The 57671-nt window shown below is 65.1% G+C and carries 32 protein-coding genes and 1 tRNA gene (1 of these 33 cut by a window edge); 20 read left to right on the top strand and 13 right to left on the bottom strand.

Annotation, left to right across the window (positions count from 1 at the left end; all coding sequences use genetic code 11):
- Window positions 1–881 carry the 3' portion of an FMN-dependent L-lactate dehydrogenase LldD gene (gene lldD, locus RPR59_RS07820; RefSeq protein WP_313912784.1) on the top strand. The gene continues 250 nt to the left of window position 1, outside the view, so 881 of the gene's 1131 nt are visible here — the last part of the coding sequence; its start codon lies off the left edge, out of view; it ends in the stop codon at window positions 879–881.
- A gap of 100 nt (window positions 882–981) precedes the next feature.
- On the opposite strand, the gene RPR59_RS07815 is transcribed toward lldD, so the two are convergent.
- A complete protein-coding gene (locus RPR59_RS07815) occupies window positions 982–3759 on the bottom strand; it encodes a TonB-dependent receptor (RefSeq protein ID WP_313912782.1) in 2778 nt (925 codons plus the stop codon).
- Between the two features lie 169 nt (window positions 3760–3928).
- Window positions 3929–6415 (bottom strand): glycoside hydrolase family 2 TIM barrel-domain containing protein, encoded by a 2487-nt coding sequence (locus tag RPR59_RS07810; RefSeq protein ID WP_489753835.1) that lies wholly within the window; start codon window positions 6413–6415, stop codon window positions 3929–3931.
- Between the two features lie 562 nt (window positions 6416–6977).
- On the opposite strand from RPR59_RS07810, the gene RPR59_RS07805 reads away from it, so the two are divergent.
- Genes RPR59_RS07805 through RPR59_RS07795 form a run of 3 tightly spaced genes read left to right on the top strand, consistent with a single transcriptional unit; the run spans window position 6978 to window position 11199 of the window.
- Window positions 6978–8324, top strand: a complete 1347-nt coding sequence (locus RPR59_RS07805) for an MFS transporter (RefSeq protein WP_313912778.1) — start codon at window positions 6978–6980, stop codon at window positions 8322–8324.
- Window positions 8321–9736, top strand: coding sequence for a glucuronate isomerase (gene uxaC / locus RPR59_RS07800; protein ID WP_313912776.1), 1416 nt, complete (start codon window positions 8321–8323; stop codon window positions 9734–9736). Before RPR59_RS07805 ends, uxaC begins: the two co-directional genes overlap by 4 nt.
- Before the next feature lie 20 nt (window positions 9737–9756).
- Window positions 9757–11199, top strand: coding sequence for a mannitol dehydrogenase family protein (locus RPR59_RS07795; RefSeq protein WP_313912774.1), 1443 nt, complete (start codon window positions 9757–9759; stop codon window positions 11197–11199).
- Here RPR59_RS07795 and RPR59_RS07790 read toward each other — a convergent pair.
- The 5 genes from RPR59_RS07790 to RPR59_RS07770 all read right to left on the bottom strand — a co-directional run bounded on the left by RPR59_RS07790 (window position 11196) and on the right by RPR59_RS07770 (window position 20966).
- Window positions 11196–12455: an alpha/beta hydrolase gene (locus RPR59_RS07790; protein WP_313912772.1), complete on the bottom strand. Its 1260-nt coding sequence runs from the start codon at window positions 12453–12455 to the stop codon at window positions 11196–11198. The genes RPR59_RS07795 and RPR59_RS07790 overlap by 4 nt on opposite strands.
- Window positions 12456–12532: 77 nt before the next feature.
- The gene (locus RPR59_RS07785; protein WP_313912770.1) at window positions 12533–15118 is read right to left on the bottom strand and encodes a TonB-dependent receptor; all 2586 of its coding nucleotides are present in this window, start codon (window positions 15116–15118) and stop codon (window positions 12533–12535) included.
- Window positions 15119–15301: 183 nt separating this feature from the next.
- A complete protein-coding gene (locus RPR59_RS07780; protein WP_313912768.1) occupies window positions 15302–18868 on the bottom strand; it encodes a malectin domain-containing carbohydrate-binding protein in 3567 nt (1188 codons plus the stop codon).
- A complete protein-coding gene (manD, locus tag RPR59_RS07775; RefSeq protein ID WP_489753836.1) occupies window positions 18856–20064 on the bottom strand; it encodes a D-mannonate dehydratase ManD in 1209 nt (402 codons plus the stop codon). Before manD ends, RPR59_RS07780 begins: the two co-directional genes overlap by 13 nt.
- 146 nt (window positions 20065–20210) lie before the next feature.
- Window positions 20211–20966: a FadR/GntR family transcriptional regulator gene (locus RPR59_RS07770; RefSeq protein WP_313912764.1), complete on the bottom strand. Its 756-nt coding sequence runs from the start codon at window positions 20964–20966 to the stop codon at window positions 20211–20213.
- A 182-nt stretch (window positions 20967–21148) separates the two neighbouring features.
- Here RPR59_RS07770 and RPR59_RS07765 point away from each other — a divergent pair, with 182 nt between their 5' ends.
- From RPR59_RS07765 to RPR59_RS07750, 4 genes are all read left to right on the top strand, one after another.
- The gene (locus tag RPR59_RS07765; protein WP_313912761.1) at window positions 21149–23455 is read left to right on the top strand and encodes a glycoside hydrolase family 95 protein; all 2307 of its coding nucleotides are present in this window, start codon (window positions 21149–21151) and stop codon (window positions 23453–23455) included.
- 96 nt (window positions 23456–23551) lie between these two features.
- A complete protein-coding gene (locus RPR59_RS07760; RefSeq protein WP_313912759.1) occupies window positions 23552–24562 on the top strand; it encodes a zinc-binding alcohol dehydrogenase family protein in 1011 nt (336 codons plus the stop codon).
- A gap of 95 nt (window positions 24563–24657) precedes the next feature.
- A complete protein-coding gene (fucP, locus tag RPR59_RS07755; protein ID WP_313912758.1) occupies window positions 24658–25977 on the top strand; it encodes an L-fucose:H+ symporter permease in 1320 nt (439 codons plus the stop codon).
- A gap of 55 nt (window positions 25978–26032) precedes the next feature.
- A complete protein-coding gene (locus tag RPR59_RS07750) occupies window positions 26033–26848 on the top strand; it encodes an IclR family transcriptional regulator (protein WP_313912755.1) in 816 nt (271 codons plus the stop codon).
- Window position 26849: 1 nt separating this feature from the next.
- Here RPR59_RS07750 and RPR59_RS07745 read toward each other — a convergent pair whose 3' ends face one another.
- Window positions 26850–28352 (bottom strand): UxaA family hydrolase, encoded by a 1503-nt coding sequence (locus RPR59_RS07745; RefSeq protein ID WP_313912753.1) that lies wholly within the window; start codon window positions 28350–28352, stop codon window positions 26850–26852.
- Window positions 28353–28565: 213 nt separating this feature from the next.
- Between RPR59_RS07745 and RPR59_RS07740 the strand changes: the two genes are divergently transcribed.
- Entirely contained in the window at window positions 28566–30605 is a 2040-nt protein-coding gene (locus tag RPR59_RS07740) for a right-handed parallel beta-helix repeat-containing protein (protein WP_313912751.1), read from the top strand.
- A gap of 708 nt (window positions 30606–31313) precedes the next feature.
- Here the strand turns inward: RPR59_RS07740 and RPR59_RS07735 are convergent.
- Window positions 31314–31389: transfer RNA gene (locus RPR59_RS07735), tRNA-Thr, on the bottom strand.
- A gap of 126 nt (window positions 31390–31515) precedes the next feature.
- Complete coding sequence (locus RPR59_RS07730; protein ID WP_313912749.1) at window positions 31516–34797, bottom strand: TonB-dependent receptor; 3282 nt, start codon at window positions 34795–34797, stop codon at window positions 31516–31518.
- 233 nt (window positions 34798–35030) lie between these two features.
- Between RPR59_RS07730 and RPR59_RS07725 the strand changes: the two genes are divergently transcribed.
- Both RPR59_RS07725 and RPR59_RS07720 read left to right on the top strand, forming a co-directional pair.
- Window positions 35031–36548: a tryptophan halogenase family protein gene (locus RPR59_RS07725; RefSeq protein WP_313912747.1), complete on the top strand. Its 1518-nt coding sequence runs from the start codon at window positions 35031–35033 to the stop codon at window positions 36546–36548.
- Window positions 36545–38362: a glycoside hydrolase family 9 protein gene (locus RPR59_RS07720; protein ID WP_313912745.1), complete on the top strand. Its 1818-nt coding sequence runs from the start codon at window positions 36545–36547 to the stop codon at window positions 38360–38362. Before RPR59_RS07725 ends, RPR59_RS07720 begins: the two co-directional genes overlap by 4 nt.
- A 20-nt stretch (window positions 38363–38382) precedes the next feature.
- Here RPR59_RS07720 and RPR59_RS07715 read toward each other — a convergent pair whose 3' ends face one another.
- Window positions 38383–39399, bottom strand: a complete 1017-nt coding sequence (locus RPR59_RS07715) for a cupin-like domain-containing protein (RefSeq protein WP_313912743.1) — start codon at window positions 39397–39399, stop codon at window positions 38383–38385.
- A 139-nt stretch (window positions 39400–39538) separates the two neighbouring features.
- Between RPR59_RS07715 and RPR59_RS07710 the strand changes: the two genes are divergently transcribed.
- The 5 genes from RPR59_RS07710 (at window position 39539) to RPR59_RS07690 (ending at window position 46027) form a co-directional block, all read left to right on the top strand.
- Window positions 39539–41638 (top strand): GDSL-type esterase/lipase family protein, encoded by a 2100-nt coding sequence (locus tag RPR59_RS07710; protein WP_313912741.1) that lies wholly within the window; start codon window positions 39539–39541, stop codon window positions 41636–41638.
- 76 nt (window positions 41639–41714) lie between these two features.
- Entirely contained in the window at window positions 41715–42866 is a 1152-nt protein-coding gene (locus RPR59_RS07705; RefSeq protein ID WP_313912739.1) for a fumarylacetoacetate hydrolase family protein, read from the top strand.
- Window positions 42867–42913: 47 nt separating this feature from the next.
- The gene (gene xylB, locus RPR59_RS07700; protein WP_313912737.1) at window positions 42914–43702 is read left to right on the top strand and encodes a D-xylose 1-dehydrogenase; all 789 of its coding nucleotides are present in this window, start codon (window positions 42914–42916) and stop codon (window positions 43700–43702) included.
- 2 nt (window positions 43703–43704) lie between these two features.
- Window positions 43705–44574: an SMP-30/gluconolactonase/LRE family protein gene (locus tag RPR59_RS07695; protein WP_313912734.1), complete on the top strand. Its 870-nt coding sequence runs from the start codon at window positions 43705–43707 to the stop codon at window positions 44572–44574.
- Between the two features lie 40 nt (window positions 44575–44614).
- Window positions 44615–46027, top strand: coding sequence for a sugar porter family MFS transporter (locus RPR59_RS07690; RefSeq protein ID WP_313912732.1), 1413 nt, complete (start codon window positions 44615–44617; stop codon window positions 46025–46027).
- A gap of 226 nt (window positions 46028–46253) precedes the next feature.
- Here RPR59_RS07690 and RPR59_RS07685 read toward each other — a convergent pair whose 3' ends face one another.
- Window positions 46254–48086 carry an IlvD/Edd family dehydratase gene (locus tag RPR59_RS07685; protein ID WP_313912730.1) on the bottom strand — a complete coding sequence of 611 codons (1833 nt, stop codon included), beginning with the start codon at window positions 48084–48086 and terminating at the stop codon, window positions 46254–46256.
- A 52-nt stretch (window positions 48087–48138) separates the two neighbouring features.
- Window positions 48139–49233 carry a LacI family DNA-binding transcriptional regulator gene (locus RPR59_RS07680; protein ID WP_313912728.1) on the bottom strand — a complete coding sequence of 365 codons (1095 nt, stop codon included), beginning with the start codon at window positions 49231–49233 and terminating at the stop codon, window positions 48139–48141.
- Window positions 49234–49508: 275 nt separating this feature from the next.
- Here RPR59_RS07680 and RPR59_RS07675 point away from each other — a divergent pair, with 275 nt between their 5' ends.
- The 4 genes from RPR59_RS07675 (at window position 49509) to RPR59_RS07660 (ending at window position 57302) form a co-directional block, all read left to right on the top strand.
- On the top strand, window positions 49509–51914 hold the full coding sequence (locus RPR59_RS07675) for a glycoside hydrolase family 3 N-terminal domain-containing protein (RefSeq protein ID WP_313912726.1): 2406 nt from the start codon (window positions 49509–49511) through the stop codon (window positions 51912–51914).
- Window positions 51915–51967: 53 nt separating this feature from the next.
- Window positions 51968–53173 (top strand): endo-1,4-beta-xylanase, encoded by a 1206-nt coding sequence (locus tag RPR59_RS07670; RefSeq protein WP_313912724.1) that lies wholly within the window; start codon window positions 51968–51970, stop codon window positions 53171–53173.
- A gap of 87 nt (window positions 53174–53260) precedes the next feature.
- Window positions 53261–55714 carry a glycoside hydrolase family 3 protein gene (locus RPR59_RS07665; RefSeq protein WP_313912723.1) on the top strand — a complete coding sequence of 818 codons (2454 nt, stop codon included), beginning with the start codon at window positions 53261–53263 and terminating at the stop codon, window positions 55712–55714.
- A gap of 25 nt (window positions 55715–55739) precedes the next feature.
- Entirely contained in the window at window positions 55740–57302 is a 1563-nt protein-coding gene (locus RPR59_RS07660) for an aldehyde dehydrogenase (NADP(+)) (protein WP_313912721.1), read from the top strand.
- Window positions 57303–57671: the final 369 nt, after the last annotated feature.

Genomic DNA, 57671 nt, shown 5'->3' with positions numbered 1-57671 from the left:
TCCGCCGCCGCGGCGAGGTGCAGGCGGCGCGCGCGGCGTCGAGGGCCGGCCTCCCCTTCTGTCTGTCGACCGTCGGCATCTGCTCGCTCGACGAACTGACGCGTGCGGTGCCCGAGCCGATCTGGTTCCAGCTCTATGTCATCCGCGACCGCGCCTTCATGCGCGACCTGCTTGCGACCGCACGGGAAAAGGGCGCCGAGGCGCTGGTCTTCACCGTCGACATGCCGGTGCCGGGCGCACGCTACCGCGATGCCCATTCGGGCATGTCGGGACCGAACGCGCCGTTGCGCCGCGTACTGCAGGCGATGACCCATCCCCGTTGGGCATGGGACGTCGGTCTGATGGGCCGCCCCCACCGCCTCGGCAATCTTGAGCCGGTGCTGGGCAAGGCAAGCGGCATGAACGACTATATGGGCTGGCTCGGCGCCAATTTCGATCCGTCGATCGCGTGGAAGGATCTCGACTGGATTCGCGCCGAATGGGACGGCCCGCTGATCATCAAGGGCATTCTCGATCCCGAAGACGCGCGCAAGGCGGCGGCGATCGGCGCCAACGGCATCGTCGTCTCCAACCATGGCGGCCGCCAGCTCGACGGCGCTTTGTCCTCGGCACGCGCGCTACCCGCCATCGCCGATGCGGTCGGCGACCGGCTCACCGTGCTTGCGGACTCGGGCGTGCGCTCGGGCCTCGATGTGGTGCGAATGCTGGCGCTTGGTGCGAAGGGAGTGTTGCTCGGCCGCGCCTGGCTCTATGCGCTTGCCGCCGATGGCGAGGCCGGTGTCACGCAATTGCTCGATCTCATCGAAAAGGAAATGCGCGTCGCCATGGCGCTGACCGGCACACGCAACATCGCCGAGATCGGCCGCTCTATCCTCGCCTGAGCGGCGCCCCGCCACCCTGATCGTCCACCTGTCCGTAAAAGAATGGGCGCGTGCCGGGGAGGCACGCGCCCAAGCGGGGAGAGACGGAGCTTCCGCGCGTTCAGAAGCGCGCGCGGACACCGAGCGAATAGCGCCGTCCGGTCGTGCGATACTCCTTGGTCCGGTCGGTCGTGGTCGAATAGATGAACTCGTTCGAATCGGTCAGGTTGAGCGCATTCGCCGTGAGCGACAGATTGTCGGTCAATGCGATCGTCAGGCTGGCGTCGAGCTGACCATATGCGTCGAAATATTCGGGATCGCCGTTGCGCCCGTTCGCCACCTGCAGGAAACGGTCGCGCCAGGTATAGGCAACGCGCGCCTGAACCGGCCCCTTTTCGTAAAAGCCGACCAGCGTATAGCTGTTGGGCGACAATCCTTCGAGGCCATAGCGCACACCGGTAACATCGTTGGCATAGTTGGCGGTGCTGTCGACATAGGTGTAGCTCGCTTCCGCGCCGAGTCCGCTGAACGCGCCGGGCAGGAAATCGAACGTCTGGCGATAGCCGACCTCGACACCCTTAACCTTGGCGCCCTCGCCATTGGCCGGCTGGGTCACCTGGAATATTACCTGATCGACCTGTTGCGGCGTGGTCTGCAGCGATACGAACGAATCGATATCTTTATAGAACGCCGTCGCCGACAGCACGCCGAGCTGCTGGAAATACCATTCGAGCCCGATTTCCGCCTGCTTGGCGCGGAACGGCAGCAGGTCGGGATTGCCGCGGCGGATCGTCTCGTTGCCGGGGTTGGTCTGGATGCTCTGCGCCGGCGACAGGTCGTCGAGCGTCGGGCGCGTCATCACCTTCGACGCGGCAAAGCGCAGCAACAGATTGTCGGTGAGGTCGAGCCGCACGTTCATCGACGGCAGGACATCGGTATAGTGGCCGTCAAAGTCGATCGGCACCACGTCCGACACTTCGATGATGTTCTGACCCTGACCGTTCGGCCGCGCGCTCAGAATGGTCTGCGCCGCGCCGGCCGAGGTGAAGTGCGTGTCTTCGACCCGCACGCCAGCGTTCACCGCGAGCGGCATTCCGCCGATATCGGTCTTCCAGTCCGCCATCAGATAACCGAGCCAGACGCGCTCGGTGACCAGCGAACTCTGCGCCGGGTCGTAGTGCGGAAATTCGTACAGCGATTCACCGTCCGCGGTGCGGTAGTCCTGCAGCGAGCGGATCAGTTCGAGCGGATCATAGCCGACCCAGTCGCGGACGATGTTGCCGCCCCCGTACTTGCTGAAGAAGTTCATGTCGGTGGCGTGGAACAGGCCCGAGGGCATCGGATAATAAAGCGTGCCGCCGCAAAAGGCACATTGTCCGCCGAACGATTGCGAATAGGCGTCCTGGTCCTTGTCGCGCGTCTGGCGCGACACACCGGCGTGGAGGGTCAGCGCATCGCTGACCTCATAGCTGCCGTCGATTTTCGCTTCGAAGGTCTTGTCGGTGCGCAAATCGCCGCCGTCGATGAAATAGTGCGCGCCGATATGTTCCAGGTCGATCGGCGCGTCGGCGTAATCGGGGCTGGAGAAGCCATAATCGTAAATCGGGTTGCCCGAGCGCCGATCATACCACATGGTCATGCCCGTGCGGCGGATCGTGGTAAAATAATTACCGGTCCTGCCATTCAGGCTCGCCTTCGAATAGCTGACGTCGACCGCGAGATCGAGCGGCCCCTTGTTCCATTCGGTGTTCAACCCGATCAGGAAGGTGTCGGACTTGCGCGGCGTGCGCTGGATGATCTCGTCGACGAAGCCGCCCTCGAGCTTCTGATAGACCGCAGAATTTCCTTCGAGCACCTGATCGACCAGCGTGCCGCCGCTGAAATCGTAGGCCAGACCGGTATAAAGATCGAGTTGGTCGAGATGCGTGTAGAGCGTGTCGAGCGTGAACAGCAGATTGTCCGTCGGCTTGAGCTGCACCGTGCCCGACAGGCCGAACCGCTCCTTGTCCGAAACGACGAAGAAGGGCGACAGATTCGACGGCGTATCGACATTCGTGAAATCGTCGACATCAGGGCCGAGGCGTCCCTCGAAATAGCCGCCATCGGTACTCGACCGCTTCACATGGCCCGCACCAATGGTGAATTCATCGTCGCGGGTCTTGCGATTAATGTACGAGGCGGAGATGGCGACGCCGAACGTTCCGGCTTCGTTGCGCACGCTGACCAGCGTCGACAGATTCGGGCTGAACGCGTCGCGCAACTCGCTATAATCGGCGCGTGCCGATGCCGCGACGACATGCTCATTCTGGTCGAGCGGTCGGATCGTGCGAATATTGACGGTGGCGCCGATACTCGCGCCATTGATCGCCGCAGTCGGGCTCTTATAGACATCGGCCCCCGCGATCAGTTCGGACGGCAAAACGTCGAAGCTGAATGCCCGGCCGACATTGTCGGTGGCCAGCGTACGGCCGTTAAGCGTAACGGCGTTGAAATCGGGACCGAGGCCGCGCACCGACACGAACTGGCCGTCGCCGCGATTGCGCTCGATGGTGACGCCGGGGATGCGCTGCAACGATTCCGCGACATTCTGATCGGGCAATTTGCCGAGATCTTCCGAAGTGATCGAGTCAACGACATTGATCGATTCGCGTTTGATTTCCAATGCGCGTGAAATGCTGCCGCGGATACCGGTGACGACGATTTCCTGCGTCGCATCGGCTGCCGAGGGTCTCGACTGGACGTCGACAACCGGCCGTCCGTTCCCATCGTCAGTTGGAGCGGACGCCGGTTGCGCAGTGTCGCCCTGCTGCCCGGCGTCCTGCCCCAGGGCCGGGGCGGCGCCCCCCGCCATCACGGCGCAAGCGGCGATTCCGCATAGAAGTTTGGTGGTGACTTTCATCGTCTATCTCCTCTCCTGGACCGTGACATTCAGATGTCATCTTCATCCATTGAGATATCAGAATAGCGCGGATGAAATTCTATGCAATGGCGAATCGCAGCGGTCGCGCGCCACCCGCACGCCCACTGCAACACGGTTGAGAAGTTCCTGACGAAAGCTGAAATTCTTGTCAGTCGCGCGGCAGCACGTCGATCGCCGAGACCAGTGCTTCGCCGCGATCGGCCGCGAAATCGAGCCGCAGCACACCGTTCCGCGCGGCGCCCGTCATGCGAATCGTCGCAGCGCGCAGCGTCCCACCCGCCAGCCGCGCGGGGTCGATGCCGCGGCGGGTTTCGCCGCCGCTCGCGGTGACCGAAAATACGCGCTCGCCGGGTTTCAGGCCCTCGGGTTCGAACAGGTGGATGACCACCCGGTATTCACCGTCCGGCACCGGCAGGTCATACCCGAACCGCTGCGCCGCGCGCCAGCTTGCGTACAGTTCCGGCGTTTCGGTCCCGACCACCTTTTTGGGCGGATTGGTGTTGCTGCCGTCGCCGGCATACAGCTCGCGCTTGAACGGGTTGAGCGTGTGTCCGGTGCCGCCGTCGAAATAATTGTCGGAGCCATAGCGCGTGCCGTTGGCCAGCCGCACGCCCGTCAGCGTTCCGGCCCGAACGTGGAGCGCGCGCTCCGGCCCGTCATAGGTCCAGGCGATCGCGTCGGTCGCGATCCGCCCGTCCCGCTCGGCGCTGGCGCGCAACCGGTTCACACCCATTGCGAGGCGCACCTTCGGCCAGACGCAGACATGATCCGCGCATCGCGCGCTCCCGATCGCCCGATCATTGAGCGTCAGTTCGGCCCGCGCGGCATTGCTGTATGCGCGGACATCGACGGTGCGATAGGCGCGATCGACATAGTGCCGCTCCGCGAGATGGAGGATCGGCGCGTCGGTCCGCCACGCCGCCTGATAGAAATAATAGGCATCCTTCTTCGTCTTGCGGTCGAAGGTCACCAGACCCTTGGTGTTGATGTCGCTCGAATCGCCCTCCTGCCGGAGGTCGCTCGTCGAATCGAACATCTGCCAGACATAGCTGCCCCACAGGAAATCGAGCGGTTCGAGCGCCTTCCACGACAATTCATGGATCGCGGCTTCGGCCTCTTCGGGCTGCGGGCGCGAAATGCTCTCCAGCTTGCCGCCACGGACATTGTCGGTGTGCTGGGTGACCGCACCGCCGCCGCCATATTCGCCGACGCCGATGGGAAGTCCCGGATGTTCGGCGTGCAAGCCCCCCATCACGTCGCCCAGCCGGGCCGCATCCTCGACATGGCCCGTCGAATACCAGCCGAGATAGAGGTTGTAACCGACCGTGTCGGCGCTGCCGGATGTCCGCTCCTGCCCCTTGTCGATTTCGCCGGGAAGCGGTTCGCAGCATACCGCCAGCGTCGTGGGGCGCGTCGCATCCTCGGCTTTGGCGACCCGGTCGAGCGCTTCCATCGCGGCCCGCGCGCCGCCTTTGGGCGTCAGCCCCTTGGACGACCAGTTGGTCACCTCGTTGCCGATCGACCAGAAGCCGACCGAAGGGTGGTTGTAATTCTGCCGGATCAGTTCCTTCAGTTGCCGGCGCGCACTCGCCATCATCGCCGGCGGCATGTCTTTTTCGCCCTTGGGTGCGGTCAGATTGACCAGGCCAAGCTCCGCCCACAGGATCATGCCGTGCCGGTCGGCGAGGTCATAGAAGGGCTGCGCCTGGTTATAGTGCGACAGCCTGATGGTATTGGCGCCGAGTTCCTCGATCAGCCGCATGTCCTCGGCATGATCGTTCCGGCTCAGCGCCCAGCCCTTGTCGAGCCTGTCCTGATGACGGGTGACGCCGTGCAGTTCCACGTGCCGGTCGTTGAGGAAGAATCCCTTGTCGGCGTCGACGCGGATCGTTCGCAGTCCGAGCGGCTGCTCGACGCGGTCGAGCAATGCGCCGCTGGGGTCGCGCAACTCGACGGTGGTGCGATAGAGATAGGGATCGCGCCGTCCGTCCCAGCGGCGCGGATCGGCGATCGACAATTCGGCCGATACCGAGCGCGCAGCGCCGGCGGCAAGCGACACATCCTGCCTGTCGCTTGCAACCGCTCGACCCGACGCATCGCGGATGGTGGTGACCAGCCGAAAGACGCCGTCGCGCTTGGCATCGTTGCGAAGCTCGGTGCGAACGGCCACCCGGGCCGACCGGTCATCGAGCGCGAGCACCCGTTCATACACGCCCGCGCTGCCATAATCCTGCAACTCGACATGCGCCTGGCCGACGCGGATCAGCGACACCGGTCGATAGAGCCCGCCATACATGAAGAAGTCACCGGAGATCGGCACGATGTTCGCTGTCGCGCTCCCCGGATCGGGCGCCGAATTATCGACGCGCACGGCGAGCACATTGTCGCCCTCGCGAAGCGCATCGGTCGCATCGAGGCGGAAGCGCGAGAAAGCGCCTTCGTGCCGCCCGAGCTTCTCCCCATTGAGCCACACATCAGCGATGATGCTGGCGGCGTCGAACTGCAGATAGGCGCGGCGACCATCGGCCGGCGGCGCGGTGAAGCGCAGCCGATACCAGCCGATGCCGCGCGTCGTGTCGGCATCGGAGCGTCGCGTCTCATCATAATTGCCGATCCGGTTCCAGTTATGCGGCACCGAAACGCGCTGCCAGCGCCTGTCATCGAACCCGGCGGCGCGAGGATCGGCCTCTGGTTGTCCGAGATGGAAGCGCCACCCGTCTGATAAATTTTGCGCAACGCGACCGGGTGCGGTATGGGTATGGGATGCCTCGGCGGAGGCCGGACGCGCTACCGCGCCCAGGGCGGTCAACACGAGCAACCAGCAGAAGAACCGGGGGAAATGCCGGCGATGAGGCGATTTCGGGCGGAGGTTCATGATAACGCTACCCTCTCTGTAATTCTGCGATTCCCGTTTAATCACGAGTTCGAGACGGCATGTAGTTGCCCAACCCAAGCCCGTTGTGATATCAGATAGATTATGAGATATTTCTTCACCGGCATCAACCGCAGCCGACAGATGCCGGGCGGCCGAGATGGAATCTCCTTTTCCCTATCCCCGTCGAGCCGGGACAGCGCCGCCATTTGCGCAGTCGGACGGTTCACAGATCCGCCCCCGGCTCGACGATAACCCCCAACACAAGCGCCGCACGTCGATATGCTACGCAGCGGGCGCGACCGAGAGGATGACGGAAAGAAGCATGGTGCCGGCAACCCAGGACGCCCTGAACGAGCCCGAAATCTCTGAAGCGCCATCGGATTCGACCGGTCCGGGCGTGCCGAAACCCTCGGGAAAGGTGCGCTGGATCGTCTGCGGCCTCCTCTTCTTCGCGGTCGTCCTCAGCTATATCGACCGGCTCGTCATCGCGGTGCTCAAGCCCGAGCTTGCGACGCAGTATGACTGGTCGGAAACCGGCTATGCCGATCTCACCTTCTACTTCTCGCTTGCCTATGGTCTTTCCTATGTCCTCGCGGGCCGGGTGATGGACCGGGTCGGCGCGCGGGTCGGCTATGCGCTGGCGGTCACGATCTGGACGATCGGCCATGTGCTCCATATCGCCTTCACCAGCACGGCGGGGATGATCTGGGCGCGCATCCCGCTCGCCATCGGCGAAGCGGCGACCTTTCCTGCCGCGCTCGCCGCGACCAACGAATGGTTTCCCCGGCGCGAGCGCGCGCTCGCCATCGGCATCTTCAATGCCGGCTCGAATGTCGGCGCGATCGTGACGCCGCTCCTCGTGCCGTTGATCGCCGCGGCGTTCGGCTGGCGCTGGGCGTTCATCGCGAGCGGCGCGCTGACCGTGATCTGGGTCATCGCCTGGCTCGCCTTCTACCGCTCGCCCGATCGGCATCCGCGCGTGTCTCGCGAGGAACTCGAATATATCCGCTCGGAACCCCAGCCCCATGCCGAGCCCGCCTCGTTCCGCGCGTTGCTCAAGCTGCGCCAGACCTGGGCCTATATGGCGGGTCGGTTCCTGATCGACCCCGTCTGGTGGGTGTTTCTGTTCTGGCTGCCCGATTTCTTCAACAAACAGTTCGGGCTGACCATGCTCGAATTCGGTCCGCCGCTGGTCGCCATCTATCTGATGGCGGACGGCGGCTCGATTCTCGGCGGGCTGATCTCGTCGAAGCTGCTCGGCCGTGGCAGGTCGGTGAATGGTTCGCGCAAGATCGCCTATCTCTGCATGGCGCTTTGCACGCTGCCGATCGCCTTTGCCGCCTATGCGTCGTCGATCTGGGTCGCGATTGCGCTGATCGGGCTTGCCTGCGCGGGCCATCAGGGCTTCTCGGCCAACCTGTTCGCGCTGCCCGGAGACCTGTTTCCCCGGCGCATGGCGGGGTCGGTAATCGGGCTCGGCGGCCTTGCCGGCGCGGTTGGCAGCATGCTGCTCGCCAAGTATGCTGGGCTGATCCTCGAACTCGTCGGCAGCTATGAACCCATCTTCCTCGTCGCGGCCTGCGCCTATCTCATCGCGCTGGCGGTCATCCATCTGATCCTGCCGCGCTATTCCGCCCTTACTCCCGAGCAAATCGAGAATATCCAATGACTGCTTTGACCCTTCATCCCGACCGCCTGTTCCCGGCCGAACCGACGACCCGCGACATCGCGCGGCGGCTCTATGCGGAAATCGCGGGCCTGCCGATCATCAGCCCGCACGGCCATACCGACCCGGCGTGGTTCGACGAGAACCGGCCGTTCGAGGACGCGGCGAGTCTGCTCATCATCCCCGACCACTACGTCTTTCGGATGCTGTTCAGCCAGGGGGTGAAGCTGGAGGATCTGGGCGTGCCCCGCGTCGACGGCGGGCAAACCGAGCAGGACCACCGCGCCATCTGGCGGCGCTTCGCCGAAAACTATTACCTCTTCCGCGGCACGCCATCGCGGATGTGGCTCGACTGGGTGTTTGCCGAGATGTTCGGCATGACCGAGATACTCTCGGCGGAGAATGCGGACCGCTATTACGACGCGATCGGCGCCGCGCTCGCCACCGATGCGTTTCGCCCGCGCGCGCTGTTCGAGCGGTTCAATATCGAGGCGATCGCCACCACCGAAAGCGCGCTCGACCCGCTCGATCATCACCGCAGCATCGCCGCGAGCGGCTGGCAGGGCCGGGTCATCACCACCTACCGCCCCGACGCCGTGGTCGATCCCGATTATGAGGGCTTTGCCGACAATGTCGACAGGCTGGGCGAGATCACGGGCGAAGACGTCGCCACCTGGTCCGGCTATCTGGACGCGCATCGCAACCGCCGCGCCTATTTCCGCGAGGTGGGCGGCGCGACCGCGAGCGACCACGGCCACCCGACGGCGACCACCGCCGACCTGTCGCCGGCCGATGCGGAAAAGCTCTATGCGAAGATACGCTCGGGCGATTTCAGCGCGGCCGAGGCCGAGCTGTTTCGCGGCCAGATGCTTACCGAAATGGCGCGGATGAGCATCGAGGACGGCATGGTGCTGCAGATCCATCCTGGCGCGCACCGCAACCATAACGACCTGGTGATGCGCGCCTTCGGCCGCGACAAGGGCGCCGACATCCCGACCCAGACCGACTATGTGACCGCGCTCCAGCCGCTCCTGGGCCGCTATGGCTCGGACCCGAAGCTGTCGGTCGTCATCTTCACCCTCGACGAGGACAGCTACAGCCGCGAACTCGCCCCGCTCGCCGGGCACTACCCGGCACTCAAGCTCGGCCCGCCCTGGTGGTTTCACGACAGCCCCGAAGGGATGCGCCGCTTCCGCGAGCGCGCGACGGAGACGGCCGGCTTCTACAACACCGTCGGGTTCAACGACGACACGCGCGCCTTCCTCTCGATCCCGGCGCGGCACGACGTCGCACGGCGGATGGACTGCGCCTTCCTCGCCCGTCTCGTCGCCGAGCACCGCCTGCCCGAGGACGAAGCGCACGAGGTTGCGCACGCCCTCACCTACGACCTCGTCAGGAAGGCCTATAAGCTGTGAGCAGGCGCCTTTGCGAAACCATGCTTTCTGGCCTTCCCGCGGGTGTCGCCCGGCCCGGATATGATCGCTCGGCGGTCAAGCACGGTGTCGTCCATCTCGGCATCGGTGCGTTCCACCGCGCGCATCAGGCGGCCGTGTTCGATGCTGCGCTGGACGCCGGCGACCTGCGCTGGGGGATTACCGGTGTCTCGCTGCGGTCGGCCAGCGTCCACGACCAGCTCGCGCCGCAGGACGGGCTTTACAGATTGGTCGTGCGCGATGGGGACGCCGAAGACATCCGCGTCATCGGCGCGGTGGCGCGCGTGCTCGTCGCGCCCGACGACCCGGCGGCGGTGGTCGACGCGCTCGCCGACCCCGACACGCATATCGTCACGCTGACGGTGACCGAGAAGGGCTATAAGCTCGACCCCGCGACCGGTAATCTCCGCGAGGACGACAGCGATATCGCCGCCGACCTCGCCAATCTCGCCGCGCCGAAGACGGTGCCGGGGCTGATCGTCGCGGGGCTGGCGAAGCGCAAGGCGGCGGGCCTGCCGCCGTTCACCGCGATCAGTTGCGACAACCTGCCGCACAACGGTCGGCGGCTTGCGCGCGCGGTGCTCACCATGGCGCGCGCGCATGACGGCAAGCTTGCCGACTGGATCGAGACGCAAGGGGCATTCCCGCAGACGATGGTCGACCGCATCGTGCCCGCGACCACACCAGGTGACATCGCCGCGCTGTCCGAGATGCTGGGGGTCGAGGATCGCGGCATGGTCAAGACCGAGCCGTTCACCCAATGGGTGATCGAGGACCGGTTCGCCGGCCCGCGTCCCGACTTCGCGGCGCTCGGCGTGCAACTCACCGATGCCGTGCCGCCCTGGGAGGACGCCAAGCTGCGCCTCCTCAACGGCGCGCATTCCGGGCTCGCCTATCTCGGCGGGCTGGCGGGCGTCGATTTCATCCATCAGATGATCGCGCGCGACGATGCGCGGCGCTTTGTCGAGACGCTGTGGGACGAGGCGCAAGCCACGCTCACGCCGCCGCCGGGGCTCGACATCGCCGCCTATCGCGCCGAGTTGATGGCGCGCTTCGCCAACGCCGCGCTCCACCACCGCACCCGCCAGATCGCCATGGACGGATCGCAGAAACTGCCCCAGCGCCTGCTCGCCACCATCGCCGCACGGCGCAAGGCCGGGCAGGCTTCGCCCGCCCTAACCCTCGCGGTCGCCGCATGGATGCGCTGGCAGGAAGGCGTCGACGATGCCGGCGAAACCTATCCGGTCGACGACCCCATGGCCGACCGGACCGCCGCCGCGCTCGACGGATGTACCAGTTCCGAGGCGCGCGTTAGGGCGCTCCTCGCCCTCGACGCCATCTTTCCCGCCGGACTGGCTGAGGATGCGGCATTCACCGCCGCGCTGACCAGTTGGCTGACGGTTCTCGAACGTGACGGCGCGCTGGCGGCGCTGGCGAAGGCCTAGCGCGCCAGTTCGCGGTCGGCGAAGGCGATATACTTCGCCCAGTCCTCGGCGGTGATATCGTGTTTTCCGGCGCGGATGTGATAGCCGATCCGGCGCCCGACCGATCGGTCGGGCGCCGGCATCGCGTCGGCCTCCAGCCCCTTCATCCCGTAGAGATGATAGACCGGATCGGCGCCGCGCGCGGCCAGGAATTCGCCCTTGGGGTCCGACCACAGATCCCCGGTCGCGCTCGCGACATAGACCGGCCGCGGCGCGATGAGCGCGATCAGTTCGTGCGCGTCGATCGGCAGCGCATCCTCGTGCCGCGCATAGGTCTTGAAGCGCGGCGCAAACCAGTAATCGTTCATCACCCGGATCGTCTCGCCGAACCGCCGCCGGTAGAGCGCGGCTCCGCCATTACCCGAATCGTTCGAAACGACCATGGCGAAGCGCGGATCGCGTGCGCCCGCCCACAAGGCCGCCTTGCCATAACGCGAATGGCCGATGACGATCACGCGCGAGGCATCGACCGCAGCGTCGGTGGCGAGATAGTCATAGACCCGGCTCAGCCCCCAGGCCCATGTCGCGATCGCGCCCCAATGCGACGGATCGGACGGACTGGTGCCATAATGCGGCTGGACGCTCTGAGCGACCATACCGTCGCCGTCGGGATAGAGATCGCCCGGAAAATAGGTGGCGACGCCGTAGCCGGCTTCAAGGATCTGGCGCAGGGGCCACTGGGCGGACTCGATTCCGCGCGACCGCGCAGTAGCATGATGCTTGACGATCCCCTCGCCCGGCGCGGCCACCCAACTCGTCGCGATGGCGATGGCGGGATCGGCCGCGACCGCCTGATTGCCGTGAAAGTTCAGCCCGACAAAGACCGGCGCCGGCCCCTTCGCGCGAGCGGGTAGATAGATGAGGACCGAGGTCTGCGGCCCGCGCTCGGTGCCGTCGAGCAGGATCGTCACCTGCTTGCGGATCGCCAGTCCGCCGAGCGCGCGATCATCGCGGTCGGTGACTACGAAGCGCATGTCATGCGGCGGGGGCGGCGCGGCACCGTAAATGGTATCGCGAAACAGCCCCAGCAGTTCGGGCCTTCGTTCGCCCTCCCATTGCTGCACGCTCTTTACCGCCGCGCCGTCGGAAGTCTCCAACGGGTCGGGCAGCACATAGGACGGCACCTTCGCCTCGTCGAAATTCCCGTCGAGCTGCGCTGCGGCCGGAGCGATTGCGGCGAGCATCATGGTCAAGGCGATCGCGATGCGAAAACTCATCGCCCCTCCTTAAGACAGAGACGGGCCGGAGGCGCCAGCGCGCTTCCGACCCGATCCCCCTTTTGCTTCCGACAAGGTCAGAAGTTCACGTGAAAGCCGAGCTGGTACGAACGGTCGAGCTGGTTCGATAGCGTCGGCCGCATTGGCGTGCCGTAATATTGGTTCTGATAGGCGACCGTGGCGTTGACCATATCGGCTTTGATCGAAAGCCAGTCGGTGACGTAATAGGTCGCCGAAAGGTCGAGCGATTCCTGCGGCGCGTTCCACAAAGTGCCGAATTCACTGGCCGAATTGCTCTGCACGCTCTTCGACCGCCAGTTGTACGAAACGTGGAGCGAAATCGGCCCCTTCTCATAGATTCCGGTCAGGTTGTACGAATTCTTCGACAACTGGTCGGCGGGTACGCGCTGCGGGATGTCGATCACGTCGAGCGCGCTGTCGACATAGGTATAGTTACCCTGGAAGCCGAGGCCGTCGAACGGTCCCGGCAGGAAGTCGAAGAACTGCTGATAGCTGACCTCGAACCCGCGAATGCGGCCATTGCCGCTGTTGCGCGGGCGGCTGACCGAATAGGTCTCGCCGTTGATCTGTTCGTCGGCGTAGAATTTCTGAATGAAGCCGGTGACGTCCTTCTGGAACACCGACACCGCGGCATAATTCGAGCGCCCGAAATAATATTCCAGCGAGGCGTCATACTGGTCGGCCTGGGTCGGTCTCAGTGCCGGGTTGCCCGCGCTGGCGGTCAGGCTGACCGGATTGAGGATGACCGCCGGCGACAGATTGCCGAAATCGGGCCGGGTAATCGCCTTGGAATAGGCAAGACGGAAGAACAGGTCGGGCGTGAACTTGAACCGGACGTTTACGCTGGGCAGCCAGTTGTCATAGGGCTCGCCGCCCGTCAGCGGCTGATAATCGCCGTTGTCATCGGCGACGAGCACGGTCTGCTCGCCATCGGTGCGGACATAGCGAACGCCGAAATTGCCATCGACCGGGAGCGATCCGACATTGAAGGCGAACCTGCCCTCGAGATACCCAGCGAGCGTGGTCTCGCGATAGTCGTAATGGCTTCCGGGATCATTCGCGGCGTTGTCAAGCGGCAGGCCGAACAGCGTGCGCGTGCGGGCGGCGTCCTTCATGAACACGCCGTCCATCGCCAGCCACTGGTTGGTCGACACATCCTGATCGGTGAACAGATCGTCGAGCGTCGGATTGGTGACCGCTGAAATCGGCTGGTTCATCGCGCTCGATCCGGCCGAAAAGAAGTCGTAGATCGCGCGGTGATGCGCCCAGCGGAAACCGCCCATTACCGCAGTGATCGGGCTATCCTTGATCTCGTATGTTGCGTCCGCGCGGAACGACGGCTCACGTCCGTCGGCGGAGGTGCCATATTCGAAATAGCTCAGTGAGCTGTATGCCGCAGGATCGTTCACATCGACGCCGGAAATGGCGACGTCGGGCGTGTCGCCTTCAAGGCTTATATCGGCGCGGGTGCCACGCGTGGTCAGTGTGGCGCTGCGATAATAGAAGGGCCCTTGGCTGCGCACATAGGACGCTTCGGCGTTCAGCGTGAAGGCGCCGGACTGGTATTTGCCGCCGAATGCGATATTGACCGTGTCATAGGGATTGTCGGACGCGCCGGTCACCGAATCGATGCGCGGATTGGCGAGCGAATAGGTGGCGGGAACCGTGGTGCCGTCCTTGAAGGTCGGCGATCCGATACCCGTCGCACCGTCGGTGCGCACCGATAGCTGCTGGGTGAAGGAATGCCCGCCCGAATGTTCGTACAGCACGTCGGTATGCAGTTCGAGCTGGGGAGAGACCTGCCACTGTACCGCGCCATAAGCGGCCGACCGGACGCGGTCACCGGTTTCGTAGCGCGGCCGCACCTGGGTGGGCAGCGTCACGGTATCGGCATCTTCGCCGGCAACGCCGTTGCCGTTGACGTCGAACAACGTGTTGTTGTCGCCATAGGTGTTGGTCGAAACCTGATAGCCGGCCGAATAATAGCGCTCGAACTGGCCGCCAAGGAGAACGCCAACCTCACCCGCGCCGGTATCCCAGCGGTTCGACACGACACCCGAAACGCGCGGTCCGGCGCGGTCCTGAAATTCGGAATAGAGGGCCGAGCCGGTCAGCGCGACGTGGAAGCCGTCGAAATCGAACGGCCGCGCGGTATGGATGTTGATCAGCCCGCCAAGGCCGCCCTCGATCTGGTCGGCGGTCGCGGTCTTGTACACGTCGACGCCCGACAGAATATCCGAGGAGAAATCGAGCAGGTGCGCGACGCGATCAGTCGTGCCGAACAGAGCCCGCCCGTTCACCGTGGTCATCACCTGCTTCAGCCCGTGAATGACATAGGCATTGCCTTCGCCGCGGGTGTTGCGTGAAATCTGCACGCCCGGAATGCGCTGCAGCGTCTCGGCAATATTGGTGTCGGGCAGCTTGCCGATATCCTCGGCGACGATCGAATCCTGGATCTGGTTGGAATTTCGCTTCAGTGCCGCGGCGCTTTCCAGCGAGCCGCGCAGGCCGGTGACGACGATCTCCTGAACATCGTCCGATTGCCCCGACGGGTCTTCGGCGCTCTGCGCCTGCGCCGGAGCGGCGCAGAGCCCCGCGCCGAACAGTGCCGTCGTCGCCAGCAGCAAAATCCTGTCAGACATATCCTCTCTCCCCGCTTGATATCGCGCGTTTCGCCGCGCAGCGTCGGATTATGACGATATCAATCAACCATTCTGGTATTTCAGTCAAGCAGTTTTCACTTAGGAAAGCAACTTTCCTAATGGAAGTGCGAATTCAGTCTGATAAATTATGGGAAATCGGGGCGCGCTGTTCGTGCGCCGGGCTCAGTCGATCGTGATCGAATCGACCAACAACCCGCGGCCGTCCTCGACGGCGAGGCGGACGCTATAGCTGCCGGCGTTGATCGCCGAGTTCGTGGCGGCCTCGACCTCCCGCCAGCCCTCGCCGCCATGGAGTTGCAGCTTCACCGTGGCGACGACGATGTCGCTGCTGTCGCGCACGGTCAGCACCGCGTCACGCGGCGCGGCGCCCTCCACCAGCATATAGCGCAGGCGAACACCCAGCTTGCCGGCGATACCACTCTTCACCGGCCAGGTTATCGCGGCAGGGCCGGCGTGCATCGCGGCATAACCCTGCCCGCCATAGCCCTGCTCGACCGATGCGGTGTCGGCATTGCTGCGACGCGCGTCGTCGGCCTCTGCCTGGTGCAGCCCCTCGTCCTTGCTGAACGAGAAATTGCCCGGCGCATAAGGCGATGGCAGCGCGCGCACGGCGATGACCGGCGCATTGGCCGGAACCGCCACGCGGTCGCCCTTGTCCGCGCGCCGGGTGACGAAGCGGTATCGCGACCGGATGGTCCGCGCGCCCGCCACCGTCGCGGCGAGCGCATGGAAATCGCTGTCGGTCCACCCCTCGGGCGCCGCCGCGCGTTCGGGCAGCGCGAGATAGAGGTCGCTCTTGACGCGCAGCCGCAATTCTCCGGAGCCGCGGGCGTCGCGACCGCGCGGTTGCACGAAATCCTGGTCGAGCAGTTGATAGGGCAATTGCGTCCATCGGGCGTTACCGCGCGCGAACATCGCATCGCCATTGTCGAGATAGCGCGTCGCAACACCAGTCGTAGCATCGGCGATCAGGTCGGTGCCCGGCTCCGGCGCACGAGGCTCGCCAGTGTCGGCGCGCGATATCGCGACGCCCGACAGGATCGCCTGGCCCGACGCAACGCGCGGAAAGGAGAGCGTCAGCCAGCCGCCCGCGACATCGGCCTCGACCACCTTGCGCACCGCATGGCCGAAGCCGCTCTCGGCGAACAGGTCGAGGTCGCGCAGCACCGTCCTGCCGTTCACGGCGACGTCGAACACGCGCCAGCCGCGCGCATCGATTCCGGCGCGACCATACCAGGGCTCGACGAAGTAAAGCGCCACCCGATAGCGCCCGTCGGGCACCGCGAAGCGATAGCGCAACTGGTCGCGGCCATAGCGGAACGACTGGAACAGCGCCTGCTCGCGCGCGCCCTCGATCGGGTCGTGCGTCAAGCGGCGGCTACCCAAAGCGGGTGCGATATCGGGCCAGGCATCGGCCCAGCTCGTCCAGCCCCACTTTCCACCCTGAACGAAATGCCGGTCGCCGGCCCAGCGATGACCATCGGCGTCGGTGAACGCCTTGCCGCCGACATTGACGCGGTAGAGATAATGCTGCCCCGGCTCGGCCGCGGTGATCGCGGTGCGGTCTTTAATCAAATGGCCGGCGTCGGGCGCGGGCGGCAGGTTGTTGAGCGTGACCACGTCGCGCGCCGCGAGCTTGCCACCGACATAGCAGTGCGCAGACAGGATATCGTAGCGCACGGGAACGTCGTTCCAGACGAAGCGCTGCTCTGCATCACGCCGTTTGCGCCCCAGCGAGATCCTGCCGCCGGCATCGTTGAACAGCTCGACCGTGTCGCAGTTCGAATAAACCTCGATGCCCGACTTCATGCCCGGCCCGGTCCACCGGTCGGGCCAGGTGTGCGAGACGATATAGACCATTGGCGCGACACTCGCCGGCACCTGTCGCGCGCGGAACATGTAATAGACGTCCAGCGGCTCGCCCCACAGCGTCATCAACCCCTTGTTGTTGGCCGGGCCAATGTGATCGAGCGGGCGGATGCCGTCGAAGATCTGCGTGCCGTCGGCGCGCATCGGCCGGCCGGGATTTTCATGCGTGGTCAGCAGCCACTGGAACTGACCGACCGTGCGATCGGCGACGCTGTCGGCGAGCCGCGCCTTCTTCTGCTCGAGCGCCGCCATCCGGCCTTCGGTCCAGAGGTCACCGTCCTCGGCCGGCTCGCGGTGCAGGCCGAGCGAGCGCCACGCGCCATATTCGGCGACAAGGCCTTGCTCGCTCAGTTCCTCGGCATAACGGTCGGGATCGCCGCCATAGGTGCCCGACCAGTTCTGCGGCACGTTCCAGTCGGCGCCCTCGCCACCATTGCAGGTGACGACCAGCCGCTGCTTCGAGGCGGTGGGGTCGAGTTCGCGGATGATCGCCATCGCTTGCTCGGCAAAGGCCTTGGGAAGCTGGCTCTCATTCTGCAGCCCCCACAGAAACACAGCCGGATTGTTACGCCGCTCGCGTACCCATTGCGCGAGCAGCGCCTTGAAATTGGCGCGATAGGCGGGATTGTCGAACCAGTTATGCGCGCTGAACTGCGGCCACCACATCAGCCCGTCGCGCGCGATCGCTTCGCCATAGCGGAAATTGTGCGGATAATGCGCATCGCGAAAGGCGTTGAACCCCGCCGCCTCGACCTGCGCGACGCGCGCCGCGACCTGTTCGGGCGAAAAGGCGAAGGAATTGCCGAGCAGATGCTCATATTCGGCGGTGCCGCGCAGGGCGAACTGCTTGTCATTGACGAACAGCCGGCGATGCCCCTTCTCGTCCCGACGAATCTCGACGGTGCGAATGCCATAGGGGGTATCGAGCATGTCGATGGTTTTGCCATCGGCGACGATCGCCGCACGTAGCGTATAGAGCGTCGGGCGCTTCGGCGACCAGAGTTCCGGGTCGCGGATCGTGGGCAGCGGCGCATCGAAGCTGCCATGCGCACCCGCCGCCAAGCGATGATCCGCACGCGCTTCCGCCGCGACCGACCCGTCGGGCGCGATCATGCGCGTGACGATGGTGAAGTCGCGCACGCGGTTCGAGCCGTTTTCGACTTCGGTGCGCGCGGTCAGCCTTGCCCGTCCGGCGTCGATCGCGCCGCTATCGCCCCAGGCATAGATGCCGAACGGACGGATATGCAGCGCCGCCGTCCGCACGACATGCACCGGGCGAAAGATGCCGAACGGCTGCGACCCTTCGGAAAAGCCCGATTCGGGCTGATCGTCGCCGGGCGCCCAGGGCAGATCGGTGATCCCCTTGGGCATATCGACCCGCACCGCGAGCAGATTGTCACCGCCTCGCACCGCCTCGGTCACGTCGAGGCGAAAACTGACCAGCCCGCCGCCGTGCCGCCCCACCGGCTTGCCGTTGAGCCACACGGTGGCATAGGCGCCGACGCCCTCGAACATCAGGAAGATGCGCTCATTCCTGCCCGGCGCGGCGATCGTCAGATGCTTGCGATACCAGGCGCTGCCATGGCGCGAGCCGTTGCGCACCTGTCGATCATAGGCATAGCCCTGCCAGTTGTGCGGCACGTTGACCCGCGTCCAGCCGCTGTCGTCGAAACCGGGCTGCTGAAACGGCGCGTCGGCTTTGGGCGAAGCCTTGCCCTCGGGTCCCGTTTCGAAAAGCGCCGATTGCCAATCGCCCGCGACGGTGTGGTCGCTGCGCGCCTGCGCCGTGATCGACAGCGCGAGCGTCGCCAGCGCGATCGCGACCGCGACGATGCGGCGCAACGGGCTCACCAGTTCCACAAGGTGCCGTCGCCCAGTCGCGCAATCGGCAATTGCTTGGGTTCATAAGGATATTTCGCCGCGAGCGTCTCGTCGATATCGACGCCGTGCCCCGGCGTCTCACCGGCATAGAGATAGCCGCTCTCGAACCGGTAATCGTGCGGGAAGACCGCGTCGGTCTCGGGCGTGTGGCGCATATATTCCTGAATGCCGAAATTGGGCACCCAGGTGTCGAAATGCAGCGCCGCGCCCATGCACACCGGTGACAGGTCGGTCGCGCCGTGGCTGCCGGTGCGGACCTGGTACAGCGCGGCGAGATCGGCGATCCGGCGCAGATGGGTGATGCCGCCGGCATGGACGACGGTCGTGCGAATATAGTCGATCAACTGGTTCTGGATCAGCTCGCGGCAGTCCCAGACGGTATTGAAGATCTCGCCCACCGCGAGCGGCGTCACCGTGTGCTGCCGGATCAGGCGGAACGCCTCCTGGTTCTCCGCCGGCGTCGCATCCTCCATCCAGAACAGGCGGTACGGTTCGAGCGCCTTGCCCAGCCGCCCCGCCTCGATCGGGGTCAGCCGGTGATGGACGTCGTGGAGCAACTCGATCTCGAAACCATAGGTCGCGCGCAGCTTGTCGAACAGCTTGGGGGCGTGATCGAGATAGGCGCTCGTCGACCACAGGGTCTCGGTCGGCAGCGTGCCGTCGGCGGGTTCGTAATAAAGGTCGCCCTTGCCCACGCCGTACGCGCCCTTCACGCCGGGAATGCCGCTCTGCGCCCGGATCGCGCGATAGCCCATATCCTTGTACACGCCGACCTGGTCGACGGTCTGTTCGATATCGGCGCCGTTGGCATGGCCATAGACGAGCACGCCTTCGCGCGACCGTCCGCCCAGCAGTTGATAGAGCGGCAGTCCCGCCGCCTTCGCCTTGATGTCCCACAAGGCCGTATCGACCGCCGCGATCGCCGTCATCGTCACCGGCCCGCGCCGCCAATAGGCGCCGCGATAGAGGAACTGCCAGATATCCTCGATCCGGTGTGCGTCACGCCCGATCAGGTTCGGAACGACATGGTCGCTCAGATAGGACGCGACGGCAAGCTCGCGCCCGTTGAGCGTCGCATCGCCGATGCCGTGGATTCCCTGATCGGTCTCGATCTTGAGCGTGACGAAATTGCGTCCCGGACAGGTCACGATCACGCGCGCGTCACGAATGCGGATCACGCCCAGGTCCTTGCCGCTACCCACCTCATCAGCGTTCATCACCACCACCTGCCCCTGTCAGAAGTCGTCGCAACACCGGAATCAGCGCCGGAATGTTATCTGATAAATTGCACGCCCATCGCCGGGTGACAAGTCCCTTTTGCTCAGGTGGTGGCGAAGCGGCTCACCCGGTTGCGCAATTCGGCAGCCTCGGCGCGGACCCGTTCGATACGGTCGATTTCGGTCGCGGTCAGCAGATGGTCGATCACGCGGCCGAGATGGTCGCGCATCGCCTTGCGCGCGCCGTGCGCGTCTCCTGCGGCGATCGCATCGAGGATCGCGCGGTGATCGTCGATGCGCGGCTTGACTCCCGCACGGCGTGAACGTTCGAGCATTTTCATGCTCAAGGGCGAGCGATGCCGCACGTCCCACAGCGTCTGCACGACCAGCACCATCGCGTCGTTGCGCGTGGCTTCGGCGATGCGCAGATGGAAATCACGATCGGCGACCTCGTCCTCCAACTCCCGTTCGTTCTCCGCGACCATGCGGTCGAGGACCTCGCGCAGCGCCGCGATATCCCCGGCATTGGCGGTGACCGCGGCGAGCGCAGCGGATTCGCCCTCGACCAGCCGCCGCGCCTCGGTCAGTTCGAACGCGCCTATATCGAGGTCGGACGGCGACAGTATGTCCGCCGACCGCTCCGTGACATAAACACCCGACCCCCGACGCGCCTCGACCAGACCCATGATCTCCATCCCGATCATCGCTTCGCGCAAGGTCAGGCGGCTGACCTCGAACCGCTCGACCAGTTCGCGTTCGGGCGGCAGGCGATCACCGGGCTTGTACTTGCCGGTGGCGATCTCGTCCTGCAGCGTGTCGATGATCGCACGATAGAGTTTCGGGGCGGCGGGCGCGGTCATGCAATCTCCTGAAATGACAGCGCGGCACGCTAGCGCAAGCCGACGTCGCTGTCATTGGCGAACAACAGATCACGCGGCTTGCTTCATCCTGTCAAATCGGCATGATGTTGTCAGATATAAAAGCAGCTTTCGGGAGAGCGCGGGTGGATCTGGGACGAAGGACGATATTGCGGGCAGGCGTCATGGCACCCCTGCTTTCGGCGCCGATGTCGCGCGCATCGCAACAGCATAGGACGGCGGCGGACGCGGTGCGCCATTCACTGTTGTGGTACCAGCATCCGGCCGGCGAATGGACCGAGGCGCTGCCGATCGGCAACGGATCGCTGGGCGCGATGGTATTCGGCGGGATCAAGCGCGAACGGTTGCAGCTCAACGAGGATACGCTGTGGTCGGGCGGCCCCTATTCGAACGTCAATCCAAAGGCGCGTGCCGCGCTGCCCAAGGTGCGAGAGCTGATCTTCGCCGGCAAATATGCCGAGGCCGAGGCCTATGCCGACGCGCATGTCCAGGCGGTGCCGATGCGCGAGATGGCGTATCAGGCGCTCGGCGACTGTTTCATCGATCTGCCGCAGGTCAATGAAACTTCGGCCGCCGATTATCGTCGCGAACTCGATCTCGACACCGCCATTGCACGCACCCGCTTCACCACCGGGGGCAGGGCCTATGTGCGCGAAGTCTTCGCCTCTCCCGTTCACCACCTGATCGCGGTATCGATCCGCGCCGAAGGCGGGACCGTGTCCGCCGACTTTTCGCTCGCATCGGGGCAGCGGGTGGAAGTCAGCGCAAGCGACGCGACCCTGACGATGCACGGCGTCAACAACGAGGATCGCGGCATTGCCGGCAAGCTGCGATTCACAGCGATGGGCAAGGTCCGCGCGAGCGGTGGCATGGTCAGCGCCGACGGCCCCATATTGCGTGTGCGCGACGCCCGGTCGGTATTGTTCCTGCTCACCGCGGCGACAAGTCATCGCTCGCCGAGCGACGTTTCGGGCGATCCGAACGCGATCACCATCGGGCGTCTCGCGGCGGTCGACGGGCTGAGCTACGCCGCGCTGCGCGACGCGCATGTCGCCGAGCATCAGCGACTGTTCCGCCGCGTCTCGCTCGATCTCGGCCGGGGCGAACGCGCCGACCAGCCGACCGATCAGCGCCTCGAACACGCCGCCGACAGCGACGACCCGTCGCTTGCCGCGCTTTATTTCCAATTCGCGCGATATCTGATGATTTCAAGCTCGCGGCCCGGTACGCAGCCGGCGAACCTGCAAGGCATCTGGAACGACAGCAACCAGCCGCCCTGGCAATCCAAATACACGATCAACATCAATACCGAGATGAATTACTGGCCGGTCGACAGCGCCGACCTTTCCGAATGTATCGAGCCGCTGACCGCCATGGTCGAACAGCTCGCGGTATCGGGCGCGCGTACGGCGAAGGAGATGTACGGCGCGCGTGGCTGGGTGGCGCACCACAATACCGATCTGTGGCGCGCCTCGGGGCCGATCGACCATGCCCGTACCGGCCTTTGGCCGACCGGCGGCGCCTGGCTCGCCACCCAGCTCTGGGACCATTGGGACTATGTCCGTGACGACGCCTATCTGAAGCGCATCTATCCGTTGCTGGCGGGCGCGGCGCGCTTCTTCCTCGATACGCTGGTGCGCGATCCGCGCACCGGCCATATGGTCACCAACCCTTCGTTTTCGCCCGAGAACGACCATGGCCATGGCAGCACGCTATGCGCCGGCCCGACGATGGACATGCAAATCCTGCGCGATCTGTTCGATCGTACCGGCGCGGCGGCGAAGCGGCTTGGCCGCGACGGCGATCTGCGCCGCGATGTGGCGGCCATGCGCGACAGGCTCGCGCCCGACCGGATCGGCGCGAAGGGCCAGTTGCAGGAATGGCAGTTCGACTGGGACATGGATGCGACCGATCCGCACCACCGCCATGTCTCCCATCTCTACGGCCTTTATCCCAGTCATCAGATCAACCCCGACGACACGCCCGCCTTGACCAGGGCGGCGCGGACTTCGCTCGAGATGCGCGGCGACGACGCCACCGGCTGGGGGCTGGGATGGCGGCTGAACCTGTGGGCGCGGCTGCGCGACGGCGCGCATGCGCACCGTATCCTGATCCACCTGCTGTCGCCGGGCCGGACCTATACGAACATGTTCGATGCCCATCCACCTTTTCAGATCGACGGCAATTTCGGCGGTGCTGCGGGCATCCTCGAAATGCTGGTGCAAAGCCGCGACGACCGTATCGACCTGCTGCCCGCGCTGCCGCCGGGATGGCCGGCGGGGTCGCTGCGCGGCATCCGCGTGCGCGGCGCATGCCGTCTCGATCTGACATGGCGCGACGGGCGCGTGACAGAAGCGACGCTCCATCCCGAGCGCGACGGGAGGCGCGTCATCCACACGCCGCACGGGTCGCTCTCGCGCGCGCTGCGGAGGGGCCGGACGGTGACGCTGCGATCCAGCGACTTCGCCTGACGGCCCACGGGGGTCATCAGATAAATTGTTGCAACGCGCACCTGCCTGTGCAAAAGTTGATTTCATATACGGAAACGACAATGAGGAGCGGGTGGCATGAAGGCGGTGGTTTGCGAACGTCCCTTCGCGCTTGACGTGCGCGATCGGCCCCTTCCCGAACGCGCGCCGGGCGAGGTGCTGTTGCGCATCCGTCGTATCGGGTTGTGCGGCACCGATTATCACATCTTCGCCGGCAACCAACCCTTTCTCAGCTATCCGCGCGTGATGGGGCACGAACTCGCCGGCGAGGTGGTTGAGGCCGATATGGCCAGCGGCCTTGTCCCCGGCGCGGTGGTGACGCTCAATCCTTATCTGCCCTGCGGTGAATGTATCGCCTGCCGCAAGGACAAACCCAATTGCTGCACGTCGATCCGGGTGCTCGGCGTCCATGTCGATGGCGGGATGTGCGAATATCTCGCCGTGCCGCAGGCCGCCGTCATCCCCGCCGGCACGCTCAGCCTCGACCAGGCGGCGATGGTCGAATTCCTGTCGGTCGGCGCACATGCCGTGCGCCGCGGGGAAACAACGGCCGGCGACCACGCGCTCGTCGTCGGCGCGGGACCGATCGGCGTCGCCGTCGCCCTGTTCGCCAAAGCTGCCGGCGCCGGCGTCACGATCGCCGACACCAGCCGCCAGCGCCTCGATTACGCCCGCGATGCTATCGGGATTCCCGACGGCGTACTGGTCGACGACACGATCGAAGCCACGCTTGCCGAGCGCACCGATGGCGAATTCTACGACCTTGTCTTCGACGCCACCGGCAATGCCCGCGCGATGGAGAAAGGCTTCGCATTCGTCGCGCATGGCGGCTCTTATGTGCTCGTCAGCGTGGTGAAGCAGGACATCAGCTTCGCCGACCCGGAATTCCACAAGCGCGAGATGCGCCTGATCGGCAGCCGCAATGCCACTGCCGAGGATTTCCGCACCGTCATCGCGGCGATCACGCGCGGCGATATCCCGACCGATACGATCAAGACGCATGCGTTTCCGATGGCGGAGGCGCCAAGCCGCTTTCCCGAACTTATCGCCGATCAGGGATCGGTGCTGAAGGCGATTGCGATACTGTGACTTGTGATAATACGCCCGGCGGCAATGTCGCCTGGGCGTCCTGGCCACCGTAAGAGCGGGGCCGCCAACAAAAATGGCTGGCGAGGAGAGCTTGGATGGGCAGTGTCACGATATTCCCAGAGACCGGGAATGACCGAGCCCCGCGCGGTCGCTTCGTCCGCCAGGGCTATCTCGCCGGGTTCGCGCTCGTCACCAGCCTGTTCTTCCTCTGGGCGATCGCCAACAATTTCAACGATATCCTGATCCGCCAATTTCAAAAGGCGCTCGCCCTCAACCGCGCCGAGGCCGGGTTCATCCAGTTCGTCTTTTATCTCGGCTATTTCACCATGGCGCTGCCGGCCGGCATGTTGATGCGCCGCTTCGGCTACCGCGCGGGCATATTGTGCGGTCTCGGCCTGTATGCGACGGGCGCGCTGCTCTTCTATCCCGCAGCCGAGATCCGCGAATATGGCGTGTTCCTCGCCGCGCTGTTCGTGATCGCCAGCGGCGCGGCGTTTCTCGAAACCGCGGCCAATCCCTATATCGTCGCGTTCGGCGATCCCGAACGCGCTTCGCAGCGGCTCAATTTCGCACAGGCCTTCAACGGGTTCGGCGGCTTCGTCGCGCCGATCATCGGCGGCCTGTTCATCTTTTCGGGCGTCGAACACAGCGCCGCCGATCTCGCCGCCATGTCGCCCGCCCGGCTCGCCGCCTACCGCGCGAGCGAGGCGCAGATGGTGCAGACCCCCTATCTCGTCCTCGCCCTCGTCATCGGGTGCATCGCGCTCGCCATCGCCTTTGTCCGCCTGCCCCGTATTGAGCAGCAACGCGCCGACAGCGCGCGGCCTTCGGGGCTGTTGCCGGTGCTGCGCGAACCCGCGCTGGCCGGCGCGGTGATCGCACAATTCTTCTATGTCGGCGCGCAGGTCGGCGTGTGGAGTTTCTTCGTCGATTTCACCAAGGAACTGAGCCCGGCCACGCCCGAACGGACCGCCGCGTTCCTGCTGTCGATCAGCCTGATGCTGTTCATGGCCGGGCGCTTCATCGGCACCGCGCTGATGCAACGAATCGACGCGACACGACTGCTGCTCGTCTTCGCCTGCATCAATATCGGTCTTGCCGTGATCGCCGCGCTGGCGGGAGGTTGGACCGCCATCGGCGCGCTGATGCTGACCAGCTTCTTTATGTCGATCATGTTCCCGACGATCTTCTCGCTGGGGGTCAAGGACCTTGGCGGTCGCGCGATGCTGGGCGCGCCGCTGATCATCATGGCGATCATCGGCGGCGCGGTGTTTCCGCCGATCATGGGGCTGGTGTCGCAATGGACCGGTCATATCCAGCCGGCGATGCTGATGCCGGCGGGCTGTTTCGCGGTCGTCGCGGTCTATGCCGCACGCGTTCGCCGCATCGCCCGGCGCGCGTTGCCGATCGGCTGACATGGACGATTGGCAGCGGCGGCGCACGGCGATAGCGTTCCCGAAGGAGCAGACAATGAAACGGGGAGCCATGGAAACAAACGGCGGCGGCGCCCGCAAGGGCCAATATTCGGCGCCCGCGCTCGAAAAGGGCTTCGATGTCTTCGAATTGCTCGCGGGCTTTCCCGAAGGGCTGACGATTTCAGAGATCGCGGCACGGCTCGATCGGTCGATCAACGAGCTGTTCCGCCTGATCGTGGTGATGGAACGGCGCGGATATCTGCGCAAGGATTCCGGGACCGACCGCTATTCGGTTGCATACAAGATCCTCGACATTGCCTATCGCGCGACACCGGTGCAGAACCTGACGCATATCGCCGCGCCGGTGATGTACGACCTCGCCCGCTCGGCGGCGCAGTCATGCCATCTCGTCGTCATCAGCGAAGGCTGTGGCCTGGTCGTCGCGCGTGAGGAAAATCCCGGCCCGACCAGCTTCGGCGTCCGCCTCGGCGCGCGCGTCGATCTGTTCGAAAGCTGTTCGGGCAACGTGCTGCTGGCCTTTACCGATGCCGACCGCATCGCCGCGATCGTACCGCGCGGTCGCGACGGCAAGCCGCGCAGCACGACACGGCTGTCCGCCGCGCTCAGGCGCATCCGCCGACAGGGCCATGAGCGCCGTCAGAGCCCGATGACCTATGGCGTGATCGACATCAGCCACCCCATCTTCGGCTTCGACGGTCACATCGCCGCGGCGCTGACCATTCCCTTTCTCGAACGCATCGACGGGTCGCATCCGGTCGCGATCGACGATGTCCAGGCGTTCGCGGCCGATGCCGCTGCGCGCATCTCCGCGGGGCTGGGCTGGCACGGCGAGGACGTCGCCGCGCACTGAATCACACCGTCACGCCCTGTTTCCACAGGGCGATCTCGCGCTCTCCATTGCGTTCGGAACGGGTTTCCGCGCCCGAGGCGGTGGCGACGACGAGGTCGAGCAGCCGCGCCGCGGCATCGTCCATCGGCTCGCCGGCCAGCACGGTGCCTGCGTCGAAGTCGATCCAGCCGGGCTTGCGCTCGGCAAGCGGCGTGTTCGACGCGATCTTGAGCGTCGGCGCGGGAAAGCCCATCGGCGTGCCGCGCCCGGTGGTGAACAGGATCACCGTCGCGCCGGCCGCCGTCATCGCGGTCGAGGATACCGCGTCGTTGCCCGGCGCCTCCAGCAGCGCCAAGCCATGCGTGCGCACGCGCTCGCCATAGCGCAGCACGTCGACCACCGCGCTGCGCCCCGCCTTCTGCACCGCGCCCAGCGACTTCTCGTCGAGCGTCGTGATCCCGCCCGCCTTGTTTCCCGGCGACGGGTTTTCATAGATCGGCTGGTCATGGGCGATGAAATATTGCTTGAAATCGTCGACCACCGCCTGAATGCGGTCGAACACGTCGCGGTCGCGCGCGCGCGACATCAGCACCTGCTCAGCGCCGAACATCTCGGGGATCTCGGTCAGGATCGGCGTGCCGCCGGCACCCGCCACGGCATCGGCGACGCGCCCGACCAGCGGGTTGGCCGACACCCCCGAAAAGCCGTCCGACCCGCCGCATTTCAGGCCGATGACCAGTTCGGACAGCGCCATCGGCTCACGCTGGTCCTGTTCGGCGATCGCGACCAGTTCCTCGATCATGGCAAGGCCGGTCTCATATTCGTCGCCGACCATTTGCGTCGCGAAATAGCGCAGCCGCTCGCGATCGAGATCGGGCGCCGATTCGAGCAGCGGGTCGATCTGGTTGTTCTCGCACCCCAGCCCGACCAGCAGCACGCCGCCCGCATTGGGATGGCGCGCGAGGCTGGCGATCATGTCGCGCGTATGGGCAAGGTCGTCGCCAAGCTGCGAGCAGCCATAGGGGTGCGGAAAGGCGTGGATGCCGTCGACCTTGCCGCCGAGCCGCTGATTGGCCAGCTCGGCGAGCCGTCGCGCGGTCTGCGCGACACAGCCGACGCTGCACAGCACCCAGATCTCGTTGCGCGTGCCCACCCGGCCATCGGCGCGACGATAGCCGTCGAACGTCGCGGGCGCGCTCTGCACGGGCGCAGGCGTGGTGTCGGCAGGGTCGTAGGAGAAGCGCTCGACGCCTTCGAGCAGCGTCTTCACATTGTGCGTATGGACATGCGCGCCCGCCGCGATGGCGCGCGTGGCGACGCCGATCGGCCAGCCATATTTGACGACCTGCGCGCCCTCGGCGATGTCGTGCAGCGCGACCTTGTGCCCATGACCCACGGCATCGCGCAGTACCACCCGGCGATCGCCGACCGTTACCGCCGTCCCCGATTCGAGATCGTACAGCGCCGTCGCGACATCGTCGCGCGGATCGACGCGGTGAAGGGGGTTGCGGTTGCAATCGGACATGGACGGCCTCGAATAAACTGTCTGCTTCATCGCACGCGAACGGCGCCGCGCCACGGTTCAGCCCGAAACACTGCGCGACGTGGGTTGCCGGCGACCTATATCGGGTGCCGCCGCATCCACGCAATCAGATATAGTAATTTCCGGCACTGAATTATCTTGAGGCGCGCCGTGATATGTTAGTAGGCTGGGCACAAATGAAAGCAGGGAGAGGACATGAAGCACTTTCGCCATGCCGGCTTGCCAGGGGGAGTGGCGCTTGCCCTGTTGTTTACACCGCTCCCGGCTGTCGCCCAAGACAACTCTCCGCTCATCCTCCACGTCGCCCCGGCAAGTGACGGCAAGGGCGCGGGAGACGCCGCCCATCCCCTCCACTCCCTCGCCCGCGCGCAGGAAGAAATCCGCCGTGAGAGCGAGAATCGGGACATCACCGTGCGGCTGGCGGATGGCGTCTATCGGTTGGATGCGCCGCTCGTCATGGGCACTGCCGATGGCGGCCGGGACGGACACAGCGTCACCTGGACGACCGAGCCTGGCGCGCGTCCCATCCTGTCGGGCGGCATTCCGGTCAGCGGTTGGGCGCTCCACGATGCCGAGCGCAACATCTATGTCGCCGACGTTCCCAGGGGCGTCGACGCGCGCCAGTTATGGGTGAACGGCAAGATCGCCCCGCGCGCGGGAATCGAGATCGCCCGCGACGCCGTCCGCTTCACGCAAACGGGACTCGAGATCGTCGATCCGAAACTGCGCTATCTCGCCGACCTACCGCAGCAGAAGCGGATCGAGGTGGAGGGCACCGGTTATTTCACCGACCGCTTCGCGCCTGTAGATCATATCGACGGCACAACGATCACCATGCAGCAGCCGGCATGGGACAATAATCTGTGGGGCTATGACACGCTCGCCGATCCGGTCTCCCCGGAACACTCGCATCTCTACCTGCTGAATTCGCTCGCCTTTTTACAAAAACCTGACCAGTGGTATGTCGATCCCGAGCACGGCAGGCTTTATTATCGCCCGCCCGACGGCGTCGATCCGAACCGCCTGTCGATCACCCTGCCCCGCCTCGATCACTTGCTGAGCATAGCCGGCACCTATGATCCCGTCCGCAACCTGACGTTCCGCGGCATCCAGTTCTCGCACACGAGCTGGCTCGGTCCGCTGACCAATCGCGGTTACGCCAATCAGCAGAGCGGCTCCTATCTCGGCGATGCCGCCGCGGACTATCCCGACGACACGCTGGAGAGCTGCAGCTTCGGCTGCCGCGCGTTCGAGACGATGCGCAACGAGTGGAGCCAGCTCCCCGCCGCCGTGCAGGTCGCGCGCGCCGAAAATGTCCGCTTCGATCGCAATGTCTTCGCCCATCTCGGGCAGGTGGCGCTCGGCATCGGCATGGATATGGGCGCCAATGCCAGCCATATCGGTCTCGGCGCGCAACATATCTCGGTCACCAGCAACCTGTTCACCGATCTCGCCGGCGGGGCGATCATTGCCGGCGGCGTCCGGCGCGAGGCGCACCACCCGTCGGACCCGCGCCTCGTCAACCGCGACATCCGCATCGCCAACAACCGCGTGAAGAGCGTGTCGCGCGAGTTCAAGGACAATAGCGCGATCCTCACCACCTATGTCGATGGCGCAACGATCGTCCATAACGACGTGTCCGACACCCCTTATGACGCGATCGGCACGGGGCTTGGCTGGGGCTATATGGATGTCGGCGGCAATCCCCGATACCGCGCCGGAATGCACGGCTACGACAATACCGGGAACGCCGAATATCAGCTACCGACGACGCTCAGGAACACGCTGGTCGCGGGCAACCGGTTGCACGATGTCAAGCAGTTGTTCGTCGATGGCGGCGCGATCTACAACCTGTCGGCCAATCCCCATTCGCAGATCCGCGAAAACTATATGTACGACCTGCACGGCCATATCGGCCTCTATCTCGACGAGGGGTCGCGCGGCATCCATGTCGAGCGCAACGTCGTCGACGGAACGGGTCGCTGGCTCAACAACAATACGGTGAAGTCCGCCAACCCGATGCGGATCACCATCGACAACAAGGCGATCGGCAACTGGCACAATAGCGACGAGATCGGCGGACAGTGGATCGTCTATCAGAACGACCTGATCCTCGACGACCATCCGGTCGCCGGCGACGATTGGCCGGCGGAAGCGCGCGCGGTGATGCAGGCGTCGGGCATCGAGCCGGGCAAGGAACCGCCCGAACTGCCGGCGCGGGAGGGGGCGCGATGAACCCTGGCCGCGGGCGATTCCTCGCCACCACCGGCACGGCGCTGGCCGGCAGCCGCGCCGCGCAGGCGCGCGTCCGACCCGGCCGGCGTCGCGATCGACGGCTTGCAGGTCGGATATACCCAATATCCGCTCAGTCTGGAAATGGCCGACCGCAGTGTTCGGCAAACAGCGTATCGCGTCTTCGTCGCGAGCAGGCCTTTCAACGTCGGAGGACCGGTTCGCGGAAAGTATAACGTCGCACCTTCCGACCATCCGATGACCGTGTGGCCATGACCGGCCGGAGATGTACGTGCTCGCGCGCCCGTGCATGGGCCCGGTGCTGATTCATGTCGTCACCATCGCGGTTGAAGCGGAAGGACAGGCATTTTCCTTCATTCCAGGCGGGGCCGGCGCGTGGCGGCGATCGGGCGCCATTCCGGAACCGTAATAGTGGAAGACTTGCCGAAGGTGCCGGTCACCGACCCCTGTGCGTTGCGCTTCGACCAGGTATGAGCGCGGGTTCGGACGGAGAGCGGAGCGGAGCAGTGGGATTCCGCTCTGTTCTGCCCAAGCTCTTCAAATTGCGGGACACCCGCGGGTTTTCTGACGTGATCCCGCCTTCCTTGACACCTTGGCGGCTGCGTCAGGATAATCCCGTTGTCGATTATGGTGCCAGCCTGGCTACCACCCGTAGAATTCTGCGAACTTCTACAATCTTTCCGAATGAGCTGGTGCCGGTTGCAGGATTCGAACCCGCGACCTTCGGTTTACAAAACCGCTGCTCTACCAACTGAGCTAAACCGGCCCTACCGCGTCCGCTTATGCCCGGCGCGGCGAAAAGGCAACGGACCGGCCGGGCAAAAAATGCCCGCTCCACGATGACGCGAAGCGGGCCGAAGGTTCAGGGAGGAGGAAGACCCCGTTCGAACGGTCAGTCGCCGAACTGCGCCCGAATGGAGAAGGTGAAGCGCGTGTCGTTGATGAACCAGTTGCGCGGCCGCTTCAGCAGTTCGTCGTTGATGACATATTGCGTCTCGGAGATCGAGTTGGTCAGGTTCACCGCCTGGAATCCCATGCGGATATTATCCGTCACGGCATAGAAGATCGACGCGTCGAGCTGGCCATAGGCTTCGTTGAACACCGGCGAGTTCGGTACGATCACGTCCCGCGTCGTCAGGAGGTTGCGCGAGCGCCACGAATAGGCCGCCCGAATTTCCAGCCCGTTTCGAGAATAAAAGGGCGTCACGTTGAACTGATATTTCGACAGGCCCTCGAGCGGCAATTTGCTGGTGTCGACCGACACCAGATTACCGTCCGCGACATTCGGATCGTCGGGATCGATCGAACTGTTCGAGACCCCCGAGGAGTCCACATAAGTGAAGTTCGCCGACAGACCGAGACCGGACAATATGCCCGGCAGGAAATCATAGGTCTGCTGATAGGCGAGTTCCAGACCGTTGATCTTGCCGACATCGTCGGAATTCAACGGCGTCGTCACGATCGCGTCGAACGTTTCGCCGTTGTTGGTGAAGCTCTGCCGCTCCGTCGACGTCGTCGCGACGTTATACAGGTCCTTGTGGAACAGCGACAATGTTAGCTGTCCGACATCGGAGAAATACCATTCGGCCGTAGCATCGTAATTGTGCGCCACCACGGGCTTCAAATTCGGGTTGCCGATCTGAAAGATGCCGATCGGCCCGTTATTCGACAGCACGACCTGGTCGTCCGTATTCAAGGCTACGTTGTAATAGTTGCGCGTATCGTCAAAATCCGGTGGTGCGATGGCCCGGTTGATCGCAAGCCGGAACTGCAATCCGCCGCCCACGGACAGCTTCGCGTTCAGACTCGGAAGCAGATAGTCATAGCTAAGATCGCTCGTCGTCGCAGTTGTCGCACCATTCTGAAAGCGATTTACCGCATCGATAAGTTCAGGACCGTAAGAGCAGATCGGACGCGGCGGAGTACCGTCATCCGCCTCCTCGCACGTGACGGTGTTTTGTGGAAAGGACAGGAAGCCGCTCGCCCTTCTGTCGGTATGAACATACCGAAACCCGACATTGCCCGACAGGTCCCACCCGTTGTTGAAGTCGTGGTCCCAGCTCGCCTGAACGTATGCGGCATGCGTCCGCTCGTGAATGGGATTGACCTCTCCCGGCAGGAACGGCGTACCGTCCAGCGTATCGCAACGTTGCGCCACCGGCACCCAGTTTTGGGGACATCCATCAAGCAGCCGGTCTCGCCATTCGTCGCCGATCGCGAGCCCGGCCTGGCTTGCCGCATCATAATCCAGCACCAGGTCGGACGGAGCAAACAATCGACCGCCGTGCGATGCGTCGTTGGCCTGACCGCGGAAGAAGTTGTCGTAGAAGAACGCTTCCTGCGGTCCCGGGCTCCCGCCAGCGCTGTTCGGGTCGCCGTCTACGGACTCATCGAACCAGACCGGACCCGAGCCACCCCAGATTTCGCTCAGGGCACCCCAGTTATAGCTGGTCGACTTGGAGACGTTCTTGCGATCGGAAAAGCGATAACCAGCGCGGAGCGATTCCAGCCACGGATCGTCCGGAAAGGCATAATCCAGATCGATCCGGGCAGCATCCTCATTGCCCTTGCTCTGCTCGATATGGTCCATCGCGGAGCGGTAGAAGCTGTTATACGGATCGAGATAGCTATCGTGCGCCTCGTCGAAATACGGCGTCGTTTCGTTCCCGATCGGCAGGAAGTCGACGGTCGCCGGATCATCCCCGTGCATGTGGATCTCGGCGTTCTGGAACGTCGATCCCCAGATCGTCATGTCATAGACGTCGACGAAGGAATCGACGTGCTGATAATCGAGGTTGACCGCGAGGCGGTCCGTCGCATTCCATTTGATGTTGGCGCTATAGTCGCTGGTGACGAACCGGCCGTTATTGCCGCGGGAGATGTTGTTGCTCTGCAATCCGTTTTCCGGCGCCCGCGGATTGTCGCCGGCGCGATAACCGTTCGGCGCCGTGATGATGCCGTCGGTAAAGACGTTGTCGTCATCATATGCGAATTCCGTTCCCGGATAGGGCTGGGCATCGCCGTTTGAAAGGACGTTGTCGGTCGCGACCTCGATCGAGTGTTCGGTCCAGGTCTGGCGCGAATCCGAACGCAGGAATTGGAACGTCGCGTTCAGCGACTCGTCGGGGCTGCGATATTGCAGTGCGGCCGAATAGCCATAGCGCGTTCGATCGAATTCCTGGCTGCGCTGCGCTGCACCGCGCGGCAGGTACATCGTCGTTCCGGGTATCGGCTCCCCGTCGTCGTATGTCGCACCGGGCTGATACAGGACACCGTCGTTTCCGAGCAGACGCTCGCCCCAGTTGGAAATCTGCACGCTGTCGGCGCGCGATACGACCTCGCTGCGAACGAAACTGGCGAGCACGCCGAACTCGCCGATGCCGGTATCCCACCGGTCGCTCACCAGCGCCGACACCGTCGGGGCGGAATTGTCGACGAAATCGCCATAATTGATCTCCGCCGTGCCGGCGACCACCAGCCCGTCGGCGTCGAAGGGCTTGCGCGTACGCAGGTTGACGGTGCCGGCGATGCCGCCCTCGATCATCTCGGCCGACGGGCTCTTGAACACGTCGACCCCGCCGAGAAGCTCCGACGGAACGTCCGCGAAGCTCAGACCGCGCTGATTGTTGGCGGAAAAGGTGTCGCGCCCGTTGAGCTCCGAACGCGTATAGGTAAGCCCGCGGATGACGACTCCCGAACCTTCGGTCGAGAAGTGATCCGGGTCGACCCCGGCCTCGAAATGGCTGATCGAAACGCCCGGTACGCGCTGCAGCGCCTCGGTCACCGAACGGTCCGGCAACGCGCCGATATCTTCCGCCGTGATCGAATCGCCCACCACATCGGAGTTGCGCTTCAGCGCCTGAGCGCTCTTCAGGCTGCTGCGAATGCCGGTGACGACGATCTCGTTGACCGGCTGGTCCGTCTGGGGCTCCGTCGCGGCGCTGTCGGTCGGCGCCACGCCCCCATTATCCTGATCCTCGTCCTGATCGCCCGTCTGCGGTCGGCTGCTGTCCTGCTGTCCCGCGCTCTGGTTCCGAGGACTTCCATGCGGTGCCGCGGCCATTGCAGGCGCGGCCGCCATGCACAGCGCCAGGGACGACGCCCCTCCCAACAGGCGAATCGTGAAACGGCGCTCGAGAAATGTGGACGCCAGAATGGCTTGTGGCTTGGCCATATACCCCCTCCCATGTTGTTAGCGCTATCAAGTGCGCCTTGCTTTACCGAGTTTGTTATACAAGCCATGGTGGCGACGCAAGAAGCTTTTGTGTAACTGTCGTTTTACGAAGGAATCCGCGTTTTGCGGTGCATTCGACATTTGCGCAGATCGTGGCGTAATGAGAACGCTAACGAATAAAAGTTCAGCCGGCCGGCGATCGCCACGTTCGTCCGCGCCGACAAGGGAGAGCGATGTCGCACGAAGCCGACGACCCCAACCGTATCCGCCATATCGTAATCGTCGGCGGCGGCACGGCCGGCTGGATGGCCGGTGCGTGCCTGAGCCGTCTGCTGGGACCGGCCGGTATTTCCGTCACGCTGATCGAATCGGATGCGATCGGCACTGTCGGCGTTGGCGAGGCCACGATTCCTCCCATCGTAACGTTCCACCGCATGCTGGGTATCGATGAGAACGCGTTCCTCGACGCGACCGGCGGCAGCTTCAAGCTGGGGATCGAGTTCCGCGACTGGGCCCGGATCGGCGCTCACTATGTCCATGCGTTCGGCCGCTACGGGACCGACATGCATGGCGTCTCCTTTTCGGCGTTCTGGCAGCGGTTGCACCTTGCAGGCGAAGCCGATCCGCTGGATGCCTATTCGCTGCAGGCGCGCGCCGGCCGGCAGGGCCGTTTCATGCACCCGATCGACAATGGTAATTCCCCACTGTCGCAGATCACCTACGCCTATCATTTCGAGGCAGGACGCTATGCCGCTTTTCTGCGGCGGTTCGCGGAGCGACATGGTCTCGTGCGGCGTGAAGGACGGATCGTCGACGCCGTGCGTGACGGCGGAAGCGGTCATATCGAGTCGGTCGTCCTCGATGACGGCAGCCGGGTAGCCGGCGACTTCTTCATCGATTGCTCCGGATTTCGCGGGCTGCTGATCCAGCAGGCACTCGGCGCGAACCATATCGACTGGTCGCGGTGGTTGCCGTGCGATCGGGCCGTCACCGTGCCGACGGAAGCAACGAAGATCCTACCCAGCCTTACCCGAGCCACCGCGCGGCCGGCCGGCTGGCAATGGCGCATCCCGTTGCAGCACCGAACCGGCCACGGCCATGTGTTCTGCAGCGATCACATGAGCGAGGACGAAGCGACGGCCATGTTGCTGGACGGCCTCGACGGCACGGCGCTCGCTGCGCCGCGCACCCTTTCCTTCCGCACCGGCCGGCGCGATCGCTTCTGGATCGGCAATTGCGTCGCCCTGGGCCTTGCCTCCGGGTTTTTGGAGCCGCTCGAATCGACCGGCATCTGGCTGATCCAGAGCGGACTGGCCAGGTTGCTCAACCTGTTCCCCGACAAGCGCTTCGATCCCGCCGTCGCGGACCGGTACAATCGGCTGATGGCGCGCGACTACGAACAGGTGCGCGACTTCCTGATCTGCCACTATCACGTCACCGATCGCACAGATTCGGAATTCTGGCGCCGGTGCCGCGCCATGGACGTTCCGCATAGCGTGAGCGAGAAGATCGCCCTTTTCCGGGACCGCGGCCGGACCTTTCGCGACGACGACGAACTCTTCAACGCGACGAGCTGGTTCGCCCTGCTGCAGGGACAGGATGTCGCCGCGACGGGATACGATCCCATGGCCAACGTCCTGACGATCGAAGAGACGCGCAACCGCCTCGCGCACATCCGAAGCACCATCGACATCTGTCTGGGCCATATGCCCGATCATCGTCGCTATCTGGAGGAGCATTGCACGCCATGACCCTGTTTTCGGCAGTCGCCCTGACCCTGGCCGCCGCATCACCGGGCGCGGCCGCCGCGCCCGACGTGCATCTGAACCAGCTCGGCTTCATCCCGGACGGGCCGAAGCGGATCATCGTCGCCGATCCGGCCGATCGACCGCTCGCCTGGACCGTCCGCGCAAAGGACGGCAGTGTCGCCGCACGCGGGAAAAGCATGTCCGGCCGCGCCGACGCCGCTTCGGGCGACCATGTCCATTTGATCGCGCTCGACCGGGTCTTGCCTGTCGGACGCTACCGGCTGGAGGTCGAAGGCCACGCACCCCAGTCCTTTGCCGTCACCCGCGATCCCTATTCCCCGCTCGCCGGCGCCGCGCTCAACTATTTCTACCAGACGCGCGCCGGCATCCCCATCGAGGCGCGCTATGCCGGCGGAGCGAAATGGGCGCGGCCGGCCGGGCATCCGCACGAAGTCGTCTCCTGCTTCGCCGGCACCGATCAACGCGGCACCGACTGGCCGGGATGCGATTACCGCCTGGACGTGACCGGCGGATGGTACGACGCCGGCGACCAGGGCAAATATGTCGTGAACGGCGGCATCACACTCTGGACGCTCCAGAACCTCTATGAACGCGCTCGCGCATCCGGCGAGGCGCCACCGTTTGCGGACGGCACCGCCCGCCTGCCCGAGGCCGGCAACGGGGCAAACGATCTGCTGGACGAGGCCCGGTGGGAAATGGCCTTTCTGCTGTCGATGCAGATACCGGAGGGCGAGGCCGCGACGGTGCCGACGGTCGATCAGCCGGATGCGGGGCCTCTGCGCCTGCGCACCATCGATGCCGGCGGGATGGTCCACCACAAGGTTGCGGACCGGCAATGGACTCCGCTCCCCACCCCTCCCGCCCGGGACGATCAGCCCCGCGCGCTCTATCCGGTCAGCACCGCAGCCACGCTCAACCTCGCGGCGACCGCTGCGCAATGCGCCCGCATCCGGCGCAAGACGGATCCCGATTTCGCCGATCGCTGCCTCGCCGCCGCGCGGCGCGCCTTCGCCGCCGCCTTGCGGCATCCAGACATATATGCGCCGGAAAGCTTCACGGGCAGCGGCAGCTATGGCGACCGGCATCTCGACGACGAATTCTACTGGGCGGCAGCGGAACTCTATGCCACGACGGGCGAGCCAGCCTACGCGAAGGTGCTCGATCGCCTCGATGCGGCAGCGGCGTCCCTCGACGCGCCGAGCTGGGGCGACGTGGCGGCGCTGGGCGCGATCACGCTGGCCCTGAACGGCGACACGGCGAGCGCCAGGCGAGCCGAGGCCGCGCAAACCCGCATCATCGCGGCAGCCGACCGCTTTCTCGCGGACGAAGCGCAATCCGGCTACCACATCCCTTATGCCACGCTGCGCTATCCCTGGGGGTCGAACTCGACCATCCTCAACCGTGCGCTGATGCTGGCACTGGCGGCGGACTTTACCGGCGACGAAAAATATCGGGCCGGCGTGATCGACGCGATGGACTACATCCTCGGCCGCAACCCCCTCGACCAGTCTTATGTCAGCGGGTTCGGCACCCGGCCGATGGAGCGGCCGCATCACCGGTTCTGGGCGCATTCGCTGGACGCCGATCTTCCACCGCCGCCGCCCGGCGTGCTCTCGGGCGGCCCCAATTCCACCAGCATGGGCGATCCGGTGGCCGAAACGATGCGCGGCACGTGTGCGCCGATGCGCTGCTGGCGCGATGATCCACGCGCGTTCACCATGAACGAAGTCGCGATCAACTGGAATGCGCCACTGCTCTGGATCGCATCCTATCTCACGCCGTCGGCAGGAGAATAGCCGCCGCGCCCGCGCCGCAATCAGCCCTCCTGGTGCAGCGACCCCATGACATAGGCGCGAAGCTGCTTCGTCCGCTCCGCGCTCGGCGGGCCGAGCACCCCGCGGATGAAATCGGGCAGATGGTCGGCCGCGCGATCGGCATTGGCGCCGAAGACATAATGATCGAACCAGCTACGCCACGCCGTTTTCTCCGCATGTGGCAGGTCACGCACGCTCATCATGGCGTGGACCAGCGCGACGAAGGGAGACGGCAGTTCGGCATCGTCGCGCCAATAGTTCACCAGCACGTTGATCGCGCCGAACGCACGCACATGATGCCACCACAGCGACGGAATGAAGAGCGCGTCGCCCGGCTCCAGCTCCGCCACCTGCGCATGTTTCAAGGCGTCGGAAAAACGGGGATAACGGGTCAGATCCGGTGCGTCCGGATCGACCATGCTGGCCGGCGGTCCCGCAATCGTGCGGTCGATCGGCCCGATATAGAGATTCGCGATCTGATCCGGGGGGAACAGCGTGAACCGGCGCTTGCCCGCGACCACACACGCTATATTGGGCGACCGGTCGTAATGCGTCGCGACCTGGGTGGCATTGCCTACCCACAGCCGCGCGGGGCCGCCGGGATCGAATGCCAGTCGGTTTTCCTCCGCCCAACCCGGCAGATGCTCGTCGGCGGTGGCGGCATTGGCATAGAGTGCGGGAGGGGCGGACTGATCGGCGATGCGCAGCAATTCGACCATCAGGCGCCGCAGGGGAATTTGCTCCCGCTTGAAATTGAGCCCCCGCATGTCGTCGCGATAGAAGAAACGCCCGCCGATCTCCGGCGGCCCGACCAGGGTCTCCGCCGGCGCTCCCCCGGCAAAACGGGCGACATAGTCCGCAAGCGCACGGTGGCCACCCCTTCCCGCCGCGACCGCCGGCCAGGCGGCAACCTGTCCGCGCAGCACCACCGGCGCCGACCGGGTTGCGATCCCCTCGGCAAACTCATGCGCGTCGACCGCTTCGCGCTCGATGACACGACGATCCGTTGGCGCTATCACATCGGCAAACACGCGCGCACGTTAGGACGCAGCCGCTCCGTTGCCAAGTTTCACGAAGTCAGCGGGCGCATCGCACTGCTTGCGAGGTACGCATGCTGTCGTTATTGGTAGCGCTAACGACGATAAGGAGAGGGGTTTCATGGGGCGCTTAGCGGCAATCGCGCTGACCATGTTCGCGGCGTTCCTGGTTCCCGTCGCCGCAAATGCGCGGCCGGAACGGCATTGGATCGCAAGCTGGGCATCGGCGCAGCAGATCCCCGAATCCCATAATGCGCTCGATTCGGCACAGTTGACCGACGCCACGCTGCGACAGATCGTCCATCTGTCCGCCGGCGGCGCCCGGCTCCGCATCCGGCTGAGCAATCTCCATGGCAGCGAGCCGCTGACCATCGACGCGGCGCACGCCGCGCGCGCGATACGATCCGGCCATCCGGCGATCCTGCCCGACACCGATACGCCGCTGCACTTCGGCGGCGCGTCGAGCGTGACCATTCCCGCCGGCGAAGAAGTGTTTTCCGATCCGGTCACCCTGTCGATGCTGCCGGGAAGCGACCTCGCCGTCAGCATCTACCTCGCCCGTCCCCCGGCGCGCCAGACCAGCCATCCCGGCGCGCGCGCGACATCCTATCTCGTCCACGGCAATCATGTGGGCGACGAAACGCTCACCGATCCGGCGACGACCGAGCATTGGTTCCAGCTATCCGCGGTCGACGTCGCGGCCGCGCCCGGCGCCGCGACGATCGTGGCCATCGGCGATTCCATCACGGACGGCCATGGCAGCGGCACCGATCGCAATACCCGCTGGCCGGATTATCTCGCCGGACGGGTCCGCCGCATTGCGGGACAGCGGCAATTGGGGGTTGTGAATACCGGCATCGGCGGCAACCGTGTTCTTGAATACGGTCTCGGCCCCAAGATGGTCGAGCGGTTCCACCGGGACACGGCGGGCCTGAGCGGCGCTAGATATGTCATCATGCTCGAAGGCGTAAACGATCTCGGCGTACTCACCCGCGACCGGGCCGTGCCGCAATCTCGGCACGACGCGATGGTGCGCGACATCGTTGCGGCCTATCGCGAGGTCGCCGCGGATGCGCACGCCGCCGGGCTGAAGATGATCGCCGGAACGATCATGCCGTTCGCCGGGAACGACTATTACCACCCCGGCCCCGCCACCGAGGCGGACCGGCAGAAGATCAACGCCTTTATCCGCACGAGCGACATCTTCGACGCCGTCGTCGATTTCGACGCGGTGATGCGCGATCCCGAACGCCCCGACCGCCTGAACCCGGCCTATGACTCGGGTGACGGCCTCCATCCGTCCGACCGCGGCTACCGGGCCATGGCCGCAGCGATCCCCCTGTCCCTGTTTGCGGAACCGGAGATCGCGAAGCCGGATCGGCCGGCCATCGCCGTCACCTTCGACGACCTTCCCGCACACGGGCCGCTACCGCCGGGCGTCGATCGCCTCGACGTGGTGAACGACATTATCGCCGCGCTGAAGGCGCATGGCGTCCGCAAGCCGCACGGGTTTCTGAACGGCGGTTTCGGCATCGACGATCCGCAGTCTCCCGGCGTGGTGGCGGCATGGCGTTCCGCCGGCTTTCCGCTCGGCAATCACAGCTATTCGCACTGGAACCTCGCCGAAAAGCCCCTTGCGGCGTTTCAGCAGGACGTTCTGCGCAACGAATCGGTCCTGGCGGCGGCTACCGGAAACAGTGATTGGCACTGGTTCCGCTATCCCTTTCTGAGCGAAGGCGACACACCGGATCGCCGCGGGGCCTTTCGCGACTTTCTGCGCAGGCGCGGCTACCGGGTGGCCGCGGTCACGATGAGTTTCGGCGACTATGCGTGGAATCCCGCTTATGCCCGGTGCAGGGCCAAGGGTGACGATACAGCCGTTGCGGCGCTGGAGCGATCCTATCTCGATGCTGCCCGTGCGGAAGCGGAATATGAGCGCCGGGCCGCGCAGGCCGCACTGGGACGGGACATCCCTTATATTCTCTTGATGCACCTCGGTGCGTTCGACGCCCATATGCTGCCGCGGTTGCTGGATCTCTATGAACAGATGGGGTTTCGGTTCACGTCGCTGGCGGCGGCGGAACGGGATCCCTTCTACCGTAGCGCCGTCGACCTGCGCCTGCCGGGGCCCAGCGCGACCCTGAGCGCGGCCGTGGCCGATCGCGCTATCACCCTCCCGGCGCCGCCGCACCCCGACCTTTCCGGCACATGTGCCGGATGAGCATTAATCAGACATTGCATGCGGCCAGCGCGCGCGGCATGACGGTAACGCTACCAAGCAAGAATGGAAGAGGCGCATGAAAAGGGATTCGGAGAGTTTGCTCGAGGCTTTGCCCTCGGACTGGAAACAGGCGCGGCTGCTGGGCCGGATTGATCGCGGCGACGGTCCGCTGCCGGTGCTGGTGGAGGCTGGCGAGGTTTTCGACATGTCCGGCGTGGCCCCCACCGTTTCCATGCTCGTCGCCGATGCTGCCTGCGACGCCGTGCACGGGCGGTCGCTGGGGCCGCTCGATGGACTGTCGCTCTCGGCAGAACGCGACGCTACCCCGCGAATCCTCAGCCCGGTCGATCTGCAATGCGTGAAGGCATCAGGCGTCACCTTCGCCGTTTCCGCGCTGGAGCGGGTGATCGAAGAACGCGCTCGCGGCGACGCGGCCCGAGCGGCAGCCGTGCGTGAAGGGCTGGAGGCGCGTATCGGCGGCAGTATCGGCACCATCGTTCCCGGTTCGGAAGAAGCCGCCGCGCTGAAAGCCGCGCTGATCGAAGACGGGATGTGGTCGCAATATCTGGAGGTCGCGATCGGCCCGGACGCGGAGATCTTCACCAAATGTCCCTCCATGTCGACGGTCGGATGGGGCGCGGATATCGGCGTCCGGTCCGATTCCACCTGGAACAATCCCGAGCCCGAAGTCGCCCTCGTCGCCGGGCCGGACGGCAAGGCCGTGGGCGCGGTCCTCGGCAACGACGTCAACCTGCGCGATTTCGAGGGGCGCTCGGCGCTGCTGCTCGGCAAGGCCAAGGACAACAACGCCTCCGCCTCGCTCGGCCCGTTCATTCGGTTGTTCGACGACGATTTCACCATGGACGACGTGCGTGGCAGCGAAATCACGCTGCGCATCGATGGTCCGGACGGATATGCGCTGGACGGCCGCAGTTCGATGAACCAGATCAGCCGCGACCCGGAAGACCTCATGCGCCAGGCGATGAGCGAGCATCACTATCCCGACGGATTCGTTCTCTATCTGGGAACGCTGTTCGCGCCGACGCAAGATCGCGACCAACCGGGGCGCGGGTTCACGCACAAGATCGGCGACGTCGTGCGCATCGCCACGCCCAGGCTGGGGACGCTCGTCAACCAGGTGACGACGTCGAAGCAGGCCGAACCCTGGTCGTTCGGCACTGGCGCGCTCATCCGCAATCTCGCCGCCCGCGGGCTCATCACGGCCTGATCGCGGCCACCCCAAAGATCCAAGAAAAAATGTCGGAGAATCATCGCGTGTTGCAAGAAACGAAAGCCGAGGAACGGCGCGCCGTCTATCCCAGTCTGAAGGACAAGCGCGTGGTCGTTACCGGCGGTGGCTCCGGCATCGGCAAAGCCTTCGTGGAAGGTTTCGTCGGGCAGGGCGCGCGGGTCGCGTTTCTCGACATCGCGGCGGAGGATTCCGGCAAGCTGGTCGAGCGGCTCGCACCGGAGGCGGCGCACGTGCCGCAATTCCATGAGGTCGACCTTCGCGATCTGGCGCTGCTGCAATCGACCCTTGCCGGGATCGAGCGCGATTTCGGCGGGATCGACGTCGTCGTCAACAACGCCGCGAACGACGATCGACACAAGATGGAGGACGTGACGCCCGAATATTGGGACGAACGCATCGCCACCAATCTGCGCCACCTGTTCTTCACCTCGCAGGCGGCCGTGCCGTCGATGAAACGGTCGGGCGGCGGCGTCATCCTGAACCTTGGTTCCATCTCCTGGCACCTCGCCCTGCCGGATATCGTCCTCTATCAAACGTCGAAGGCCGGCATCGAGGGGATGACACGGGCGCTCGCCCGCGACCTCGGCGTGCACAATATCCGCGTGAACACGATTATTCCGGGCGGTATCAAGACGCCGCGCCAGGACGCGCTGTGGCATGACGACGGGGAAACACAGCGCATCCTCGATCAGCAATGCCTGAAGGAGCGCGTGCTGCCGGCCGATGTCGCGGCAATGGCCCTCTTCCTTGCGTCCGATGATGCGCGTATGTGCACCGGCCATGGATATTTTGTCGATGCAGGCTGGCGCTGAACATGGATAAACAGGCGACCAGCATCCGCACCGTTGGCGCCACGCTGGGCGAAGGGCCGGTCTGGGTCGCCCGCGAGGAAGCGCTCTATTTCGTCGATATCAAGGCGCCGTGCGTCTATCGCTTTCGCCCCGAGGACGGCGGGCTGGACCGGTGGGATGCGCCGGCGCAGGTCGGCTGGATCCTGCCTGCCACCGGCGGCGCCTTTCTCGCCGGCCTGCAGACGGGGCTCCACCGCTTCGATCCCGCGACCGGCGCGTTCAATTTCCTCGTCAAGGTAGAGGATCGCGCCGGCAACCGGCTGAACGACGCCGCGGCCGATGCGACGGGCAGGGTCTGGTTCGGCTCGATGGATAATGAAGAGCGCGACCCCACGGGGCGACTTTATTGCTGGGATGCCGGCAAGATCACCGATACCGGCGCCGAACAGATCGTTATCACCAACGGTCCGGCCATAGCGCCCGATCAGCGCACGCTTTATGCCGTCGACACCGTCGGACGCCGCGTCAACGCACACGAAATGCGCGACGACGGTACGCTGGGCGCGGGACGCGTCTTCGTCGACCTCGCCGATGTGGAGGGCAATCCCGACGGCGCGATCGCCGATGCCGAGGGCGGCGTCTGGGTGTGCTTCTTCGGCGGCTGGGCGGCGCGGCGCTATGCGCCCGACGGCACCTGCACCGATACCGTGCGCTTTCCCGCGGCGAATATCACGAAAATGGCCCTGGGCGGCCCCGACGGGCGTACCGCATATGCGACCAGCGCGCGCAAGGGGTTGCGCGAAGCGCAACTCGCCGAACAGGGCGATGCCGGCGACCTTTTCACGTTCCGGGTGGACGTGCCGGGCGTACCGGTAAAGGACATCACGCTTTAACAATCAGGCGGCGGCCAGCGCGCCATTTGGGGAGGAACCGGTGGAAACAGCTCAGCAGCAGGAGCGCGTGAACGGCAGGCTCGTCGCGCTCATCGTCATCGTCGCCACCATTGGCGGCTTCATGTTCGGATACGATTCCGGCGTGATCAACGGCACGCAGGACGGCCTGAGACAGACGTTCGGCCTGGGCGAGGTCGGGCTGGGCATTTCCGTCGCAGCGCTGCTGCCGGGCTGCGCCTTCGGTGCCTTCATCGCCGGCCGGCTGGCGGATGCGATGGGGCGCCGCGCGGTCATGATGCTGTCGGCGCTCGTCTTCATCCTCAGCGCGCTCGCCGCCGGCGCCGCGCCCAATGACTGGCTGTTCGTCATCACCCGCTTCATCGCCGGCCTCGCGGTCGGCGCCGCCAGCGTGCTGTCGCCGGTCTATATCTCGGAAGTCACGCCGGCCAATGTGCGCGGTCGCCTCGCCAGTATCCAGCAGGTGATGATCATCGGCGGCCTGACCGGCGCATTCCTCGTCAATTACTGGCTGGCGGCAACCGCGGGCGCCTCGACCGCAGAGTTCTGGCTGGGCTATCCGGCCTGGCGCTGGATGTTCTGGGCACAGGTCATTCCCGCGGGCATCTATCTCGTCACCCTGCTGCTCATCCCCGACAGCCCGCGCTATCTGGTGATGAAGGAGCGCCACGACGAAGCCGAACAGGTCATGGCCCGCATCATGGGCCCGGCCGTGGCCGCGAAGAAGGTGGCGGAAATCCGCGCATCGCTCGCCGCCGACCATCACCGTCCGCGGCTGTCCGACCTGATGGACAGGACGACCGGCCGTGTGCGCCGGATCGTGTGGGCCGGTATCGGCCTCGCCGTTTTCCAGCAGCTCGTCGGCATCAACGTCGTCTTCTATTACGGCGCGGTGCTGTGGCAGTCGGTCGGCTTCAGCGAAAGCGACGCGCTGCAGATCAACATCCTGTCGGGCACGCTGTCGATCCTGGCGTGTATCTTCACGATCTTCACCATCGACAAGATCGGCCGCAAGCCGCTGCTCCTGATCGGTTCGGCCGGCATGGCGGTGACGCTGGCGGTCGTCGCCCTGTGCTTCTCGACCGGCTCGCTGATCGACGGTCAGTTGCAGCTTTCCGACAATTACGGCCTGATCGCGCTGATTTCGGCCAATCTCTATGTCATCTTCTTCAACGCGAGCTGGGGTCCGGTGATGTGGGTGATGCTGGGCGAGATGTTCCCGAACCAAATTCGCGGCTCGGGGCTCGCCGTCTCGGGCTTCGCGCAATGGGGTGCGAACTTCGCGATTTCGGTCAGCTTCCCGGCGATGGCGGCCGGGATCGGCCTGCCGATCACCTACGGCTTCTATGCCGCGGCCGCCTTCGTCTCCTTCTTCTTCGTCAAGGCGATGATCAACGAAACTCGCGGCCGCGAGCTGGAGGACATGGAGGGCTGATCCCTCCGCCGACGGCGACAACAAAAAGGGCGGGCGACGGCATCACCGTCGCCCGCCTCTTTTCTTGGGCCGGGGCGCTGTCGTTCCGTCGGCGCGGACGGCGAACGGCCCGGCCATGACGCCGATGAAGCCGCCGGCGGTGCGGGTGCTCAGGATGGTGGATCCTGCACCTCGCCAAGCGCGCCAGCCCCCTCGCCCGTCGCACGGGCAGCACGAACGCGCCGCGTCAGTGGTTGTGCCGCGGCGTCTTGGCCGCGACGCCGCGATATTTCAGCGCGAAGTCGAGCACGCCGCCTCGATCGAGTTGCCCCGTCTTCTCGCGAAACAATTCCTCCCAGGGTGTATGGCTGTCGGGCACGGGCGGCGCCGGTTCCTCGCGCTTGCGCCGTGCAATCTCGTCTTCCTCCACCAGCGCGTTGCAGGTGCCGGCATTCAGGTCGATGCGGATGACATCACCGTCGCGCAACCAGGAAAGCCCGCCGCCGACCGCGCTTTCCGGCGAGATGTTGAGAATGGACGGACTGTCCGACGTACCCGATTGCCGCCCGTCGCCGAGCGTCGGCAGCGTCAGGACACCCTTGCGGATCAGCGCGTCGGGCGGCTGCATGTTCACCACCTCGGCCGATCCCGGCCAGCCGATCGGCCCGGCGCCGCGAATGACGAGGATGCAATTCTCGTCGATAGCGAGCGCGGGGTCGTTGATCCGGTGGTGATAATCGTCCGATCCGTCGAAGACGACCGCGCGCGCTTCGAACGCATTCTCTTCACCGGGCCGCGACAGATAGCGTTCGCGGAAATCGTCGGCGATTACCGACGTTTTCAGGATGCCGAAATCGAACAGATTGCCGCGAAGCACCAGATAGCCGGCCTTGTCCATCAGCGGCTGCGCCACCGTGCGGATCATCTCGCGGTCCTTGGTCTCGCGCCCGGCGATATTCTCAGCCACCGTCCGCCCGGTGATGGTCAGGCAGTCGCCGTTCAGCTTGCCGGCCTTCGCCAGCTCGAACAATATCGCCGGCACCCCACCCGCGCGGTGAAACCGCTCGCCCAGATACTGGCCCGCCGGCTGCATGTTCAGGATCAGCGGAATGTCATAGCCGTGCTCGGTCCAGTCGTCGGCGCGCAAGTCGACCCCGGCATGGGCCGCCATCGCCATGATGTGCGGTTGTGCGTTGCTCGACCCGCCGACGGCGCTGACGAGCCGTATCGCGTTCAGGAACGCGTCGCGCGTCAGCACGTGCGACGGCCGCAGGTCCTCATAGGCCATGTCGACGATGCGTCGGCCGGTTTCATAGGCCATCTGCCCGCGCTCGCGATACGGCGCAGGGATCGCGGAACAACCGGGCAGCGACAGGCCCAGCGCTTCGGCCACCGCGTTCATCGTCGACGCCGTGCCCATCGTGTTGCAATGGCCCGCCGACGGCGCGCTGCACGTTGCGCGGCGAAGAAATTCCTCCTGGTCGATCTCACCCGCGGCCAGTTTGCGCCGCGACCGCCAGATCACGGTGCCCGAACCGACCAGCTCGCCGTCATGCCAGCCGTCGAGCATCGGTCCGCCCGACAGCACGATGGCCGGAATATCGACGGTCGACGCCGCCATGATGCCGGACGGAGTCGTCTTGTCGCAGCCGGTGGTCAAGACCACCGCGTCGATGGGATAGCCGTACAGCGTCTCGACCAGCGTCATATATGCCAGATTGCGGTCGATCGCGGCCGTCGGCCGGCGGCAATTCTCAAAGATCGGAATGGTCGGGAATTCCATCGGAATGCCGCCCGCATCGCGGATTCCCTCGCGCACGCGCCGCGCCAGGTCGACATGAATGCGGTTGCACGGGCTGAGGTCGCTGCCCGTCTGCGCGATGCCGATAATGGGCCGGCCCGATCGCAATTCCTCCGGCGTCAGCCCATAGTTCATGAAGCGCTCCAGGTAGAGCGCGGTCATGTCGGAACGCTCGGGATCGGCGAACCAGTCGCGTGAACGAAACGGCTTTTCGGGGGTGCGGGTCACGGATCTCTCCCGGTTTGCGGCATGGTCGCTCCCACACCGCGCGATCGTCATGGGAGCGCTATCAACACCGCCGCGCCCTGGCAAGCTATGCCGCACCGGCGAACTACGCGCTCAGCAGACGGCCTCCGGGCCGGCGGCGCGGTGCCGCATCGGATTGGCGGCGGACGAGCGTATAATCGACCTGAAGATGCCGGATCGCCTGTTTCGGCGCTTTCGGCTTCGCCCGCAACGTCGATACGATCAGTTCCACCGCCGCGCGCGACATGTCGGCGATCGGTTGATGGATGGTCGTCAATTCCGGCCAGATCGCCGTTGCGAGCGCGGTATCGTCGAAGCCGCACACGGTCAGGTCCCCCGGCACGTCGATCCCCTTGCGGTGGGCGACCGCCACCGAGGCTGCGGCCATGTCGTCGTTGCTGGCGAAGATGGCCGTGGGCGGCACCTCCTGATCCAGCAAGGTCTCGGCGGCATCGAGACCGGAACGATAGGAGAAGAAACCCTGTGCGATCAGCTTGTCGTCGCGCGCGATCCCCGCTTCCTCCAGCGCGGACAGATATCCGTCGAGCCGCTGGCCGCTGGCGGTCTGCTTCGGGCTGCCGATGATGAAGCCGATCCGCTGATGGCCCAGGTTGATGAGGTGGCGCGTCATCGCACGGGCCGCCGCCTGCTCGTCGATGCTGACGGCGTGAAGCTCCGCGACCGGCCGCCCCGCGCCGACCGAGACGGCCGGAACCTTCTCATCAATCAGGATCTGCAGCAGGTCCGGCGAATCGCACAATGGCGACGGCAGGATCATGCCATCGATCCCGGTCTTGATCAGATGCTCCGCCACCTCGATCTCATGGTCGCCAATATCGCATTTCTCGACGATCAACTGCACGTCGCTGCGGCTAGCCTGGTCGAGGCTGCCGACCAGGAATTCACTCAAATAGGCGGCGGACGGGTTGCTGTAGAGCAGCGCGACCCGCCGCTGTCCCGCGCCCGCCAGGCTGCGAGCGGCGGGATTGGGCGAATAGTTCAACCGCGCGATCGCTTCGTTCACCGCCTCGCGCGTGGTCTCGCGTACGTTGGAATCGGCGTTGATGACGCGCGACACCGTCATCGGCGACACGCCCGCCAGCTTGGCGACATCGGAAATCGTCGGCGCCGTTCCCTGCCGCCCGGCGACGTTGCGGCGCTTGCGCGGCGAGGTGGCCATAGTGCAGCTCCTTCAAATAGCGTCGCCGTCCGCCCGATGCGTGTTTCGGCGGACGGCGCACTATTTCCTTGCATCAGCAATACCCGGCTAGTCCAGCATCCGTTGGAATTTTTCCAGGATGCCAACGCCCCAACATCCCGCCGCGGCGGCGGCCGGCTGCCGCTTCGCCGGGCCCTATTGACAAGGCCCGCTCCCGCCTAGATTGATAGCGCTATCAATAATGGTCGTCGCTAGCGACCGAATTATCCGGGAATATGCCGGGAGGGAGGGGAAAGATGCCGTACTCGAAATATAACTGCCTGTTATCCCGCATCGCGCTGTCCGCGCTACTCGTCACGACCGCCTCCGGCGCGGCAGCGGTAGCAACAACCGCTCCCGTTCCCGCCGCGCAGGCGGAACGCCATCAGGCGCCGCTCTATAAGGACGCATCCGCTCCCGTGGCGGCGCGGGTCGACGATCTGCTGTCGCGCATGACGCTGGAGGAAAAGGTCGCCCAGATCATGACGGTCTGGGGCGGCAAGGAAAAGATCTTCGACGACGACCTGCAGTTCGATCCCGCAAAGATGGCGAAGGTCTTCCCGCACAATATCGGCCAGGTCGCCCGCCCGTCGGACGCCAAGGGGCCGATCAGCCCGCGCGAGCTGCCCGGCCGCGATGTTCGCCGGACAATCAAGCTCGTCAACGCCATGCAGCGTTACGCGGTGACGAAGACGCGCCTCGGCATCCCCATCCTGTTCCACGAAGAGGGGCTGCATGGCTATGCCGCGCTCGGCGCGACCAGCTTTCCGCAGGCGATCGCCCTCGCCTCGTCCTGGGACCCCGATCTCGTCCGTCGCGTCAATGCCGTGACCGCGCGCGAGATCCGCGCCCGCGGCGTCAGCCTGGCGCTGTCGCCCGTGGTCGACATCGCCCGCGACCCGCGCTGGGGCCGGATCGAGGAAACCTTCGGCGAGGATCCGTATCTGGTCGGCGAAATGGGCGTCGCCGCGGTCGAGGGCTTGCAGGGCAAGGGGCACGAGCGCGCCCTTCAACCCGGAAAGGTTTTCGCCACGCTCAAGCACCTCACCGGCCACGGCCAGCCGCAGAGCGGCAACAATGTCGGCCCCGCCCCCATTTCCGAACGTGAATTGCGCGAATATTTTTTCCCGCCGTTCGAAGAGGTTGTGAAGCGTACCGGTATCGAGGCGGTAATGGCCTCGTACAACGAGATCGACGGTGTGCCGTCGCATGCCAACAAATGGCTGCTGCAGGACGTTTTGCGCGGCGAGTGGGGATTCCAGGGGGCGATCGTCTCCGACTATGATGCCATCGCCCAGCTCATGCGCCTGCATCATGTCGCCGGCAGCCTGGAGGACGCGGCGAAGCTCGCGCTCGACGCCGGCGTCGACAGCGATCTGCCCGATGGCGAGGCCTATCGGTTGCTGGTCGACATGGTCCGCCAGGGCAAGGTGCGGCAGTCGCAGGTCGACGAGGCGGTGCGCAAGATGCTGGCGCTGAAATTCCGCGCCGGTCTGTTCGAGCATCCCTATGCCGATCCGGAGGCGGCGGTTGCAATCACCAACAACGCAGAGGCGCGCGCGCTTGCCCGCACCGCCGCGCAGAAGTCCGTCGTCCTTCTGAAGAATGACGGCATGCTGCCGCTGAAGCCCGAGGGAAAGATCGCCGTCATCGGCCCCAATGCGAATGTCGCGCGGCTGGGCGGTTATTACGGCATCCCGCCGCACACCGTCTCCATCCTTGACGGCATCAGGGCGAAGGCCGGCGACAAGGCCGATATCGTCTTCGCCAAGGGCGTGAAGATCACCAGGAACGACGACTGGTGGGCGGACAAGGTCGAACTGGCCGATCCGGCCGAGAACCGCCGCCTGATCCAGGAGGCGGTGGAAGCCGCGCGCGGCGTCGACCGCATCGTCCTGTGCATCGGCGGCAATGAGCAGACCAGCCGCGAAGGCTGGGCCGACAGCCATCTGGGCGACCGCACCGATCTGAAGATGGTGGGGCAGCAGCAGGAACTGTTCGACGCCCTGAAGGCGCTCGGCAAACCCATCACCGTGGTGCTGATCAACGGCAAGCCGCTCGCCACCGAAAAGGTCGCCGACGAAGCGAACGCGCTGGTCGAGGGCTGGTATCTCGGCGAGCAGGGCGGCAATGCGATGGCTGACATCCTGTTCGGCGACGCCAATCCGGGCGGCAAGCTGCCGGTCACGATCGCGCGCAGTGTCGGCCAGTTGCCGATCTATTACGATCACAAGCCGTCGGCGCATCGCGGCTATCTGTTCTCCAGCGAAAAGCCGCTCTTTCCCTTCGGCTACGGGCTCAGCTATTCGACCTTCGCACTCTCCGCGCCCCGCCTGTCGCAACAGACGATCGGCGTCGGCGGCTCGGTCGACGTGGCGGTCGACATCACCAATACCAGCGACCGTACCGGCGACGAGGTGGTGCAGCTCTATATCCGCGATCAGGTCAGTTCGGTGACGCAACCGGTGAAGAAACTGCGCGGGTTCCGCCGGGTGACGCTGAAGCCGGGCGAGAAGCGCACCGTCACCTTCACCCTGACGCCGCATGATCTGGAATTGTGGAACATCGATATGGACCGGGTGGTCGAACCCGGCGACTTCACGATCATGACCGGATCGGACTCGGTCGACCTGAAAGAAGCGACGCTGACCGTGACGGGCTGAAAGCCGGCACCACCTCGTATCGTCTGTCATCGACCACCTTCCGGGAGAATGCGATGAAACGGAACTGGACCCGCCGCGAAGGACTTGCCGCGCTGATCGGGCTTGCCGCCGGCGCTTGCAGCGGCGGCGGCGGCGGCATGGCGACGCCGGCGGCCCCCAGCCCCACGCGATCCCCTGGGCCCGCGCCGACTCCCACGGCATCGCTCAACCAGGCCGCGCGCAAGCGCAACATGCGCTTCGGCTCGGCTTATGCGTGGAGCCCGCCGGGCGCCGACGCCGGATCGTTCGCCAATCCGGATTATGCCGCGCTGCTGGAACGCGATTGCGGCATCCTGGTGCCCGAGAACGAGATGAAGTGGCAGGCGGTCCGCCCCAGCGCGACGACCTTCGACTTCGATCGGTTCGACGCCATGATGGACTATGCCACCCGGCAAGGCCTCGCGGTACGCGGCCATAATCTGTTGTGGCACCAACCGAAATGGATGCCTGCCTGGGAACGCAATCACGACTTCGGTCCGGACCCGAAAGCCGAAGGCAAGCGGCTCCTGATCGAGCATATCCGCACCGTGATGGGCCGCTACAAGGACCGGATCCATAGCTGGGATGTCGTCAACGAAGCCGTCAGCAATCAAGACGGTACGCTCTACACCACTGCCCTGTCCGATGCGATCGGCAGCGCGGAGGCGACGCTCGACCTCGCCTTTCGCACCGCGCGCGAGGAAAGCCCCGACGCGCAGCTCGTCTATAACGACTATATGAGCTGGGAGCCGGACAACGCCGAACATCGCGCGGGCGTGCTGAAGCTGCTGAAGGGTTTTCGGGACCGCGGGGTGCCGGTCGATGTCCTGGGCGTACAATCGCATATCGGCATCTTCGAAGATCGGCCGGTCGACCAGCTTGCAGCGGACTACACGCCCGAATGGCGGGACTTTCTCGATCGGGTGACGGGCATGGGCTATGACCTCGTGATCACCGAACTGGACGTGCGCGGCGATGCCCTTCCCGCCGATGTCACCGCGCGGGATCGTGCGATGGCCGATTATGCACACGCCTATCTGGACGTGATGTTCGCCTATCCGCAGCTCCGCGACGTCCTCGTCTGGGGGATGTGCGACAAATATAGCTGGCTGCAGAATCGGGACCCCCGCGCCGATGGTCGCCCCAAGCGCCCCTGCCCCTATGACGCCAGCTTCCGGGTCAAGCCGCTACGCGGCGCGATCGCCGACGCTTTCGCGCGGCCTCGGCAAGCCAGATCCTGAATTCTCGCGTGAAATGATAGCGCTCTCAGGACATATGATTATGGTAAGGCGCGAAACGCCGGAGTCGGTTAACAGGAGAGAAGCCGGATGAAGCGCCACGGACCCATGTGGATGACGTTGATGGGCGCGATGATCGCCGCCGCCCCCCTCGCAGCGCAGCAGAAGGACGTCGCCAAGGCCGAAGAAGCCGGCGTCGCCCATCCCGATCTCTGGCCGGAGGCGCAAAGCCCCGGGCTGGTCGATTCCGAGACCGAGGCGTTCATCACCGATCTGATGGACCGCATGAGCGTGCGCGAAAAGGTCGGTCAGATGATCCAGGGCGACATCGGCTCGATCAAGCCGGAAGACCTGCGTGAATATCCGGTCGGCAGCATCCTCGCCGGCGGCAGTTCGCCGCCGCTGAACGCGCCGGATCGTTCCGGCCCGAAACCCTGGCTGGAAACGTCGCGTGCCTTCAACGAGGTCGCGCTGGAAGAGCGCGAGGGCCATGTCCCCATTCCGCTGATGTTCGGCATCGACGCCGTACACGGCAACAGCAATATCGTCGGCGCCACCCTGTTCCCGCACAATGTCGGCCTGGGCGCGATGCACGATCCGGCGCTGATACGCCGCATCGGCAAGGCGACGGCGGAGGAGACCGCCGCCGCTGGCATCGACTGGGCGTTCGGTCCGACACTCGCCGTGCCACAGGACGAACGCTGGGGCCGCGCTTATGAAGGCTATTCGGAAGATCCGGACGTCGTGCGATCCTATGCCGGTCAGATGGTTCTCGGCCTGCAGGGCGAACCCGGCAAGGGCACGATCCAGAACGGTCGCGTGGCGGCGTCCGCCAAACACTTTCTGGGCGATGGCGGCACAAAGGACGGCATCGACCAGGGCGATGCCGATATCCCTGAATCCGAACTGATCCGCATCCACAATGCCGGCTATCCCGCCGCGATCGAGGCCGGCGTGAAGACCGTCATGGCATCGTTCAGCAGTTGGCAGGGCGTCAAGATGCACGGCAACAAGTCGCTGCTGACGGGCGTGCTGAAGGGCCGCATGGGCTTCGACGGCTTCGTCGTCGGCGACTGGAACGGCCACGGCCAGGTCGAAGGCTGCACCAAGACCAACTGCCCCGTCACCTTCAACGCCGGGCTCGACATGGCCATGGCGGCCGATAGCTGGAAGGGGCTGTTCGACAACACCGTGGCCCAGGTGAAGTCCGGCCGCATCCCGATGGCGCGCGTCGACGACGCCGTTCGCCGCATCCTCCGCGTCAAGGCGAAGCTCGGCCTGTTCAACCATGCCCGCCCCTATGAAGGCCGGTTCCGGCTCATCGGCTCGCCCGAGCACCGGGCCATCGCGCGCGAGGCGGTGCGCAAATCACTCGTGCTGCTGAAAAACGACGGCGTGCTGCCGGTGAAGTCGAGCGCGGACGTGCTGGTCGCCGGCCCCGGCGCCGATGACATCAGCATGCAGTCGGGCGGCTGGACCCTTTCGTGGCAGGGCGACGGCAACACGCGCGAGGATTTCCCCAACGCCCAGTCCATCTATGGCGGCATCGCCGAGGCGATGAAGGCGGGCGGCGGCTCGGCCACCCTCAGCGTCGACGGCAGCTTCACGAAAAAACCCGACCTCGCCATCGTCGTCTTCGGCGAACAACCCTATGCCGAAATGCGCGGCGACGTACGCACGCTCGAATTCCAGCCCGGCGACAAGGAAGCGCTCGCGCTCCTGAAGAAACTGAAGGGTCAGGGCATCCGCACCGTCTCGGTCTTCCTCTCCGGCCGTCCGCTGTGGGTGAACCCCGAAATCAACCAGTCCGACGCCTTCGTCGCGGCCTGGCTTCCGGGCAGCGAGGGCGGCGGCGTCGCCGACGTGCTGATCGGCACGCCCGACGGCGCGCCGCGCGCCGACTTCACCGGCACCCTGTCCTTCAGTTGGCCGAAGACCGCCGGCCAGTTCACCCTCAACAAGGGCGAGCCCGGCTACGACCCGCTCTTCCCGCTCGGCTACGGATTGACCTATGGCGAGGACGGCCATCTGCCGCACCTTGGCGAGGTCGCCGGCGTCGATGCCAGCCTCGCCAATTCCAGCCTGTTCTTCGCCAAGGGCAAGGTGCCGGCCCCTTTCGCCGCCGCGGCCGAGGGTGTGCGGCAGCAGCCGACCGACAGCCAGGACGTGCAGGAAGGTGCGATCGCCCTCACCTGGCCCGCCGGCGCCGGCGGCACCTATCGCATCACGGGGCCGGAACTCGATCTGTCGCGGGAGACAAACGCCGATATCCTGTTGCAGATGATCTATCGCGTCGACACTGCCCCGACCGGCAAGGTGACTCTGGCCATGGGCGACGGATCGATCGATGTCACCCGATTGTTGGACAAATCGACCGGTGGCTGGCAGACGATGCGCGTACCACTCAAATGTCTGCGTAATCATGGCACGGACATCGAACATGTGCGTTCGCCCTTTGCCATCACCGCGCAGGGACCGTTCGCAATGTCGCTTTCCGATCTTCGGCTGGCGACGGACCCGGCGGGCGCGGCCTGCCCCGACTGACCACGATTTAACGGAGATTGAACTCATGGATGGAAGCTTCCTCATCGGATCGCGCGCTCTCACGACCGACGAGACGTTCCGGGCGATCGATCCCTCGACCGACGAAGCCCTCGACACTGATTTCGCGGTCTCGACCACGGATCACGTGGCCGAGGCCTGTAAGCTCGCAGCGGATGCGTTCGACAGCTACCGCGAAACCGACCCGGAAGATCGCGCGACGTTTCTGGAGACCATTGCGGCGGAGATCGAGGGGACGGACGGCCTTGTCGAACGCGCGGTGGCCGAAAGCGGCCTGCCCGAGGCACGCCTGACCGGCGAGCGCGGCCGGACCTGCGGGCAGCTCCGGCTGTTCGCGAAGCTGCTGCGTCAGGGCCGCTGGGCCAATGTCGTGGTCGACAACGCCATGCCCGATCGCCAGCCGATGCCGCGCGCCGACCTTCGTCAGCGCCGCATCGCCATTGGCCCCGTCGCCGTGTTCGGCGCGTCCAACTTCCCGCTCGCTTTCTCTGTCGCGGGTGGCGATACCGCCTCGGCGCTCGCCGCCGGTTGCCCGGTGGTGTGCAAGGGCCATCCCGCGCATCCCGGCACCTCGGTGCTGGTCGGCCGCGCCATTCAGAGTGCGGTGAAGAAATGCGGGCTGCACGAAGGCGTGTTCTCGCTGGTGCAGGGTACGTCGAACGATCTCGGCGCCGCACTGGTCAAGGATCCGCGCATCAAGGCCGTGGGCTTTACCGGTTCGCGCGGCGGCGGCCTGGCACTGGTCGAGATCGCGCAGAAGCGCCCCGAGCCGATCCCGGTCTATGCGGAGATGTCGAGCATCAACCCGGTCATCCTCTTCCCCGAAGCGCTGAAGGCACGCGGCAAGGATCTGGGCAAGGCCTATGTCGGATCGCTGACGCTGGGTTCAGGCCAGTTCTGCACCAATCCAGGCGTCGTCGTCGCGCTCGACGGGCCCGATCTCGATGCGTTCGCCGACACCGCCGCCAAGGCGCTGGAGGAAGCGCAGCCGCAGGTCATGCTGACGGGCGGGATCCACAAGAATTATGACCAGGGCGTGCAGAAACTTTCGGGGCAGAGCGACGTGAAAACCCTCGCCCGCGGGGCCGAAGGGACGGGGTGCAACCGTGGCCGGGCGGCGCTGTTCGAGACGACGGGCGAGGCGTTCATTCGCAACCCCGAGTTGGCGCACGAAGTGTTCGGCGCGGCCTCGATCATCGTGCGCTGCACCGACTTCGACCAGGTCGCCCAGGTGCTCGAAGGCATGGAAGGCCAGCTCACCGCCACGCTGCAGATCGACGAAGGCGATCACGAGACGGCGAAGAAGTTGGTGCCGATCCTGGAACGCAAGGCCGGCCGCATCCTTGCCAACGCATGGCCCACGGGTGTCGAGGTAAGCTACGCCATGGTTCACGGCGGCCCCTTCCCCGCCACCTCCGATCCGCGCACGACTTCGGTCGGCACGGCGGCGATCGAACGCTTCCTGCGCCCTGTCTGCTATCAGGACCTGCCCGACGCGCTGCTGCCCAAGGCGGTGAAGCACGACAATCCGCTCCACCTGCCGCGCATTGTCGACGGCGAGTCCGAATAAGCGAGCCTGTCGCGGGGACCAGGCCGGCGCGCCACTCGCGCGCCGGCCTTTTTCGTGGGTGCTGCTCGTGTTCTGATACGAATCTCGCTGAACGGAACGACCTCATTTCTTCCGTCGCCCCCGGATTTGATCCGGGGTCCGGAGCAGCGAGCAGTGTCGCTTGAAGCTATAGAGGTGAATTCGATCAGTTCTAAACGCCGCTCGTCACCCTGAGCTTGTTTCAGGGTCCACCGATCAACAAGCACGAGCGGAGCAAGACGAAAGACGGATGCCGAAACGAGTTCAGCATGACGGTTAAAGTTGGTCGAAGTCTCCTTTGGGATATTCCCGGCGTCGTGGATTCGTGTTCCTGCAAGCAAAAGAAGGATG

Origin of the sequence: Stakelama saccharophila, from assembly GCF_032229225.1 — a bacterium.
GTDB classification, from domain to species: domain Bacteria; phylum Pseudomonadota; class Alphaproteobacteria; order Sphingomonadales; family Sphingomonadaceae; genus Sphingomonas; species Sphingomonas saccharophila.
This window is presented reverse-complemented; position numbering and strand designations above follow the sequence as displayed.

What these genes read in the sequence shown, in the direction of transcription:
- RPR59_RS07815 (WP_313912782.1), bottom strand. Translation starts at nt 3,759, where the DNA reads ATGAAAGTCACCACCAAACTTCTATGCGGAATCGCCGCTTGCGCCGTG.
- RPR59_RS07805 (WP_313912778.1), top strand. Translation starts at nt 6,978, where the DNA reads ATGGTGCCGGCAACCCAGGACGCCCTGAACGAGCCCGAAATCTCTGAA.
- uxaC (WP_313912776.1), top strand. Translation starts at nt 8,321, where the DNA reads ATGACTGCTTTGACCCTTCATCCCGACCGCCTGTTCCCGGCCGAACCG.
- RPR59_RS07795 (WP_313912774.1), top strand. Translation starts at nt 9,757, where the DNA reads ATGCTTTCTGGCCTTCCCGCGGGTGTCGCCCGGCCCGGATATGATCGC.
- RPR59_RS07790 (WP_313912772.1), bottom strand. Translation starts at nt 12,455, where the DNA reads ATGAGTTTTCGCATCGCGATCGCCTTGACCATGATGCTCGCCGCAATC.
- RPR59_RS07785 (WP_313912770.1), bottom strand. Translation starts at nt 15,118, where the DNA reads ATGTCTGACAGGATTTTGCTGCTGGCGACGACGGCACTGTTCGGCGCG.
- RPR59_RS07770 (WP_313912764.1), bottom strand. Translation starts at nt 20,966, where the DNA reads ATGACCGCGCCCGCCGCCCCGAAACTCTATCGTGCGATCATCGACACG.
- RPR59_RS07765 (WP_313912761.1), top strand. Translation starts at nt 21,149, where the DNA reads ATGGCACCCCTGCTTTCGGCGCCGATGTCGCGCGCATCGCAACAGCAT.
- RPR59_RS07760 (WP_313912759.1), top strand. Translation starts at nt 23,552, where the DNA reads ATGAAGGCGGTGGTTTGCGAACGTCCCTTCGCGCTTGACGTGCGCGAT.
- fucP (WP_313912758.1), top strand. Translation starts at nt 24,658, where the DNA reads ATGGGCAGTGTCACGATATTCCCAGAGACCGGGAATGACCGAGCCCCG.
- RPR59_RS07750 (WP_313912755.1), top strand. Translation starts at nt 26,033, where the DNA reads ATGAAACGGGGAGCCATGGAAACAAACGGCGGCGGCGCCCGCAAGGGC.
- RPR59_RS07745 (WP_313912753.1), bottom strand. Translation starts at nt 28,352, where the DNA reads ATGTCCGATTGCAACCGCAACCCCCTTCACCGCGTCGATCCGCGCGAC.
- RPR59_RS07740 (WP_313912751.1), top strand. Translation starts at nt 28,566, where the DNA reads ATGAAGCACTTTCGCCATGCCGGCTTGCCAGGGGGAGTGGCGCTTGCC.
- RPR59_RS07730 (WP_313912749.1), bottom strand. Translation starts at nt 34,797, where the DNA reads ATGGCCAAGCCACAAGCCATTCTGGCGTCCACATTTCTCGAGCGCCGT.
- RPR59_RS07725 (WP_313912747.1), top strand. Translation starts at nt 35,031, where the DNA reads ATGTCGCACGAAGCCGACGACCCCAACCGTATCCGCCATATCGTAATC.
- RPR59_RS07720 (WP_313912745.1), top strand. Translation starts at nt 36,545, where the DNA reads ATGACCCTGTTTTCGGCAGTCGCCCTGACCCTGGCCGCCGCATCACCG.
- RPR59_RS07710 (WP_313912741.1), top strand. Translation starts at nt 39,539, where the DNA reads ATGGGGCGCTTAGCGGCAATCGCGCTGACCATGTTCGCGGCGTTCCTG.
- RPR59_RS07705 (WP_313912739.1), top strand. Translation starts at nt 41,715, where the DNA reads ATGAAAAGGGATTCGGAGAGTTTGCTCGAGGCTTTGCCCTCGGACTGG.
- RPR59_RS07695 (WP_313912734.1), top strand. Translation starts at nt 43,705, where the DNA reads ATGGATAAACAGGCGACCAGCATCCGCACCGTTGGCGCCACGCTGGGC.
- RPR59_RS07685 (WP_313912730.1), bottom strand. Translation starts at nt 48,086, where the DNA reads ATGACGATCGCGCGGTGTGGGAGCGACCATGCCGCAAACCGGGAGAGA.
- RPR59_RS07680 (WP_313912728.1), bottom strand. Translation starts at nt 49,233, where the DNA reads ATGGCCACCTCGCCGCGCAAGCGCCGCAACGTCGCCGGGCGGCAGGGA.
- RPR59_RS07675 (WP_313912726.1), top strand. Translation starts at nt 49,509, where the DNA reads ATGCCGTACTCGAAATATAACTGCCTGTTATCCCGCATCGCGCTGTCC.
- RPR59_RS07670 (WP_313912724.1), top strand. Translation starts at nt 51,968, where the DNA reads ATGAAACGGAACTGGACCCGCCGCGAAGGACTTGCCGCGCTGATCGGG.
- RPR59_RS07665 (WP_313912723.1), top strand. Translation starts at nt 53,261, where the DNA reads ATGAAGCGCCACGGACCCATGTGGATGACGTTGATGGGCGCGATGATC.
- RPR59_RS07660 (WP_313912721.1), top strand. Translation starts at nt 55,740, where the DNA reads ATGGATGGAAGCTTCCTCATCGGATCGCGCGCTCTCACGACCGACGAG.